Origin of the sequence: Photobacterium sp. SKA34 (genome assembly GCF_000153325.1) — a bacterium.
Lineage (GTDB): Bacteria > Pseudomonadota > Gammaproteobacteria > Enterobacterales > Vibrionaceae > Photobacterium.
Genome location: NZ_CH724147.1, coordinates 56,307 through 113,977, shown reverse-complemented (window position 1 = coordinate 113,977; position 57,671 = coordinate 56,307). Strand labels below are relative to the sequence as shown.

The following is a 57,671-nucleotide window of genomic DNA, read 5'->3' as shown; positions in this document are numbered from 1 at the left end:
AATCACTGATGAGATTAATACTATCAGACCGTTCAAAATTACGTTAACTTAGTACGTTATATAATAATGATGATATTAAAAATCAAAGGATTAACAATGACAGACTTTACCTATAACGTTGCTATGATTGAAGATGAAAAGCCTTTTGACATGGGACAGGTAAATACGAAAGATGTACCAGAAGAAGCCCTAGAGACTTATACAGAGATGCTTTCTCAGCTATTACAACATGAAGATCCAAGTAAGCATTACGCTGGCTTTGGCTTTGAAGGAGCTGAAAAGTTAGCGTTTAGCGCTATACCTATCACTGAACACGATCAAATTGGCGCAGGTATGGTTTACAACCCAGACGATAATGGCGAGAACTTAGTACTGGTTGGTCGTGTATTCTTCAGCATAAAAGATCGTACCGTTTCTTTTAATATGGAACCCAACGCCGATGATGTATTAGTTCAAGGTGATATCGATTTACGTGGTTTCATCCAGTCGTTCATTGTTTGCTTTATGGCTGCGTGGGTCTCATTAAATCAGGATAACCTACCTAGCGAGAGCTAATAGACTCCCTCTTTTGATATTCATTACGCCTCTGTCAATACAGGGGCGTTTTTATAGCTAAATACTATCGTTCTCAGCCCTATCAGACATCAGGATCTCCCACCTAATCAACACGTACAGCTAAAAACAAAAATTACAGCTTTTTTGCGACCAAATGAATAAGCATTTACAGCTCCTCCCATATACCTCGTAAGTCATTGAAATAAAATACTTAAAATAACGTACAGCTTTTTACGCTTTTTTCTAGGTAAGCAATAGTTAGTAACAGTCATTATACTGGGAAAATCATATTTATCGACCACGTCAAAGTCGATGATTTGATTAAATATTATTAAATGAATATTTGTTGAACACCTTTTTAAGGTTAACTCATAAGAAATATAATTTATAACACTTATGTTAATTAATAACCTTGGATAAGCTTAAACACAATAAAGATGTAAGAATGTCTCTTTCTAAAATAGATATAAATAGAAATATTTATATGATTATTATCTAAGTAATGGTTATTGCAGTTATTTAACCACAATGCTGTACACTATTTTTACTGGTTTCATGCATGATTATAACAACCACACCTTATTTTTATCTTGAATGTATTAGAGATAATAATAAGACAAAATGAACACCTTTATATTACCCGAGCAGTAAATAGGTGTACACTTTCATAACGATAAGGTAAAACATCGCAATACTTAGGTAAGCTATTGTTTTAAAATGAATTTATTTTTGTTCAGCTTTTTGAGGTATATTCCCGGTGAACTATGTACAACAATAAAAACAATGTTACTCATCTTAGTTCTATATTTATCAGGCAATAAAAAAGCCGAGCGTCATGCTCGGCTTCTCAAATAACAAAGAGAGAAATCTCTACTGTTATAAATGGCTTACATCATACCGCCCATGCCACCCATACCACCCATACCGCCCATATCAGGCATTGCTGGAGTATCAGTCGCTTTGTCAGTAATCATAGCTTCTGTCGTGATCATAAGACCAGCAACAGATGCTGCGAACTGAAGTGCTGAACGGGTTACTTTTGTTGGGTCTAGGATACCCATTTCAATCATATCACCGTACACGCCAGTTGCTGCGTTATAACCGTAGTTACCTTCGCCTGCACGTACATTGTTAGCAACAACAGACTCTTCATCACCTGCGTTCTTCGTGATTTGACGAATAGGCGCTTCCATTGCACGAAGTGCTACACGAATACCCACGTTTTGTTCTTCATTGTCGCCAGTAAGGCCTACAACTTTAGATGCTGCGCGGATAAGTGCAACACCACCACCTGCTACAACGCCTTCTTCAACCGCAGCGCGAGTTGCATGTAATGCATCTTCTACGCGGTCTTTCTTTTCTTTCATTTCAACTTCAGTTGCTGCACCAACTTTGATAACAGCTACGCCGCCAGCAAGTTTAGCCACACGCTCTTGAAGTTTTTCTTTGTCGTAGTCAGAACTTGCATCTTCAATTTGTTGACGAATTTGCGCTACACGACCTTGAATCATCGCTTCTTCACCAGAACCATCGATGATTGTTGTATTTTCTTTAGTGATAGTTACGCGCTTAGCTTGACCAAGATCTTCTAGCTGAACTTTTTCTAGCTCCAGGCCGATCTCTTCAGAAATCACGGTACCAGCTGTTAGTACTGCGATATCTTGAAGCATTGCTTTACGACGGTCACCGAAACCAGGCGCTTTAACCGCAGCCACTTTCACGATGCCACGCATGTTGTTCACAACTAATGTTGCTAGCGCTTCACCTTCAACGTCTTCTGCAATAATAAGTAGAGGACGAGATGCTTTCGCAACGCCTTCTAGTGCAGGAAGAAGTTCACGGATATTTGATACTTTCTTATCAACCAATAGAATGAATGGGCTTTCTAAATCAACAGAACCCGCTTCTTGATTGTTGATGAAGTATGGAGATAGGTAGCCACGGTCAAACTGCATACCTTCAACAACGTCTAGTTCGTCTTGAAGTGCTTGGCCTTCTTCAACAGTGATAACGCCATCACGGCCTACTTTTTCCATCGCTTCAGCAATTAGGTTACCTACTGTTACATCAGAGTTAGCAGAAATCGTACCTACTTGTGCGATAGCTTTTGTATCAGCACATGGTACTGATAACGCTTTTAGCTCTTCAACCGCTGCAATAACCGCTTTGTCGATACCGCGCTTAAGATCCATAGGGTTCATACCCGCAGCGACAGCTTTTAGACCTTCTGCGATGATCGCTTGTGCAAGTACTGTTGCTGTTGTTGTGCCGTCACCCGCCGCATCATTAGCTTGTGATGCAACTTCTTTCACCATTTGTGCGCCCATGTTCTGGAATTTATCTTCCAGTTCAATTTCACGCGCAACAGAGACACCATCTTTAGTAATAGTTGGTGCACCGAATGATTTATCTAGTACAACGTTACGGCCTTTAGGACCTAATGTTACTTTTACTGCATCAGCTAGAATGTTGACACCTTCTAGCATTTTAATTCGTGCGTCGTTACCAAATTTAACGTCTTTAGCAGCCATCTTGCGTTTCCTTTCTTAATTTTTAATTCGATGTGATCGGATTATTCAACGATTGCCATGATGTCATTTTCAGACATGATTAGAACTTCTTTGCCTTCGATTTTTTCAGTCTTAGTACCGTAGCCTTCAGCAAAGATAACAGTGTCGCCAACTTTAACGTCAAGTGGCTGAACAGAACCGTTTTCTAAAATACGACCTTTGCCTACTGCAAGTATTTTTCCGCGTGTTGATTTTTCAGCCGCAGAACCCGTTAATACAATGCCGCCAGCAGACTTAGACTCAACTTCTTGGCGCTCAACGATAACACGGTCGTGTAAAGGACGAATATTCATCGGTCGTCTCTCCTGATAATTGGTAATTTCCATACATGAATGTACACACAAACTGATGTTTGGCGACTTTTCTATTAACTAATCATGTTGGGTCTAATTAGAGAGAACCCAAGGTTTAGACCGATTTTTTTTCATTATTTATTTGAGAACTTTTGCCCGATCACATTCTTTGCATTAGGGTATGCAAGCATCCTTACAATGAGACCGCCATGGAAACCAACAACAAGCCTGATAAATACGGCTTATTATCCGATCCGATCCCAGATGCATTACGCCGTTTAGCCGTACCAATGGTATTCGGTATGATTGCTATTTTAATGTTTAATCTGGTTGATACATTTTTTATCTCACTACTTGGCACCAATGCATTAGCCGCGGTCAGTTTTACTTTTCCAGTTACCTTTGGCCTGAACTGTATCACCATGGGAATGAGTGTCGGGATCTCTACCAGCATTGGACGTTTACTCGGAAGTGGAGATACCAAAAGTGCCGCACGACTCACTACACATGGTTTATTGCTTGCCGTTATTTTAATGGTGCTCGGCTCAACGGTTGGTTGGCTAACGATAAATCCACTCTTTTCCTTAATGGGCGCCAGTGCGGATTTATTGTCAATCATCCATGACTATATGGCAGTCTGGTACATCGCGATCCCCTTATTGGTGATCCCTATGACGGGCAACAGTGCAATACGCGCAACAGGCGACGCTAAAAGCCCAGCTAAAATTATGATCATGGCTGGTTTAATTAACGGTGTCCTCGACCCTTTATTAATCTTTGGTTACGGGCCGTTTCCAGAATTAGGTGTTAAAGGCGCTGCAATCTCAAGCGGGATCAGTTGGGCAGTAGCATTAACCGCTTCACTGTATTTGCTCCATCGCCGTGAAAAATTACTCACAACGCCAGTGTTCCTAAAATTAAAATCAGATTGGCAGCAGATATTACATATTGGTGCGCCTGCTGGATTATCAAACGCACTCAATCCATTTTCTAGCGCCTTATTAATGTCATTGCTTGCCGCACAGGGCACCGCATCGGTTGCCGCATTCGGTGCAGCGATGCGTATTGAATCAATTTTGGTGATAGGGATGATGGCACTGGGCTCAGCATTAATGCCATTTATGGCGCAAAACCTTGGTGCCAATAAACCTGAACGTGCATTTGAAGCGCTTTTTTCTGCCATGCATTTCGCGATTTTATTTCAACTGCTGATTTTTATCGCCATGGTGCCACTAAGTGTGCCATTAGCTTCACTGTTTTCTAGTGATGCAACGGTACAACACCAACTTTGGCATTATTTATTAGTCGTACCTGCCAGTTATGGTTTACAAGCAGTATGTATGCTGCTTATTAGCGCGCTCAATGCATTACATAAAACCGTCAATGCACTTATTTGGAATTTGTTACGTTTATTTGGTTTTCTTCTACCAACGGCTTGGGTAGGCAGCTTGTATTATGGCACGGAAGGGCTATTTATCGGTATTTCTATTGCCAATGTTATTGGCGGTATTTGTGCTTATTTGTATGCGCGGCGATTACGAAAGACGATCTTATCCTCGATCGTTACCCCACCTAAAATATAAATAGTATAAATATAAAAAAGGCAGCTAACGCTGCCTTTTTTATATACAACGTTTAAAAACTTATTTTAAACGTGGTTTTTGATCGTTGTCATTTTGATCATCTTTACGTTCAAATTCACCATCAAAAACATCACCATTCTCATTTTTATGACTAAACGGCCCTTTTGATTGTCCATCAAACCCCGAGCTAAAACCACCACCAAACTGATTAAAGTTACTCTGCACTTTAACTCTCTGCATTAATTGCTGTGCAATCTTGTCGCGAATAGGTGGCAGTAAAATACACATGCCTAATGCATCTGTCATAAATCCAGGCGTGAGCAATAACACTCCAGCAACCGCTAATAGTACACCTTCAATAATTTCTTGTGCTGGCATTTGCCCTTGCTGCATCTTAGTTTGTACTGACATTAATGTCGCTAAACCTTGGCTACGTACCAAAGAAGCCCCAACGACGGCAGTAATAAACACTAAAGTCATCGTTGGCCAAAAACCCAAAAAGCCACCGACCTGAATAAATAAGCCAATTTCAATCATTGGAACGGCGATAAAAAGCAGCATTAATATTGCAAACACACCTAACCTCTTTTTTATAACGTATCGGTTATCAAAACACTGAATAACTCAATATAGTATTACATGTTTAAACTCTAAATACCGTGCCGCTTAAGATAAAAAATCGTTAACAAATAATTCAACAGTTATATTTGAACTAGATCTTAAAAACACATTTCAGCCCCAAACAATTTGTTCATATATTGTTATTTTTTTTCATTTTTAGATGAATAATTCACTTGCCTGTTAACAAAATTTGTGAGTATGATCGCGTTTTTGTGCAAATATTTTCAGGCTCACGTAAAAAGTGATCTGGATTATGTTTTTAGTCAATTAGGGGAGTATTATCAGCATCAATTAAGATGTCAGGTACGATCATCTTGCTTCAACTTAGCGAAACGGATTCTTTGCTTAGATAGTTGTCTTAATCATTGATTTTATTAAAAGATTCCCAAAGGGCTATATTATGTCTCAGATGATTGATCTTGAAAAAAATAACGAAGCAGCACTGAATGTTGCAACTAGAATCGAAGAAGATCTTCTTGGTAAGCGTCACGTTCCAACAGACGCGTATTGGGGTATTCACACTCTACGTGCAATCGAAAACTTTAATATCTCTAATACCACTATCTCAGACGTACCTGAGTTTGTTCGCGGCATGGTTTTCACCAAAAAAGCAGCGGCAATGGCGAACAAAGAACTCGGTGCGATCCCTTCAGATGTCGGTAACTACATCGAGCAAGCGTGTGATCTTATTTTAGAAACAGGCCGTTGTATGGATCAATTCCCTTCTGATGTATACCAAGGTGGCGCTGGCACATCTGTAAATATGAACACCAATGAAGTGATTGCAAACCTTGCTCTTGAGCTTATGGGCAAAGAGAAAGGCGAATATGACATCATTAACCCGAACGATCACGTAAACAAGTCCCAATCAACTAACTGTGCTTACCCTACTGGTTTCCGCGTTGCGGTATATAACAGCATCATTAACATGCTAGAAGCATTAGAGTACCTAAAGACAGCCTTCGATGTGAAAGCAACGGAATTTGCTAGCATCTTAAAAATGGGCCGTACTCAGCTACAAGACGCAGTACCTATGACTGTAGGCCAAGAATTCCATGCTTATAGTGTATTGCTAAAAGAAGAAATCAAAAACCTGCATTACACCGCGCAATTACTGCTTGAGGTCAACCTAGGTGCAACTGCTATCGGTACTGGTTTGAATGCAGCTACGGGTTACCAACACCTAGCGGTTCAACGCCTAGCTGAAATTACAGGCCTACCTGTTACACCAGCAGAAGACTTGATTGAAGCAACATCCGACTGTGGTGCTTACGTTATGGTTCACGGCGCGCTAAAACGTACTGCAGTGAAACTATCTAAAATCTGTAACGATCTACGTCTACTCTCTTCTGGTCCTCGTGCCGGTATTAACGAAATTAACCTTCCTGAAATGCAGGCAGGCTCTTCTATCATGCCAGCAAAAGTAAATCCTGTTATCCCAGAAGTGGTTAACCAAATTTGCTTTAAAGTGATCGGTAACGATACAACCATTACTTTTGCTGCAGAAGCAGGTCAGCTTCAACTTAACGTAATGGAGCCTGTGATTGGTCAAGCGTTGTTTGAGTCAATCAGCTTACTGAAAAATGCGTGTGTTAATTTACGTGAGAAATGTATCGAAGGCATCACAGTGAATAAAGATGTATGTGAGAGCCACGTATTTAACTCTATCGGTATCGTGACTTATTTAAACCCATTCATTGGTCACCATGAAGGCGATATCGTAGGTAAAATCTGTGCAGAAACAGGAAAGAGCGTACGTGAAGTTGTTCTAGAACGCGGTCTTCTTACTGAAGATCAATTAAATGATATCTTCTCTATTGAAAACTTGATGCACCCTCAATACAAGGCACAACGATACAGCTAAGCAATTGAAAAAATAAAAAAAGCGGGTTTTCTTATGAAAACCCGCTTTTTTTTTTGAGCTTTTTTGTTTTGACTCAATTCATGGCAAATATGACCTTGTTAAAATATCTGTAACAATAATAAGTCTCAGATATTTTTGTTTATTTAAAAGCATTGTGACTTAACAAGAACGGATTAAACTCGTGTGAAATTTTATAAAAATAGACGTCAGAGCATTATCACGGTAAGAATAATTAATTCAAAAAAATGAATTTTATTCATAGTAAAAACTGTGACAGTATTTTTATTTTTATCTCATTTTTTATTTTTAACTTCTATTTTTTAAACTTTTAAACTTTTAAACTTTTAAACTTTTAAACTTTTAAACAGGAAAAATTCTATGATTGGAATAGAGCTATTTGTTGTCCTTGCCTTTATCTTTTTAGGGGCAAGGATCGGCGGTATCGGTATTGGCTTTGCCGGTGGTGCAGGTGTCATTGTGTTATCATTGGTACTGGGTGTACCCACCAGCCAATCATTCATACCTGTTGATGTAATCTTAATCATCATGTCAGTAATCACCGCAATTGCAGCCATGCAGGTTGCGGGCGGTATGGACTGGCTGGTGCAACTTGCAGAAGATTTTCTACGTAAAAATCCAAAACGCATTACCTTCTATGCGCCAATCGTGACCTATTTAATGACGGTAATGGCAGGTACTGGACATACCGCATTCTCAACCTTACCGGTTATTGCTGAAGTGGCTAAAGGCCAAGGTATTCGTCCCTCTCGCCCCCTTTCTATTGCCGTTATTGCCTCACAAATTGCAATTACTGCATCTCCAATATCTGCGGCTGTTGTTGCTTTCTCCGGTATTTTAGAACCTATCGGCGTAAGTTACGTAACACTACTGGCAATCTGTATTCCTACAACATTCATTGCTTGTATGGTTGGCGCTTTTGTTGCCAATTTTATGGGATGTGAGCTAAAAGATGATCCTATTTATCAAGAACGCCTAGCAAAAGGTCTAGTTACAGCTGAGAGTTCAAGCCGTCGCGAAATTAAACCTCAAGCAAAACGTGCAACTTACATCTTTTTAGTCGCGATTATCTTTGTCGTTTGCTACGCCGCTGCTATCTCGCACTCTATTGGTTTAATTGACAACCCAACTCTAGGTCGTAACGAAGCTATCATGTCGGTAATGTTAACAGCAGCCGCAGCAACAGTTTGGTTATGTAAAATTGATGCATCAAAAATTGCTTCTGCGCCAACGTTCCGCTCAGGTATGACAGCCTGTATCTGTGTATTAGGTGTGGCATGGTTAGGTTCAACGTTTGTTAATGCACACGTTGATGGTATTAAGGAAGTTGCTGGCTCTCTATTGGGTGACTACCCATGGATGCTATCACTGGTATTATTCTTTGCATCAATGCTACTTTACTCTCAAGGTGCAACAACTGTTGCACTGATGCCTGCAGCATTGGCGATTGGCGTCGCACCGCTAACCATGATTGCTTCATTTGCAGCAGTAAGTGCATTATTCGTACTTCCAACTTACCCAACGCTATTGGCTGCCGTAGAGATGGATGACACAGGTTCCACCCGTATTGGTAACCTTGTATTTAACCACCCATTCTTTGTCCCTGGTGTAGTTACGATCTCTACTTCCGTAGCACTTGGTTTTGTTGTTGGTGGCTTCTTACTTTAAGTCAAAAGCCCCTCACTGATTAAAAAAGATTGCTCTTGAGCAATCTTTTTTTTGTCTTAACTTTGACATCCATTTACACAAATTTAAGAAATTATTGCTAAGATAATAACACCTTAAAATATAAGAGTTATCACTATGATGTTATTAACAAATTACCCGATTATCATGGCGATAACGATTATATGTATCCTATTATCTTGCGGAACACTCTGGTTTATTTACCGCCATCCCATTCCCTATAAAGGGCTATATTGTATTGGTTTAGGCATTGTTGTAGGTCTGTGCTCTGTCTTTCTTTTTTCGGCGATTAAACATTTAGAGCGCCAAGCGAGCCTGACCACTGCACCAACATTTATCGCTATCCAATCTATTGATGATTTAGATATCGCATTAGCAGAAGCTGCTAGCCAAAATAAGCCCGTGCTGCTAGATGTAACAGCAGATTGGTGTACACCTTGTATTGCCTATAAAAAGGAAGTTTTTCCCTCTCCATATGTAGCCAAGCAACTAGCAAAATATACCTTACTCGAAGCGAATGTGACCGCTAATACCCCAGAAGATCTAGCGTTGATGCAGCAGCTAAATGTCGTAGGTTTCCCAACATTATTGTTCTGGGATCATAACGGTAACCAAGCAACTAAAGCCCGAGTAACTGGGTTTATGGATGCCAGTAAATTTAGTGAACACCTGCACCAACAAGCACTGTACTTCCAGTAACTATTTACAGAAAAACAGTCACATTTAACAGAATAGAAGTATTGAGTTACACCTAAAGTAAATGATTAAGGATCAACGTCAGATCTTTATGGTATGAAAATTGCGCGGTGATCTCTGCCGTGCTAGCGTTACCTTTATTAATAACAAAAATAATGCACTGCCATGGATGCTCAACACACTATTGTTATCGCCGACGATCACCCTCTGTTTCGTAATGCCCTGTTCCAATCGGTCCATATGGCGATTAGCGGTGCAAACCTTCTCGAGGCAGACTCCCTTGATTCTTTATTTGCGTTATTAGAAAAAGAGCCTGATGTCGATTTGCTGTTACTCGATCTCAAAATGCCTGGTGCAAATGGCATGTCTGGATTAATCCAGCTCCGTCAGCAATACCCTGAACTGCCGACTGTTGTGATCTCTGCCAGTGAAGAAGACAAAGTCATTCGTCAGGTTCACAGCCATGGCGCGTTTGGCTTTATTCCAAAATCAAGTGATATGCGTGCGTTAATCTCAGCACTGAATCAAGTCCTCGATGGCGAACCTTTTTTTCCTGAAGACATCGCAGATAACAATAGAGCTTATCGAGATCTAGCCGATAAAATTGCCACCCTAACACCACAGCAATATAAAGTATTAGGCATGTTGTCAGATGGCTTACTCAACAAACAGATTGCTTACGAGCTAACTGTTTCTGAAGCAACAATAAAAGCACACATGACTGCGATATTTCGAAAGCTTGAAGTCAAAAATAGAACCCAAGCCGTTATATTGTTGCAGCAGCTGGATCTATAACGACCATTTCACTAACGGCATAAACGCATAATATTTTGTTACGTTATCATGCCTTAAATAAAATGTGACTAAACATCACAAGTGAATATTTTGATACACTCGTAAGTGGCTACTCACACTATTTCATTGCCTTAGTTTATGGAGGGTCGTTTGCTTACTGCCTTAGTTACTCAATTTGTTCTTATTTGGGCTGTTATTGATCCTATCGGTTCAGTCCCCGTTTACCTTTCTCAAACCCAACAATTAACTGCACAGCAACAACGTATTGTTGCTTTAAAAGCCGTTGCTATTGCAACAGGTGTATTATTGTTTTTTGTTATTGTCGGTCAGGTATTATTAGAAGCGATGCAAATACCATTGCCCGCTTTTCAAGCTGCTGGCGGACTTGTTCTACTACTTTTTGCTTTAACCATGATTTTTGGTGAGGGGAAAGTCGATCATGAATGTAAAATTAGCAAAGAAGAGGTCGCTCATTCAGAGTTGGGAAACTTAGCTGTCTACCCACTTGCTATTCCCTCCATTGCATCTCCTGGCGCCATGATGGCTATCGTGATGCTGACAGATAACAACCGCTACGCCTTGAGTGAACAAATCATTACAACACTGGTGATGATATCGGTATTAATGATTACCCTATTACTCTTACTTGGCGCTAATAAGATCCAACGATATATTGGTAACGTGGGAGCGGCGATCATCAGCCGTGTAATGGGATTGATATTGGCCGCTGTTGCCGTCAATAATCTTTTAATGGGAATAAAAGATTTCTACCTATTAACTTAGACTTTTGGCTAATCATAATCGCCCCTCCATTATTAAAAGCGATTTATAGCTCACAAAAACGCCCTCACCTGGGCGTTTTTTCTTTTTTCTCCCTCGACTAAAGTTGCACAGATAGAATCTACTTTCATTGCTATTGTTTCTTTCGTAACAATTTATTAACAACGAATATCGTATTTTTAATTGTGAAGGAGATAACAATGGCGTTCGCATCCAAGGAGCAAGCACAAGCCTATTGGAAAGAAAATCTCAGTATTATGGGATCGCTACTCGCAATCTGGTTTGGTGTTTCGTATGGCGCAGGGATCTTATTTGTTGATGCTCTCAATACCATTCAAATTGGAGGCTTCAAGTTAGGTTTTTGGTTCTCGCAGCAAGGGGCGATTTATACCTTTGTCATTCTGATCTTTGTTTATGTTAATCGCATGAATGCACTCGATCGTAAATTTAACGTTCAGGAAGATTAAGGAAGCGTCAAATGGATATTCAAACTTGGACCTTTATTCTCGTCGGCATTACATTCGCCATTTATATCGGCATTGCCATTTGGGCTCGTGCGGGATCAACCAGTGAGTTCTATGTTGCTGGCGGTGGGGTCCACCCTGTCGCTAATGGCATGGCAACAGCTGCAGACTGGATGTCTGCTGCCTCATTTATTTCAATGGCGGGAATCATCTCATTCATTGGTTACGATGGTGGCGTCTACTTAATGGGTTGGACTGGCGGCTACGTATTATTAGCACTATGTCTGGCACCTTATTTACGTAAATTCGGTAAATTCACGGTACCTGATTTTATCGGCGATCGTTATTACTCTAAAACAGCCCGCATGGTGGCTGTGTTCTGTGCCATTTTTGTTTCATTCACTTATGTAGCAGGCCAAATGCGTGGGGTTGGGGTAGTATTCGCTCGTTTCTTAGAAGTGGATATCAACATGGGGATCATTATCGGTATGGGGATCGTATTCTTCTACGCGGTAATGGGCGGCATGAAAGGGATCACTTACACCCAAGTCGCGCAATACTGTGTGTTAATTTTTGCCTTCATGGTTCCCGCTATTTTTACTTCTTTAATGATGACTGGCTCACCTATTCCACAATTTGGTTTGGGATCAACGATCAATGGCTCTGAAACTTATCTACTTGAGAAACTTGATGGTTTAACCACTGAGCTTGGCTTCACCGCTTACACCGATGGTTCAAAAAGCATGGTAGATGTGTTCTTCATCTGTGCTGCTCTTATGGTGGGTACTGCAGGTCTACCTCACGTAATTATCCGCTTTTTCACCGTGCCTAAAGTAAAAGATGCACGCGTATCAGCGGGCTGGGCATTAGTCTTTATTGCCATTTTATATACCACCGCGCCTGCTGTTGCTGCGTTTGCCCGTGTAAATATGATTGATACGATTAATGGTCCAGATATGAAGGGGGTTCCTGCCGAGAAAGCACCTGGTTGGGTGAAAAACTGGGAAAAAACTGGGCTTGTAGCGTGGGAAGATAAAAATAATGACGGCAAGATGTTCTACTCTGGCGATGATCGTAATGAAATGAAGATCAACCGTGACATCATTGTATTAGCCAGCCCTGAACTTGCTCAATTACCTAACTGGGTTGTCGCACTGCTTGCCGCCGGTGGTTTAGCTGCCGCACTATCAACCGCTGCGGGATTACTACTGGTGATCTCCACCTCTATTTCACATGATTTACTGAAAAAAGGCTTTAAACCGGACATGACAGACAAACAAGAATTACTCGCCGCCCGTATTGGTGCCGCCGTAGCGATTGTGGGGGCGGGTTACTTAGGGATTAATCCACCTGGCTTTGTTGCTCAAGTGGTTGCTTTCTCGTTCGGCTTAGCCGCAGCCTCTTTCTTCCCTGCCATTATTCTTGGGATCTTCTATAAGAAGATGAATAAATCAGGGGCGATAGCAGGCATGATTTCGGGTATTACTTTCACTGCAGCCTACATTATTTACTTCAAATTTATAAACCCCGCAGCAAGTACACCCGACAACTGGTTCTTTGGTATTAGCCCTGAAGGGATCGGTACGCTTGGTATGTGTCTAAACTTTGTTGTCGCGATTGTTGTGAATAAGTTTACTGCCGAAGTACCTGACGATGTCCAGGAGATGGTGGAATCTATCCGCTTCCCTCAAGGCTCTGGCGCAGCTCAAGATCACTAAGCAATACATCACTTATCCTTAGCTATACTCCCTAGTTTTTGCGGAGTCCATTGGACTCCGCCTTTTTCTTTATGCTAATTCACATTACGCTTCTACAGGCAAACATTGATTCAGTACCGCACGAAGTTTTAATGGCTTAACCGGTTTACTAATAAACCCAAAACCATGCCCTCGGATCGCGGCCTGATTTTCGGTCATTCTATCTGCACTAATCACCACCCCTTTAAAATTATCACCTAACCTTGAACGGCATTGCAGCAATACTTCTAATCCTGTTTGTTGATGGGATAAATGGTAATCACTAAAGATCACATCGGGTTGCCACTGTTGATCGAGAGCACACATAGCTTCATCAAGATTTTCAGCTAATTTAACCTCACAGCCCCAGCGAGTGAGTAAGGTTTCCATTCCTAATAAAATGTCACTTTCATTATCGACACACAGCACTTTCAGCCCAACTAATGGCGCTTTGATCTCGGTTGTGGATACCTGCGAACAAGCTGCTAGCATAGACGCATTACCTAATGGTACTGATAACGAAAATACCGTGCCTTTTCCCTGCCATGAGCGTAAATCTAATGGGTGATCCAACACTCGTGAGATCCCACGCGCAATCGCCAGCCCTAACCCCAAACCATGCTCGCTCCCCGTTTGTTCTATACGGGTAAATTCATCAAAAATATTGGTCTGCTTTTCTATAGGGATCCCCGGTCCATTGTCCCAAACCTCAATCTGCAAACGCAAACCTCGACGTCTCACACCTAACAACACTTTACCGCTAGGGTTATAACGAAAGGCATTGGTTAAGAAATTTTGCAAAGCACGGCGTAAGAGCTTGGCATCAGAGATGATCACCGCATCACTACATACCACATCAAAGGTGATCTTTTGTTGTTGCGCTAAAGCACCAAATTCAGCCGATAAAGTATTGAACACATCACTGACTTTAAACGGCACAATATGCGTTTGTAATTTACCGGCCTCTAAACGAGAGACATCCAATAGGTCTCCAATCAGATCTTCTGCCGCTCCTAATGCACTTTCGATATGAGTGGCTAAACGCACACTCTCTTTACCCTCAGCGACTTCGGTTAACGACGATGAAAATAGGCGTGCAGCATTGAGTGGTTGCATCAAATCATGACTCACCGCAGCTAAAAAACGACTTTTTGATTGCGCTTGTTGTTCTGCTTGCTGAGTGGCTATCATTAATTGATGATTCAATTGTTCAAGCTGTTGGGTCCGCTCTTTAACTCGCGCTTCAAGGTTTTCATTGGCTTCTTTTAATGCCATTTCAACCTGACGAAACGCGGTAATATCACTAAAACTCATCACAAAGCCACCACCAGGCATTGGGTTACCTTGCACTTCTATCACTTGTCCATCAGGGCGGATTCGCGATGACGTATGCGCCGTTCCCCGCTGTAAATGCTCAACTCGTTTAGCAACATGTGCTTCAGGATCGCCGGGGCCACATAATCCTTGCTCAGCGTTATACCGAATCACATCAGTAATTGGGCGACCGACTTGGATCAAACCCGGAGGAAAAGAAAACTGCTCTAAATATCGTTGGTTCCATGCCACCAGCCGAAGCTGTTTATCAACCACAGCAATACCTTGACTAATATGTTCAATCGCTCCTTGTAATAACCCTCGGCTAAAATCAAACAACTCAGAAGCTTCATCAACAATCGTTGCGACTTCTTCTAATTGCATGTTTCTACCCTGCAAAGCGGAAGTAAGCACTAACCTTGCTGAAGATGCACCAAAAACGCCAGCCAATACTCTTTCGGTATGGCGGATCATGCTAGCAGATGCTTGTTGTTCAGGCTCTAAACGATTATCTTGCTGCTTGGCAAACTGAGCAAAAGAATGACGAACGCGTTTACGGCCAACAAAACGCGAAGCCAACATTTCTAATTCAGCGACCGTCACACGGGTTTGATATAAGCTCCCATCTTCTGTTTCTGCAGGAGAGGCACCAACAAAAGAAGCCGCTTGTAAACGTTCAGTGAGTGACGAGCGCGTTATTAATGAAATCCCGACAAACAAACTGACATTGACGCATAAGCTCAACAACATGCCCCAATCAACAGAAGATAAACTTCGTAAAATAGGCAGTTGTGGTGGGCTTAATAGCCACAGCAAAAAATTACTTCCAGCATCCCCAGCCAACATACTGGTTTGGCTCATCATGGTAATAAGCCAAATCATCATCCCACCAACTAAACCGGTGTACACGCCTTTTTTATTACCAAAGCGCCAGTAAATACCGCCGAGCAACGCTGGGGCAAATTGTGCAATCGCAGCAAATGATAATAAACCTATCGCCGACAGTGAATGGACGTTATCTAGCACATGGTAAAAACCCCATGCCGCAAGTAACAACACTGCAATTAACACCCGACGGACATTTAATAATAAACCTGAAAAGGCAGAAAAATTACGCGGTCCAATGCGTACTCGACGTAACATTAATGGCATCACTAAATCATTAGATACCATAATTGCCAAAGCGATAGTTGATACAATGACCATACCTGTCGCCGCTGAAGCACCACCAATAAAAGCGAGCAGCGCAATGCCGTTCGCACCTTGCTGTAAGGGCAAATTAATCACGTAAGTATCTGCTAACACATTCGGCAGTAATTGCTGGCCAATCAAAGCAAGAGGGATAACAAAAATCCCCATTAAGAACAGGTAACAAGGAAAAATCCAACGGGCTTTATGTAAATCAGCTTGGCTATGGTTTTCCACTACAATGGTATGAAATTGACGAGGCAAACAGATAATTGCCGCCATGGTAAGTAGCATATGAATAAATAGGCTACCGATATTAGGTGATGTGTAAGTAAGTGATTGCCAACTTAGTGCGTTAAGCTGAGGGGCGGTTTTAAATAAACTCAGCGCAAAAATTCCGACCGCAAGAAACGCAGCAAGCTTGATCAATGATTCAAACGCTATCGCCATCATCATGCCGCGGTGATGCTCGGTAGAATCAATATGCCGAGTACCAAACAAAATAGAAAATACTGCTAGTACACCAGATACTATCCACGCAGTATCTAACCCTTCGAGATTGAACATCTCGCCAAAATTCGGCGTGATCTGTTCAAGCCCCATCGTAATACCACGCAACTGCAACGCGATATAAGGCAAAATACCTATCACCGCAATCACGGTGACGAGCATCGCTAACCCTTGCGACTTTCCGTAACGGGCCGCGATGAAATCAGCTATCGAAGTAATATGTTCACGCTTAGCAATAAATATCAGCCGAGCTAAGACTTTCCAGCCTAAGGTAAATACAATAATTGGCGCGAGATAAATAGGGAGGAAAGACCACAACTCACGGCTAGCTTGCCCCACCGTGCCGAAGAAACTCCATGAAGTACAATACACCGCAATGGATAAACTATATATCCACGGTCGCCACCCTGCTAACCATTGGCTTTTTTTATCGCCATACCATGCAATCGCGAACAGTACGCCGAGATATACCAGTGATACGGTTATAACAATCCATCCCTGTACCATCACACATCATCCTTTTTAAACTGATTCACCACTGTAACTAAGTTGTCACAACTTACTCAATCCTGTCTGATCACAGTTCTCTCAGTAAGACAGTGAGCTTTCTCTTTTCTTTGTCGCAATAAAAAAGCGCAGCCATTAAGACTGCACTTTATAGTAGAAGTTAGTAATCACTATGCTTTACTGGTTTTATATTCCGTCGCCGCGATCTGTTGAGGTGGTGCTAAACGAATAAAGAACACAGGAAAAGCCATCGCGGCCATGATCCAAAAGACATTCGCGCCCCAACTGCCATACATCCACCCACTCATCGACGTTAATACTGCCATTACCGCCCCAAGAGGGATCGCGTTATACAGCGATTGCAGCGCGACAGAATGATTACTCGGCTGTTGTTGAATATAACGAATCGCCGCTAAGTGAGCTGCAGCAAAGGTTACGCCATGTAAAGCTTGAACGGGAAACATCAGCCATTGATCTGTCAAAGTGGCCGTTAACCCCCAACGTACCAAGACGCCGAATGCTGCTAAGCGGAACATATTATTTACCGACCAACCAGAAAATAAGCGCTTACTAACCAGAAATACCATAACTTCTGCAGCAACACTGAAGCTCCATAGGTAACCGATCATTGATTCACTAAAACCAATTTTCTGCCAATAGATAGAGCTAAAACCATAATAAGCCGCATGACTACCTTGCAGTAATGCCGCAACCACAATCAACTTAATCACCGCACCATTACATAAAATCGCCCGCAATGCAGGGCGAACTTGCTCAGAGCTTCCCTCATCGAATGGCATAATCGCAGGATTTCTTGCCGCCATTAACTGCGAGAACACTAATCCAGATAATGCCACCCACGGAATGATATCGGCACCATAGTGATTAGCCAGCATCCCTACTACCGTTGATCCAGCAATAAAGGCAATCGATCCCCACAGACGGGTGCGACCATAATCAAGATGCCCACCTTTTGCATAATGGTTCACGATAGCATCAGAAATTGGCACGATAGGCCCAGCTGATAAATTAAATAAGATAGTGACAGCGGCAAGTACCCATAGTCCCCCACCACCGACAATATAAAGAATACAGGCAAGCAAACCGAGCAGGGTAAAACCTCGTAAAGCAGGAATAAGATGCTCTACTTTGTGGATACGCGGAGTTAATACTAAATTAGCTAAGCAACGAACGGCAAAACCTAAGCCCAGCAACAAGCCAATATCAGAATCATCCACTCCAATATGCTTAAACCAAATAGCCCAAAATGGCAGATAAACACCGTAAGAGAAGAAAAAGCCCAACAAGTATTGTGAGCTCCAGCTGTAGGGCGAACGTGTAAACATAGTGATCTCGCATAATGTGGTGAATAAAAAAGCAACATATTATGACGTAGTTTTCTTCTCAACCTAATGCCAGCGCGCAATTTAAACCCAATAACAACACATGATTACTCCAATAGTGCGACAGAGATCTCTTTTATTTTTTATATTCGTCTCACGCTATCACTTAGTTGAGATATCCCCCTTACAAATTGTCATGAAAAATCCATGTAACTTATATTTACGCCCTTTGATCCAGCTCTCTCATCCTAAAGTCTAATTGTAGACATACACAAAATGGAACACCGTATAAGCAGCACAAACAACTATAAAAAGTCAGTTTGCTCACCCTTATTACATCGGCTAAGGATGCAGGGCGCAGAAGGTATTAGAACTCAAGGAGAATAGGATGAGTGAGGTTCACGTTTATCCGGTCAATGAGACCATCACAAAAACAGCTCATATCAATGAAGAGCAATACCGTGAAATGTATCAGCAATCAGTAATTAACCCAGAAGGCTTTTGGCGTGAACATGGCCAAATCGTTGATTGGATGACACCATTTACTAAAGTTAAAAACACCTCATTTGATACCGGCCACGTCAGCATTAAATGGTTTGAAGACGGTGAGCTTAATGTCTCTGCTAACTGTATTGATCGCCACCTCGCGACCAAAGGCGAGCAAGCCGCTATTATTTGGGAAGGTGATGATCCAAATGATGATGCCATCCTAACCTACAATGAATTACATCAAGAAGTCTGTCAGTTTGCTAACGCCCTAAAGAGCCAAGGTGTGCGTAAAGGTGATGTGGTGTGTCTTTACATGCCAATGGTTGCCGAAGCGGCAATTGCAATGCTCGCTTGTACCCGTATTGGTGCAGTGCACACTATCGTCTTTGGTGGTTTCTCTCCAGAAGCATTGGCTGGACGCATTATCGATTCAAATGCAAAAGTGGTTGTTACTGCTGATGAAGGTGTGCGTGGTGGGCGTGCCGTTCCCCTTAAGAAAAATGTAGACGACGCACTAGTAAACCCTGAAGTAACGACGGTTGAAAAAGTGGTTGTCTTTAAACGCACCGGTGGTGAAGTCGCTTGGAATGATGACCGCGATGTATGGTGGCATGAAGCAACTGCCGTGGCTTCGACTCACTGTGCTCCTGAGCCAATGAACGCTGAAGATCCTCTTTTTATTCTTTACACATCAGGCTCAACGGGTAAGCCTAAAGGTGTACTTCACACCACAGGTGGCTATCTAGTTTACGCTACGATGACGTTTAAATATGTATTTGATTACCAAGACGGTGATGTGTACTGGTGTACCGCAGATGTGGGCTGGATCACAGGTCACAGCTACTTGGTATACGGACCACTAGCTAATGGTGCAACCACAGTATTATTTGAAGGCGTGCCAACATACCCATCAACCAGTCGCATGAGCGAAGTGGTGGATAAGCACCAAGTCAGTATTTTATACACAGCGCCTACCGCTATTCGTGCTCTGATGGCGAAAGGTGATGAAGCGATTCAAGGAACTAACCGCTCCTCACTGCGTATCATGGGCTCTGTCGGCGAACCCATTAACCCAGAAGCATGGGAGTGGTATCACCGCACAATTGGCGACAAACGTTGCCCAATCGTAGATACATGGTGGCAAACAGAAACAGGCGGGATCTTAATTACACCACTACCGGGTGCAACCGCACTAAAACCAGGATCTGCAACACGTCCTTTCTTTGGTGTACAACCTGCACTCGTTGATAACGTCGGTAATATCCTTGAAGGCGCCACTGACGGTAACTTAGTCATGACCGATTCATGGCCTGGTCAAATGCGTACGCTTTGCGGCGATCACGAACGTTTTGAACAGACTTATTTCTCTACCTTTAAAGGCATGTATTTCACCGGTGACGGTGCGCGTCGTGATGAAGACGGTTATTACTGGATCACAGGTCGTGTCGATGACGTGTTAAATATTTCAGGTCACCGTATGGGGACGGCTGAAATTGAATCAGCACTCGTTGCTTTCGATAAGATTGCAGAAGCGGCGATTGTGGGTGTACCACATGAGATAAAAGGCCAAGCAATTTATGCTTACATCACTCTAAACGATGGTGAAATTCCAAGTGCAGAACTGCATAAAGAAGTGAAAAACTGGGTACGTAAGGAAATTGGTCCTATCGCCACACCAGACTTCTTACATTGGACAGATGCATTACCAAAAACACGTTCAGGTAAGATCATGCGTCGAATTCTTCGTAAGATAGCAACTGGAGATACCTCAACCTTAGGTGATACTTCAACACTTGCAGATCCAACTGTTGTTGATCGACTCATTGAAGAAAAACAAAAAGTGATGTAATCAACTTTTTTATCAATATATAAAGGCCGCTCAATTGCGGCCTTTTTTATTTTCACCCCATCATTATCTTTATTTAATTCAGCTAACTTCTAGCATTCTCAGCCTAAAATACGCCACTTTGATCGCAATGCTGAATAAATCAACAGCTTGATTGTTGATTTATTCGTCAAATATTATCTACTGAACTTTACCGTTTTTCATATTGTGGGAATGCAGCGAATTTAGTCATAATTATTACTAAATTCTTACACTTAGTTGAGTGAACTTGTCGTAAGATAAAACCACTAAGAGTAACGACACTTCCCACTACGGCTTACACGTGTTCACACAAAAAAGTGGTGATTAGACCAGTATTTTGCTGCGATTTGCGGTGAATTCTCTATAATTGCTCAACAATGAACGTTTAGCAGTAAAAAAACGGACACACGGAAACAAAATTGCATAAGCTTGCAAGTTGTTAGAGTTTAACCTCATAAACAAGTGAAAATACGTCAAGATGTCGACCGTTAAACGAATTTTATTAATAAATGGACCTAACCTTAACTTACTAGGTCTACGAGAGCCGGGGCATTATGGCCACCAAACATTAACCCAAGTGGTTGATGGGCTCACTGCTAAAGCGACCCAATTAGGTGTGGCATTAGATCATATTCAATCCAACGCGGAACATGTGTTAATTGATGCAATCCATCAAGCTTATGGCAAGGTCGATTTCATCATTATTAACCCTGCAGCTTTTACTCATACGAGTGTAGCCCTTCGTGATGCCTTACTCGGCGTCGCCATTCCGTTTATTGAAGTACATTTATCTAATGTCCACGCTCGTGAACCTTTCCGTCATCATTCTTACTTATCCGATAAAGCAGTAGGCGTGATTTGTGGCTTAGGCCCTGACGGCTATGAATTCGCCCTGAATGCAGCGGTACGTCGTCTGCATGCAGATAGCTAACTGAACAATATAAAAAGAGAAATATAAATGGATATTCGTAAAATCAAGAAGCTAATTGAGCTTGTAGAAGAATCAGGCATCGCTGAGCTAGAAATCTCTGAAGGTGAAGAATCAGTACGCATCAGCCGTAGTGTTCCAGCAACAGCAATGCCACAACAATACATGGCAGCGCCAATGGCACAACAACCTATGCCTACTGCACCTGTAGAAGCGCCAGCACCTGTTACTCCAGCAGCTGAAGCGCCAGCACCTGTTGCATCAGGTCACTCTGTGCTTTCACCTATGGTTGGTACCTTCTACCGCTATCCAAGCCCTGAATCAAAGTCATTTGTTGAAGTTGGTCAATCGGTAAATATTGGCGACACACTATGTATCGTTGAAGCGATGAAAATGATGAACCAAATACAAGCTGACAAAGCCGGTAAAGTTGTCGCTATTCTTGCAGAAGACGGCGATGCGATTGAATTCGATCAGCCTCTTATCATCATCGAGTAATCGAGGCTCTGGCTATGTTAGATAAATTAGTAATTGCAAACCGAGGTGAAATTGCACTTCGTATCTTGCGCGCTTGTAAAGAGCTAGGGATTAAAACGGTTGCGGTTCACTCAACCGCCGACCGCGATCTTAAGCACGTTCTACTTGCTGACGAGTCAGTATGTATTGGTCCTGCACGCGGCATCGATAGTTACTTAAATATTCCTCGTATTATCAGTGCAGCTGAAATTACAGGAGCAGTCGCTATCCACCCAGGCTACGGTTTCCTTTCTGAAAATGCTGACTTTGCAGAACAAGTTGAGCGTTCAGGCTTTATTTTCGTAGGTCCAAAAGCTGACACTATTCGTCTAATGGGCGATAAAGTTTCTGCTATTACGGCAATGAAAAAAGCAGGTGTTCCTTGTGTACCAGGCTCTGACGGCCCTCTTGATGACGATGAAGCAAAGAACAAATCTTTTGCTAAACGTATCGGTTATCCTGTGATCATCAAAGCCTCTGGTGGCGGCGGTGGTCGTGGTATGCGTGTAGTTCGTTCAGAAGAAGAATTGACTGAAGCGATCGCAATGACCCGTGCTGAAGCAAAATCTTGTTTCAATAACGACATGGTTTACATGGAGAAATACCTTGAAAACCCACGTCACATTGAAGTTCAAGTCTTAGCTGATGGCCAAGGTGGCGCTATTCACTTAGGTGAGCGTGACTGTTCGATGCAGCGTCGTCACCAGAAAGTGGTTGAAGAAGCACCAGCACCGGGCATTACCGAAGAAATGCGTAAGTACATCGGTGAGCGTTGTACTCGTGCATGTTTAGAAATTAATTACCGTGGCGCAGGTACATTCGAGTTCCTTTACGAAAACGGTGAGTTCTACTTCATTGAAATGAACACCCGTATTCAGGTTGAGCACCCAGTAACCGAAATGGTAACAGGCGTAGACTTGATTAAAGAGCAGCTACGCATTGCCGCAGGTCAACCGCTGTCGTTTAACCAAAGCGATATTCAAATTCGTGGCCATGCTATCGAATGTCGTATTAATGCAGAAGATCCCGAACGTTTCCTACCTTGTCCAGGTACTATCGAGCGCTTCCATGCGCCAGGTGGTATGGGGATCCGTTGGGAATCACACATCTATACTGGTTACACAGTACCGCCTTACTACGATTCAATGATCGGTAAGTTAATTTCGTACGGTGAAAATCGTGATGTGGCGATTTCTCGCATGCGTAATGCATTGAGCGAAATGATCATCGACGGTATTAAAACCAACATTCCGCTTCAGCAAGATATTATGGCTGACGAGAACTTCCAAAAAGGTGGCGCAAACATCCACTACCTTGAGAAGAAACTCGGTTTGCAATAAGTTCACTTGCTTGACGATAAAAGGCTACCTTCGGGTAGTCTTTTTTTGTTTATGTACAATCTCAATTCACCTCGATTGATCGGTTCACATGGCATAAAACAGTATCTTTTGCCACAATAGCCCACCTTTTTGACCAGCCCTACTAGTTACTACACTGTATTGAGTAGGAAAACACTTGATAACAACTGGAGATACAGCATGAAAACGCTCTCAGCACGCTATCGCCAAGCCCATAAAGAGGCACTTTGGGCGATAGGACTAGCGTTAGCTTATTTTCTTTGGTGGTACCTATCCGCCTACGGCTTAGCGCCCGCCATCGGTGATCTAAGCATGCCAACCCTATATTTGGGCTTTCCACTCTGGTTCTTGATGTCATGCATTGTCGGCCCGATCATTTTTACCGTCATGTGCGGTGTCATGGTCAAAGTCGTCTACCGAGATCTCCCTTTAGATATTAACCACGAAGACCCCCATGAATAGCCAACTCATTATTCCTATCGTACTGTATCTTGCTGCAGTATTTGCGATGGCACTTTATACCCGACGCTTTCAAAGCAAAGGACACTTTCTTACCGAATACCTAGTCGGTGGGCGTAGCATGGGCGGCTTTGTCCTTGCGATGACCCTTGCTGCTACTTACGCCAGTGCCAGCACCTTTATTGGTGGCCCAGGGGCTGCCTATAAAATGGGCTTAGGCTGGGTATTACTTGCGATGATCCAATTACCCGCAGCATGGCTTACCCTTGGTGTACTCGGTAAGAAATTTGCCATCGAAGCAAGACGTCATAACGCATTAACCCTTAATGACATTCTTTATGCTCGCTATAAAAACCGTGGGGTCGTCATTTTTGCTTCACTGTCATTACTGATCGCCTTTTTTGGCACCATGGTCGTACAGTTTGTCGGTGGTGCGCGTTTACTCCAAACCGTGACAGGCTTATCGTATATGCATGGCTTAATGATCTTTGCGATCACCGTAGGCCTATACACTACAATTGGTGGCTTTCGTGCTGTTGTGATGACTGATACCTTACAGGGCTTGATGATGATCATCGGTACCATTGCGTTACTGGTTGGGATCGTGCATGCCGGCGGAAGTATCGGCGCATTAGTTACCAAGCTTCACGATATTGATCCGGCATTAATTACTCCTTACGGCCCGAACCACTTTCTGAGTCAGCCCTTTATGCTGAGTTTTTGGATTTTGGTCTGTTTTGGTGTTATCGGTCTGCCGCATGCTGCGGTACGTTGTATGTCTTATAAAGACAGTAACTCACTGCACAAAGGCATGGTACTCAGTACCATCATGGTAGCGCTACTGATGTTTGGAATGCACTTAGCAGGGGCATTAGGCCGTGCTATCGTGCCTGATATCGCTAGCCCCGATCAGATCATGCCAACCCTTATGGTAACCGTATTACCACCTGTTGTAGCCGGTGTATTCTTGGCAGGCCCAATGGCGGCGATTATGTCGACTATCGACTCACAACTCATTCAAGCTTCAGCAACACTGCTCAAAGATTTATATATCAACTATATCAATCCAAGCATTGCCAATCATGAATACGCTGAAAAGCGCCTGCCTAAATTATCACTATTGGTAACTGGTATTTTCTCTGGCTTAGTGTTTATCGCTGCGATGAATCCGCCCGACATGATCATTTGGCTTAACCTATTAGCTTTTGGTAGCTTACAAGCCGTATTTTTGTGGCCTCTGGTACTCGGCTTATATTGGAAAAAAGCCTCTGCAACAGGCGCTTTTTCTTCCATGATCGTCGGTTTGAGTAGCTACATTATTTTGTCATTTAGTAAGCCTGATATGAATAGCGTTCATGCGATTGTGCCAACGCTTTTATTAGGTTTGATCGCCTTTATCATTGGTAGCTATGCAAAACCGACAAAAGTAGAAACACCGCAATTAAGCGACTAAAATCGGTTATATCACGCTAAATAATCAACTCCATTAAAGATAGTGCCTGTCGGTACTATCTTTTTTTTATCCCTAGAATGGCATCTGATAATGGGGATTGGTGAAATTTCATGCTAGACTTCGGCCCCTATGTTCAAGTAGTCACAAAAAAAGCGAATAAACCATGCCTTGGATTCAAATAAAACTGAACGCAACTGCAGAGAGCGCAGAAGCAATTGGCGACATGCTAATGGAAGAGACTGGTGCTCTGTCTGTCACCTTCCTAGACGCACAAGACACGCCAGTTTTCGAGCCTATGCCAGGTGAAACCCGCCTATGGGGTGATACCGATGTAATTGGTTTGTATGATGCTGAAGCCGACATGGATTTCGTGCTGAACATGCTTAAAAACAGCCCATTAATTGCTGATGATTTTGCTTACAAAATCGAGCAGTTGGAGGACAAAGACTGGGAACGTGAGTGGATGGACAACTTCCATCCTATGCGTTTCGGTCGTCGCCTATGGATCTGCCCAAGTTGGCGTGAAGCACCAGAGCCAGACGCTGTGAACGTACTATTAGACCCAGGTCTAGCATTTGGTACAGGTACTCACCCAACGACATCACTTTGTCTTGAGTGGTTAGACGGCCAAGACCTAACGGGTAAAACAGTTATCGATTTTGGTTGTGGTTCAGGCATCTTAGCTATTGCAGCACTAAAACTTGGCGCTGAAAAAGTTATTGGTATTGATATCGACCCACAAGCTATCTTAGCGTCACGTGATAACGCAGAGCGTAACGGTGTGTCTGACAATCTAGAGCTATACCTACCACAAGACCAACCTCAAGGTATTCAAGCAGACATTGTGGTTGCTAACATCCTTGCAGGTCCACTACGTGAACTATCACCAGTGATCAAGAGCCTTGTTAAAGACGGTGGCGACTTAGCAATCTCTGGTGTACTAGAAAGCCAAGCGGCAGATGTGTCAACCTACTACAGCGATGAACTGGCTTTAGACCCAGTAATGGCACGTGAAGAGTGGTGTCGCATCTCAGGCCGTAAGGCATAATCACACTAAGTTTTGGGTGCTATTGCTGATTTTTATTTATAAATTTAATCGGTCAATTGATTGAAAATCATACGATTTTGGCAGACAAAATCATCATGCTCAATTATTGGCCTTTCCAGCAGAGCAAAAAATGCGTAAAATGCGCGCCCTTACTGGCACAGTCAGGTAGAGACATTTTGCAAATCGGTCCTTATCAACTAAAAAACCAGCTGATAGTCGCGCCTATGGCGGGTGTGACCGATCGGCCATTTCGTGAGTTATGCCTTCGCTACGGTGCAGGTATGGCTGTCAGCGAGATGATGTCGTCGAACCCAGATCTCTGGAAGACGTCTAAATCGCTCAATCGTATGGTTCACGAAGGTGAATCAGGTATTCGTTCGGTTCAGATAGCAGGAGCTGATCCAAAGTTGATGGCTGAAGCTGCGCAGTTCAGTGTTGAAAACGGTGCGCAAATCATCGATATCAACATGGGATGCCCAGCAAAGAAAGTAAACAAACGATTAGCCGGTTCTGCACTGCTGCAATATCCCAACCTTATCGAAGACATTCTTCGGTCTGTGGTGGATGCAGTGGATGTTCCAGTTACGCTTAAAACCCGTACTGGTTGGGATCTGGAAAATAGAAACTGTGTTGACATAGCCAAACTCGCCGAACAATGCGGCATACAGGCCCTCGCCCTTCACGGACGTACCAAGGCATGTATGTACAAAGGTGAAGCGGAATATGACTACATTAGAGCGGTGAAACAAGCCATCTCGATCCCAGTTATCGCTAACGGTGATATCGATAGCCCGGAGAAAGCACGCTTTGTACTCGATTATACGGGTGCCGATGCTCTAATGATTGGCCGACCTGCACAAGGGAAGCCGTGGATTTTTAGAGAAATCCACCATTACTTAACAACTGGTGAACACCTCGCTGCCCCATCAATTGATGAGATCAGTGAAATAATGTTGGGACATGTTCAAGAACTCCACCAGTTCTACGGTGAATACCTGGGACTGCGTATTGCACGTAAACACGTGTCTTGGTACTTGAAAGAACATGCACCAGCCGGTGATTTCCGCCAGACCTTCAACGCACTCGAGGATGCTCAACAGCAACTTGATGCGCTGCAAGGCTACTTCGAAAACGTTGCATAAATACTAGAAGAGCTTACAGAATTATGTTCGAACAAAATCTGACTTCCGAAGCGTTAACAGTAACAACTGTAACTTCACAAGACCAAATCACACAGAAACCATTACGTGATTCAGTGAAGGCATCCCTTAAAAACTACCTTGCTCAATTAAATGGTCAGGAAGTCGACGATCTGTACGAGCTTGTGCTTGCAGAAGTTGAACAACCACTATTAGACACTATCATGCAATACACTCGCGGTAACCAAACTCGCGCTGCAACCATGATGGGTATCAACCGTGGTACACTACGTAAAAAGCTTAAAAAATACGGCATGAACTAATATATTTAGTTTAAGCTATTGATAAAAAAGCCACCCCTGTGTTTTCAGGTATGGCTTTTTTATTGGCTGCTATTCGGTATTGTTATGCTAAATAAAGCACAATGGCCCGACTTTAATGCAGTTTAAAGCGCTGAATCGTTACCATCAAATCTTCCGAAATTTGATTGAGTTCTTCACTCGATGACGACATCTGATTAGATTCAGTCGACAATGATATCGAGCTATCATTCAAACTTGCCACATTTTGATTAATACTATTAACAGTTAATGATTGCTGCTCTGTTGCGGCTGAGATCTGTTGATTCATTCCTTGTATAGCATGAACTTCTTCAACAATTAAATTCAAAGCTTCTCCTGCTGATTCAGAAATCTTTGACGCATTTTGTGCTTTTTCGGCTCCCTGGTTCATGACACCAACCGCTTGCTCCGCACCTTGTTGTAATTTTTCAATAATGGTTTGAATTTCAATCGTCGACTCTTGTGTGCGCTGTGATAGCGTGCGAACTTCATCAGCAACAACGGCAAAGCCTCGCCCTGCATCACCAGCTCTTGCTGCCTCTATCGCTGCATTTAACGCTAATAAGTTAGTCTGCTCTGCAATGCCACGTATCACTTCCAATACGGTATCGACATTGCGGCTATCTGTTGCGAGTTGGGTGATCACTTTACTGGCTTCACCAATATCTAATGCGAGCAATTGTGACTCTTCAATATTGCGTTGAATAATCACTTTACTGGCTTCTGTTTGTTTCGCCGCTTTAACACTAAAATCAGTGGCATCAACGGTTCTACCTGCAATTTCTTCAACCGCAGTTAGCATTTCCCCCATTGATCCCACAAGTTGATCTGTATCTTCTTTTTGTTGGTTTAAATTACTATCCACTGATGACACCGATTGTGATAAGCAACGCGAAGAGTGAGTCAGTTGTGAGCCTGCATCACTAATACTGTGGATAATGGTCTGAATAGAAATAACAAAACGATTAAAATGTTTCGCAAGTGCAGTTAATTCAGGACCGCCCTCTTCTTTAAGGCGCTGAGTTAAGTCACCTTCTCCCGTTGATAAATCACGCATAGCAGCAACGGTTTCTTTTATTGGCAAAGTAATGCTACGAATAAAATACGCCATCAATAATGACAGTATCGCCAAAATAACAGCAACGTTCACAAACGATAGCCATTGGCTGGCTTGAATATCTTGATTTAAGGCTTTGATATTCATTCCTGCGCCAATCATCCAGCCCCAAGGATGAAAATAATCAGCATAGCTCGTTTTTAAAATCAGTTGATTAGGATCTGATGATGACTTCCACATATAATCAACAAAACCACCACCTTGCTTACCAACACTGTAAAGCTCTTCGACGAATCGTCGTCCATTACCGTCGGTTAATGACAGAATGTCAGTCCCCATCATTTCATCAAAACGGGTCGCTATTTGGTATCCTTCCCTATTTCCCGCAAAAATATAATTTCCGCCATCAAAACGCATTGCGTTCATTACGGCCAGTGCCTGTTTTTGTGCTTCTTCTTCGCTCAATGTGCCATTTGAACTAAGTTCATGATAGTAATTAACAACTCCTACCGCCCCTTCTACTATTTGCTTAATACCTCTCTCATAATTAGATCGCATATGTTGATTAGTTGAGGAAATGTTCAATACAGCAATAGAAATAAGCCCGATGGCAAATAACAGCCATATAATCCAAGCTTTAGTACTAATAGATGCATGTGTTAACGATAGATTCATAGAGCCTCCATATTCTACTTATTACGTTTAATCATGAAATAATTTCGTTATAACGAACAAGATCAATTAGGCTCTAAGTATCTTAAAGCAACACGTTAGACGTGATTAACCAGAACTCAACCTTGCTAAATACTGTTACTATAATGCTTTCTCTCCAGGTATTTTTTATAAATCCAACATATGCGCAATATGTCATACAAGGGCGCAATTGATAAAACACTTGATCTCTAAAAGTGAGCGGTAATAACAGATACAAAAAAGCTCCGCCGAAGCGAAGCTTTTCTTAGTTAGAAAACAAGAAATATTCTATTGATGTTTTAGATCATGCAATGCACTCATCAATGCCTTCAAACCTATTTCTAATTTGCTACGAGGACAACCGACATTCAAACGCACATATCCTTGCCCTTCTTGTCCATAGGTATCACCGCGCATAATGGCGACTTTGTAATGACGAATTAAACGTTGTTGTAAGATATCCATATCCACGCTCAATGGCGTTAAGTCAATCCACACTAAATATGTCCCCTCAGGCACTTGATAATTCAACTCAGGAAAGGCCTGATTTAACTGCTCTGCTACATAACGAAGGTTAGCTTGAAGGTAGTCTTTTAAACTATCGAGCCATACTTCACCTTGGTTATAAGCGACAATATGTCCTATTACGCCTAAAATCGACGGGGACGATAAACCATGTGCCGCTTTTAACTGAGTAAGGTACCGTTCACGCACAGTTTGATCGGCAATAAACGCATATGCGCCGGTTAATGCAGGAATATTAAATGACTTTGACCCCGAAGATACCAACGCCCAATTATCATCTAACGCCACTTCAGACCACGGCATATAATCTTTAAATGCCATATCCATATGGATATCATCGGAGATCACTTTCACCTGATATTGCAAACAGATCTGTGCCATACGGCAGAGTTCATCTCGCGTCCATACTCGGCCTGTTGGATTGTGTGGGCTACACAGTAACAATACTTTACAGTCTGGTTTTGCCGCCTGTGCTTCAAACTGTGCCCAATCAATCTCATAACTGCCACCAGCAGTTTTTAACAATGGGCTTGTTAGCATTAGACGATCATTAGCTGCTAACATATTATCAAACGCATCATAGGCTGGAGTATGAATGAGAACGCCTTCCCCTTGCTTTGTCCATTGCATCACTAATTGCGAAATGATGTAAATCACCGATGGACCATACACAATATAAGCGGGATTGATTTGACTATGATAACGGCGTGAAAACCAGCCTGTGATCGCAGATTTAAAATCATCATGATTCCATCGGCTATAGCCAAATACACCATGTGCTAATCGCTCAGATAACGCTTTTTCAATACATGGCGCAACGGCGAAATCCATATCAGAGATAGTAAACGGTAATAAATCCGCTTCACCAAACCGATCCTCGACATAATCCCACTGGGTACAATAGGTACCATAACGATTTACAGGGGTAGAGAAATCAAACATATCAACCTCTTGCAACAAGCGAAACAGTTATCCAAAACAAAAAATCGGAGCACTAGGCTCCGCAATCATATTATGCCGTCGTTGGCATTAAGCCCTGCATTTCATTTTTTACCATATGCACCTGAGGCCCAATCACGACTTGTAAGTTATGATCGTCAAGCTTAACAACACCCAAAGCACCGTTGGCTTTGAGCACGGCGTCATTAACTAAACTCATATCGTTAACCGATAAACGTAAACGAGTAATACAGTTATCAAGTGACGTAATGTTTGCAGCACCGCCTAGGGCTTCTAAGATAATATCGCCTTTGTAACCCGTCGTTTTATCACCCGTTTCCGCAAAGGCTAACTCATCTTTTACATCAGCCACTTCACGGCCTGGGGTTTTTAAATTAAAGCGCGTGATCACAAAGCGGAATACGCTGTAATACATCACAAACCATACTGCAGCAACAAGAGGTACTAAGTACCATTTCGTTGCCGTACCTTGAAGTACACCGAAAATCAAAAAGTCGATAATGTTGCCATCAGTATTACCAATCGTTACGCCTAATAGGTGCATCGCCATAAAGCCAATACCCGTTAAAATAGCGTGAACAAAGTACAGTGCTGGTGCAACGAACAGAAATAAGAACTCTAGTGGCTCTGTGATACCACCAATCACACACGCAACCACACCTGATAACAATAACGCTTTTACCTTGCTGCGATTTTCAACGCGAGCACAGTGGTACATCGCAAGAGCAGCGCCTGGTAATCCACCAAGGAAAGCCGGCATTTTACCTTGCGATAAGAATGATGTAGCAGAGTTAGAAAAACCGTTAGTTGTTGGGCAAGAAAGCTCTGCATAGAATATATTTAATGCGCCACTTACCGTATTACCACACACATCCATCGTACCGCCAGCTTCCGTAAAGCGCACCAGTGCAACAAGAATGTGGTGTAAGCCGAATGGCAATAACAAACGCTCACCTGCACCGAAAAGGAATGGACCAAATGGACCAGATTGAGAGATTAAGCTACCAATACCATTAATACCCATAGCAAAGTAAGGCCATACTAGCGGTACTAATAGGCCAACCACACCTAGCGTTAAAGTTGAGATGATCGGAACAAAACGCGCACCACCAAAGAAAGCTAATGCATCTGGCATCTTGTATGTATAGAAACGTGCATGCAGTTTCGCCACAATAATACCGACGATCACTGCACCTAAAATACCGGTATCAATCGACTCTATGCCTAAAATAGACTTTACACCGTAAGCTTTTTCTTCTGTCGCATTGCCTAATACGTCAGCCACTGTTAGGTAGAAGTTAATCGATAAGTTAAGTGCTGCGTAACCAACAAAACCTGCAAACGCGGCGACGCCTTTTTCTTCACGAGCAAGGCCTAATGGGATCGCTACCGCGAACATGATAGGTAGATAGATAAATGCAACTAAACCAATTTTGGTCATCCACATGAACAGCAATTGCAGTACGGTATTATCAAGAAAAGGCATACTTTCTTTTACTGCAGCACTTGATAACGAGCTACCAACACCCAGTAAAATACCGGAAAACGCCAAAAGCGCCACTGGCAACATAAACGTTTTACCTAAGCTTTGGAAAAACTCTCATAGCGTTGTTTTATTTGCAGATTTAGACATCATTGTCACCTAATCACTGTTTTATCTTCGTCAAAAACAAAGTGGTAAAACGTTTTATCACTTTGTTGAAAAAAAACGCCGACGAAGATGAGCTCAAAACTTCTGCCAACGCTTTTGCTGAATTACGAAATAAATGATAAAACGTTTTATCAACTTTTATCGGCATCGAGATCACGGAACATATCTCGCGCCAGAACACATATTAAAAACTGTGATCCTGTTAATATTCAGATCATAGATATAACGTTTTATATTGATAGATAAATACAGGGTAATTAACTATCTAATGGATAAATCAAAAAAAGTAAAAATCACCGATGTTGCCAACTATGCCAATGTCTCCGTTTCCACTGTCTCTTTGGTACTTGGCAATAAAGGCCGTATATCAAAAGCAACGATTGATAAGGTCAATCAAGCAGTTGAAGACTTAGGCTATGTTCGCAATAACGCCGCAGCGAATTTACGATCCAATCACTCAAATTTGATCGGCTGGATCTTAGCGGATATTACTGACCCCTTTTATACCGAAGTCACGGCAGGGTTAAGCGACGAGCTTGAACAACATGACCATATGTTGTTTCTTGCCCAATCCAACCATCAAGCAGACAAGTTAATCCAATGTGTCCAATCGATGATCCAACAAGGTGTCGCAGGTATTGCGTTTAGTCCTGTAAGAGAAGCAACAAACCAAGTACTCGATATGGCAAAAAAAGCCAATATTCCTGCGGTTTGCTTAGCCCGATCCGCAGTGAATAGTGAGGTCGATTATATTGGGCCTGATAATCATCAAGCCGCAATGCTTGCAACTCAGCATTTGATCCAACAAGGCCATCGTCATATTGCGTATATTGGTGGAAGCAGTGACTCATTAACCCGTGCAGAGCGTATTGGCGGCTATGGCACGACATTAATGCAATATGGCTTACCGTTTAAAAATGAATGGATAATTGAAGCGGAAAATAACCAGTGCCAAGCCGCTGTTCATGTTCAACAACTGCTGACTCAGCATCCTAAAATTACCGCGCTATTATGCCACCGACCAGCCATTGCATTAGGGGCGATATATGGTATTCAACGGGTCGGAAAAAGTGTCGGAAAAGATAAGTATATTGGTCAAAAAATCGGCTTAATTGGCTTTGATGATACCCCTGAAGCGGCTTTAACTCAGCCTAGTTTAACCATGATCAGCTCTCCTACCCGACAAATGGGACAACTTGCAGGACAACGATTACTCGCAAAAATGAAGGTTCATAATGAAACGGCACAACAGTTTATTTTACCGCCACAATTAATTGAGCGAGGCTCGGCATAGAGATACCAAATAGCGACACATAAAAAAGCTCCACCGAAGTGAAGCTTTAAGATAATCACTATAATTTAAAATTATAAGTAATCACAAAGATAAGCAGTAGTAACCAATACTTTCACATTAAATGAACTGTCACCAGGAACTTCAAAATTATCGCCTGCGTTGTAAGTTTCCCAGTCAACATGGCCTGGTAATTTTACAGTTAATGCACCTTTAACCACAGTCATACGTTCAGGTGCTACCGTACCAAAGGTATATTCGCCAGGTGCCATTACGCCAACACTGACATGGTCGCCCGAAGATTCAAAGCCAATTGATTTTACTTGGCTATCAAAATATTCATTTACTTTTAACATCGATTTTCCTTATCTTTGATTCGTATTAGCAATACGCTATTGATTGAAAATTATCACAAAATTTCACAATACCCTAATGAAATATAATGACGCTAATCACGATATTAATGACATTAATTTAACTTGGTTAATGATAAAAAAACGCTACACTAGTCTTCGAAATTTTATCGAGGGATCTCAGATGTTAAATAAGCATGTTTTAACGGTACTACTGATCGTTTTGTTACCATTAGTTGGTTGTAGCAGTAGCGATAAACAAAATATTAAAGATGGCTTCACTGAAATTGGTCACGCGACCCGTGATGCAACCAAAGCAACGGGACACTTTTTCCGTGATACCACAAAAGATGCGATCCAAAACGCTAAAGAAGCCACCAGCGATTAATTTACACGCTCTATTTCTTGTGCTTTGAACAACATGACTTAGTGTCATCCATAGGATCTGGCGTATCACAGCTATCGTTCAAGGCCTCAAGGATTGAGCAATGGCTCGCATCATCATCCACATGGCCACAACACGCATCATTGATCTTTTTTAACGCTCGTCGAATACGCGTGAGTTCCTTTATCTTCATATCTACTTCATCAAGCTTAGCTTGGGTGATCGCTTTTACTTCCGCACAACTATGTTGACTTGCTTCCAGTCGAATATCTAATAGTTCACGAATTTCTTCCAAACTTAAACCAATGGCTTTGGCCCGTAAGATAAATTTAACTCGCGATAAATTATCATCACTATATAAACGATAGCCACTGTCGCTTCGGCCTGCAGGCTGGAGCAAATTATTTTTTTCGTAAAACCGTAATGTATCACTACTGACCTGACATAACTTTGCTAATTGACCAATCAAATACATCGCCATCTTGCTTATTTCTCCTAAAGACACCCCAAAAGCAAACGTTTGCGTAATCTTCCTATTCATGTAAAATAATGGTCACATTACGCACAAATGAACATTATTGATATATCACTATTGTCATCAGCCACGCTTTGTTGATGTGATGAAAATCAGGATATTTCCCAAAACCAAGTCATACCAAATGGGCTTGGCCTTGGGAAATATTCTATTCAACGTGTAATTAAAAGAGATAGTAGCCATGGAAAACGCTCGTCCTATTCGCCGTGCACTGATCAGCGTATCAGACAAAACAGGTATTGTGGAATTCGCACAGGCTCTTGCCAATCGCGGCGTAGAAATCTTATCGACTGGCGGTACCGCTCGTTTACTTGCCGAGAAAAACATTCAAGTTACTGAAGTTTCTGATTACACCGGTTTCCCAGAAATGATGGATGGCCGTGTAAAAACCCTTCACCCAAAAGTTCATGGTGGCGTACTAGGTCGTCGTGGTACTGACGACGAAGTAATGGAAAAGCACGGCATTAACCCTATCGATATGGTTGTTGTTAACCTTTACCCTTTTGCTGAAACCGTTGCCAAAGCCGGTTGTACGCTAGCCGATGCGGTTGAGAATATCGATATCGGTGGACCAACAATGGTACGCTCTGCTGCGAAAAACCATAAAGATGTAGCGATTGTCGTTAATGCGCATGATTACGACCGCGTACTAACAGAAATTAGCACTAACAATGGCTCACTAACTCATGCAACACGTTTTGATTTAGCTATCTCGGCTTTTGAACATACTGCGGCTTACGACGGTATGATCGCCAACTACTTCGGTACCATGGTGCCATCTTACGGCGACAACAAAGAAGGTGATGAGGAATCGAAGTTTCCACGCACTTTCAATCAGCAGTTCGAGAAAAAACAAGACATGCGCTACGGTGAAAACAGCCACCAAGCAGCAGCATTCTATGTTGAAGCAAACCCACAAGAAGCTTCTGTCGCAACAGCAACGCAACTTCAAGGTAAGGCGCTATCATACAATAATATCGCCGATACTGATGCCGCACTTGAGTGTGTGAAAGAGTTTGATTTACCCGCTTGTGTGATTGTAAAGCATGCTAACCCATGTGGCGTAGCTCTCGGTGACAATTTACTTGAAGCCTACGATCGCGCTTACAAAACAGACCCAACCTCAGCATTTGGCGGCATTATTGCGTTCAACGGTGAATTAGATGCTGCAACCGCACAAGCGATTGTTGAACGTCAATTTGTCGAAGTTATTATCGCACCAAAAGTATCAGCAGAAGCAGCAGCCGTTGTTGCAACCAAGAAAAACTTACGTCTGCTTGAGTGTGGCGAATGGACAACCAAAACCACAGGTTTTGACGTTAAACGTGTTAATGGTGGTTTGTTGGTTCAAGACCGTGACCAAGGTATGGTATCGGTTGATGATTTAACTGTAGTCAGTCAACGTCAACCTACCACAGACGAACTGCGTGACGCACTATTTTGCTGGAAAGTAGCGAAATACGTGAAATCAAACGCGATTGTGTATGCAAAAGGCAATATGACCATCGGTGTCGGCGCAGGCCAAATGAGCCGCGTTTATTCTGCCAAAATTGCAGGCATTAAAGCCGCTGACGAAAACCTAGAAGTTGCGGGTAGCGTAATGGCATCAGATGCATTCTTCCCGTTCCGTGATGGGATTGATGCAGCAGCAGAAGCAGGCATTACTTGTGTTATCCAGCCGGGTGGTTCAATGCGTGATGATGAAGTCATTGCTGCCGCTGACGAGCATGGCATGGCGATGGTATTTACCGGTATGCGCCACTTCCGCCACTAAGTTGTCATCACACACTTAAGTGAATAAACAGTAGCGATTTAGTCTCTGCTCTTTTTAAAAGAGCAGAGATTTTTAAGTATTTAGCGCGAAGCAATAAGGATTAACGATGAAAGTACTGATCATTGGTAACGGCGGCCGTGAACACGCATTAGGCTGGAAGGTTGCACAAAACCCACAAGTAGAAACGGTATTTATTGCTCCTGGTAATGCAGGCACAGCACTTGAACCAAAACTGGAAAATGTTGAGATTGGTGTTGAAGACATCGCAGCATTAGTCGAATTTGCGCAAAATAATCAAATTGGTTTAACCATTGTCGGCCCAGAAGCACCACTGGTTATTGGTGTGGTTGATGCGTTCCGCTCAGCTAAACTGCCAATCTTTGGTCCAACAGAAGCCGCAGCACAACTTGAAGGTTCTAAAGCTTTCACTAAAGACTTCCTTGCTCGCCACAATATTCCAACCGCCGAATATCAAAACTTTACTGAAATCGAACCTGCTCTTGCTTACCTAAAGCAAAAAGGCGCACCGATTGTAGTAAAAGCGGATGGCTTAGCGGCAGGTAAAGGCGTAATTGTTGCAATGACAGAGCAAGAAGCCGAAGATGCCGTACGCGACATGCTAGCTGGCAATGCGTTTGGTGAAGCCGGTCATCGTGTGGTTATCGAAGAGTTCTTAGATGGTGAAGAAGCCAGCTTCATCGTAATGGTCGATGGTAAAAACGTCCTACCTATGGCCACTAGCCAAGATCATAAACGTGTTGGCAATGGCGATACTGGCCCTAACACGGGTGGCATGGGTGCTTATTCTCCTGCTCCTGTTGTTACGCAAGATATCCATGACCGCGTGATGAAAGAAGTGATCTACCCAACCGTTGAAGGGATGGCCGCAGAAGGTGCACCTTACACAGGTTTCCTTTATGCAGGTTTAATGATCATGAGCGATGGCACACCGAAGGTGATCGAATATAACTGTCGTTTTGGTGATCCAGAAACCCAACCTATCATGCTACGTATGCAGTCAGATTTAGTTGAGCTATGTTTAGCAGCGATTGATGAAAAACTCGATACCGTAGAATCTAAGTGGGATCCTCGCGCTTCTATTGGTGTTGTTTTAGCTGCTGGCGGCTATCCTGCAAGCTACAACAAGGGGGATGTAATTTCAGGTTTACCACAGCAAGAAATCGCTGGTGAAAAAGTCTTCCATGCAGGTGCTGCAAATAACAACGGCAATATCGTTACTAACGGTGGTCGTGTGTTATGTGCAACGGCAATGGGTGATACCGTCCTTGAAGCACAACAGCGCGCTTATGCGTTGGCAAAACAAATTTCGTGGGATGGTATGTTCCATCGTGACGATATAGGCTATCGTGCTATTGCTCGTGAGCAACAATAAAACTCATTCCTCCCTCCTGAGTTAAAAAAACGCGCTTAATCAGCGCGTTTTTTATTGTATTTTTTTAAAAGCATTTATTGCTTAGTATCAATCAATTTAGGTGCTTGTAGACAAGCCTCACTCACCACATCCGGTAACAGCTTATTAATTCTTAACTTACCTTTTTTCTGCTTGCCAATTGCCGCCCAATAATCCGTCGGGGAAAATGAAAATAATACAGTAGGATCACTCACCGTCATCGGCTGTTGAGTTTGACAAGAAATCAATTGATGTTGCCGCCAATATCCTTGTTCAAAATATTGGTTTGTACTTTTTAATTGTTCAACTCGATGGACTAAATATTCGCTGTGCTGTTTGAGCTCTGCTATTTCATTTATCGTTAACGGTAAGATATGACCATCTTCTTTATAGCGTTGATAAACTGCGGCACCTTGACTATCGAAGCGAAGTTGTAATTCAAAGGGAACTTGCTGCCCATCGATTAACCGATCCCCCTGTTGCAACAGCGTCTTAAGCTTACCTGACTGCCATTGGTAATCACTTTGGTAATCACCTTGCTTGATACTATAAACACGCTCTCCTAGCCGTTCTGGAGCATTCTGACGGGATAAATACCAATAGATATGTGTACCATCTGATTTTTGCTCAGCAACATTCACCTTAGTGATCGGTAATGCGGTGTTATCAGCAAGGTTTCCTGCAACACATCCAGAAAGGATAAGAGGAAGAAGAAAAGAAAAGAGAAATGAAATTTTAGACATAAAAAAAACGCCAGACGAATAATTCATTCTGGCGGTATCACAATTACTTCAATGCATCTTTTAGTGCTTTACCAGCAACAAACGCAGGAACGTTAGCTGCAGCAATTTGAATTTCAGCACCAGTTTGTGGGTTACGGCCAGTGCGAGCTGCACGATGGTTTACTTTAAATGTACCAAAGCCAATTAGTTGAACCTGGTCACCATCTTTTAGCGCATCAGTAATGCCGTCAAGAGTAGATTCCAAAGCTGCTTTTGCTTGTGCTTTAGATAGATCCGCTTTTTCTGCGATCAGGTCAATCAGTTGGGTCTTGTTCATTAGGTTTCCCTTCTAAGGTTTTTTCGTAAGACGGGACAACTCTAATTCAAAAGAAGCCCGTGTGGCAAAGGTTTGTCTGCTTTATTCGACTCAGGTGCGGACTCTTTAACCACAATCTGAGCGCAAGTTCACAAAATGTTACTAAATACTGCATGAAAATAGTTGTATTTATTCTGTCTAACCCCGATTAATATAGCGGATATTCGCTAATTTACTGATAGGTTGACATGGTACTCCTTACGATTTACATCTCCGTTGCGATTGGTGTTTCGTTTATTTGTTCCGTATTAGAAGCGGTGTTACTTAGTATTTCACCAAGTTATATCGCCACATTGCGCCAACAAAACCACCCTGCGGCGGCAAAACTCACCGCGCTCAAAGATAATATTGATCGGCCTCTTGCCTCGATCTTGACCCTAAACACCATTGCTCACACCATCGGTGCTGCAACCGCAGGTGCACAAGCGACTATCGTGTTTGGTAGTGAGTGGCTAGGTGTGTTCTCAGGCGTATTAACAATAGGTATTTTATTACTGTCAGAAATTGTGCCAAAGACCATTGGCGCCACATACTGGCGTCAACTTGCACCATTCTCAGCGAGTATGTTGCGTTGGATGGTACTGCTTTTGATTCCTCTAGTATGGGTATCAGAGCAAATTACTCGCCGCTTATCACGCGGTCATGAGCAACCAAAATTACGTGATGAAATTTCAGCAATGGCATTACTAGCACACGAAACAGGTGAATTAGGTGAAGGCGAGTCAAAAAGCCTAACCAACCTATTGCAATTCCGTGATGTAAGCGTAACGAAAATTATGACGCCACGTCCGGTACTATTCCGTGTTGATGCCGAGCAAACCATTAATGAATTCTTGTCTCAGCATAAAAATAGTCCGTTCTCCCGCCCATTGGTATATAGCGAGCAGAGTGACAATATTGTCGGTTTCGTTCACCGCCTAGAGCTATTTGCAGAAAGCCAAGCAGGTAAAGGGGGTCAAGAGCTCGGTGTGTTAATGCGCCCACTACCCGTTATTATGAATAACGTTAGCGTACCTAAGGCTTTTGAACGCTTAATGCAGGAACGCTCACAACTTATCTTAATCGTCGACGAATACGGCACAGTACAAGGTCTAGTGACCTTAGAAGATATTTTCGAAAGCCTTGTGGGGGAAGAAATTGTCGATGAAGCTGATAAAAACACCGACATGCAGCAACTGGCTTTCCAGCGTTGGGAAAAGTGGAAGAAAAAGCATGGTGTAATTCAAAATAATGATGAAGAAAAATAATCCTCCATCATGAAAAAAGGGACCGTTCGGTCCCTTTTTTATTATCTTCTTATACCACTCAGTACATTAGTAGTCTTTAGTCAGTGCTTGGCGTTGTCCTATCAAACGCTGCGCAATTAATCCAATAACCAAGGTGATTACCGTAGGTAAAATCCAACCTGCATAATAGTGATACAACGGCAAGTTAGCTTCTAGAAATAGATTCATCTGCACAGGCATTGCTTCAAGAATATGTGCTGCATCAATACAACCAAAGATCAAAGCGACAGTTAATGTGGCCAATGTCATCTTCTGTGATAATTGATTTCGTAATGGTGCCATAATCAATAATGCGATAGCAATCGGGTGTAATGCAACAACAGCCGGTAACGTGATTTTCAATAGCTGAGTTAAGCCAATATTAGCCACCAGCCCAGAAAGTACCATTATCGCAATAACACTCTTACGATAAGTCAAACGCTTGAACGTATGGCTGTAAAATTCACTCCCAGCCGTAGTCACACCAATCGCAGTAGTCAAACACGCTAACACCAACACCAAACCCAATAACATAGTACCAAAGACACCGAAGTGATAATTGGTGAAGGCTGTTAAGATCTCACCACCATTGGCAAAGTTCAATCCAAGATCTGCACTTGTTAATCCAATATAAGCCAATGATACATAAACTAATGCCATCGCACTCGAATACATTAGTGCTGCAATTAACGTGTACTTCGCTATCGCCTTAGGCTCTTTGACTCCCATACCTTCAATCGCACGGAATATAACCCAACCAAAACCTATAGAGCCAAGTGCATCCATCGTCATATAACCTTGGGTTAAGCCTTCCGCCATCGCGCCAGTTTTATAAGCGCCTGATGCTGATTCAATTAATCCTGTTGGATGCCAAATAGCGACAACAGCCATAGTCGTAAGTATGGTCAGCAAAACAGGAGTTAACCATTTCCCCAGTGTATCAACTAATTTCCCAGGATAAAGGGAGAACAAAATAGCCACAATACAAAAAACAATTGAAAAAGGAATAAGTCCCGCCTCTCCCATAAAAGGAGCGACACTAAATTGATAAGCAACAGTGATTGTTCTTGGAATAGCAAAAGCAGGGCCGATAACTATGAACAACATTACCCAAAAGCTGGTTGCTAATGGTTTTGGTAATGCTGCAGTTAAATTATCAGAGCCACGTACCCACGCCACAATCACCAAAGCCATTGCAGGTAAACCAACTCCAGTGAGAAGAAATCCCGTCATAGCACTTAAAAAGTTATCACCAGCTTGGTATCCCAAAAAGGGAGGGAAGATTAAATTTCCCGCGCCCAAATACATGGCGAAGGTCATAAAGCCTAAAGCGGCTATGTTGCGTGCACTTAACATAATTTACCTTTGAATGTGACTTTCAGCTTGGAGGAAGCGAGATGGGAGTGTTTCAAAGGACCTATCAGCTTCTTCGCAAGCTGACAGTAATGTTTAGATATAAGCTGCCAGCTCTAAATACGTTTTAGAGAGAGCATGAGGAGTTGGCGTATATTACCGTCACACATCGCATATTGCGCAGTAATTTTACGACCACAAAAACAGGTAGCGAATGTCATTGCTGTTACTGTATGCATTGTACCTCCCCATAAAAAATCATTATTACCATAAGCAATGTGCTTTGGTGTTGTGATGTTATAAACGGCTATGGGATCGAATTACAATAGCCAAAATAAAATAAGTGGAATGGTGCAAAGTTAAACCAACAAGCAGTTATATTCACTGGTTTTTTAAATTAAAACTAGAATTAAAAACTTCACAAACTACAAACATACCGAAACATAAATAACACAAATGATGGAATAACAGTCTTTTCTACGATATTTTGCTTATATAACGAAATATTTTTATGCTGAATAACTCACTTTCACCCGATACAAAAAAAGAGCCCTTAGGCTCTTTTTTTACTGTCATTGCGATATTAGCTGTTAAAGCTCAATACCGATATTACTGACAGGCTCATCGCGCAACTCTGCACGAAGATCTTTAATCAATTCGATATCACGTGTTTCTGCTTCTTTTAATGCACGGAAAATCGCCCACTGGGTATCCCATTCAGCACATACTGCTTCATTCTCTTTTTGATTATCGTTGGTTATCTCGATACCTGTTTGTGCGTACTCAAGATTAGCAACCGTTTCTGCCGATAAAGCACTTAGTTTGATCACTGTTTCCATCATAAGATCACGATCTAACATCGCATGAAGAAGATCTGCTAGTGCAACACACGCATCAATCGCAGGGCTTACCGCGTAGATATCAAACTCATCTTCGCTTGGCACCATATCTTCTAATTTTTCTAGCTGATTCTCGAAGTTAATTTTGGCGCTTTTAACGGTCAAAATCTCCCAGACGCTATCTAGGATCACTCGATATTTACAAGAGTCAGCAAATCCTGTTTCTGCACAGAAAAATACATAATTTGGGTACATACGCTCACACAAAGACACCATAAATGTCAGGTGTTGCCACGGTTCTAATTTTTCTAAGCGTAACTGGATCGGATTTTTAAGCATGAGATAATCTACAGTAGTGATTTGAAGTGAAGTTTACTTGATAAACGAATAAGGCTAAAGGAAAAGCATGATCAAAGTTTCAGTAATATCAAAGCAACAACAACGCTATACCCAATTATTGGCACAGGCGCAGTTATCGGATCTTTGCTTAACTGGTGATCCTTCGCAAGCAAGCATAATTCTAGCGGATCCTCCTTTGATCGCCAACCAACTCGAACAGTTACCCAAACTAAAGTGGTTACAGTCAACATTTGCAGGCATTGATGCCCTCATTAAACCTCATCTACGACAAGATTATTTGCTCACTAACGTTAAAGGGTACTTTGGCCCTTTAATCAGTGAATATGTCATTGGTCAGTGCCTTAATTACTATCGCCACTTCCATCAATACTCACAACAACAAACACAATCTTTATGGCAGCCAATTCCTTATCAATCAGTCAGTGGAAAAACCATGGCAATCATAGGTACAGGAAGCATCGGCTGTACACTAGCAAAAACGGCAAAAGCATTGAGTTTCTCGGTAATTGGTGTCAACAGGCAAGGCTTATCAGCCTCTACTGATTTTACTCAAACGTATCCAATTACAGAACTGCAGCACGCACTCAGCAAGGCAGATGTGATTGTTTCTATTCTGCCATCAACAGAACACACGAATGATATTTACAACCAACAATGTTGGTCCCACTGCCGTAATGCACTTTTTTTCAATGTAGGTAGAGGTAATACTGTTGTTGAGTCAGACTTAATTAATGCGCTTGATAATAAACAGCTCAACCACGCTTATCTTGATGTTTTCAAGCAAGAGCCACTTAACCAAGATCATCCTTTTTGGCACCATCCAAAAATCAGTATCACGCCACATATAGCGGCGGAAAGTTTTCCAGAGCAAGTCATAGAGATATTCAAAACCAATTACCTCCGCTTTAAACAACAGCAAGATCTAGATTATCTTATTGATTTTAAAAGTGGATATTAAAAGTGCAACTATATTTAACGTACTAACCAGATGAAACAAGTTGATAACTTACGCGATCTTATTCACCATTGCGAGATCTGCAAAGATCACCTGGTACCTCGACCAGTGATTCAATTTAGCTCTAAAACTAGATTATTGCTTATTGGACAGGCGCCCGGATTAAAAGTCCATCAAACAGGGATCCCATTTAATGATCCTAGCGGTGATCGTCTACGCCAATGGCTTGGGCTCGACAAAGATACCTTCTATAACCCAGAACACATTGCCATTATGCCGATGGGTTTATGTTATCCAGGAAAAGGGAAAACTGGCGATTTACCACCTCGTCCAGAATGTGCGCCACAATGGCATCAGCCAGTGCTTGATCTCATGCCTAATATCGGTATGACATTACTTATCGGACAATACGCACAAAACTATTATTTACGAGATAAGCCGAAAACGCTCACAGAAACCGTAAAGCAATGGCAACAATGGGCACCTCGATACATTCCACTGCCTCACCCATCACCTCGTAATGCCATTTGGCTTAAAAAGAATCCATGGTTTGAATCAGACGTCGTCCCTTATATTCGCCAATACGTCCACCAGCATTTAGCAATCAAAGACCAAGTTTAGAGATAAAAAACCCACGCAATTGCGTGGGTTTCCAGTTTAATCATATTAATTTGGCAAATTACTTATGATAAGGCTTCGATAATTCATGCACGGCTTCAACAAATACACCAGCATTTTCAGGCGGAACATCAAGGTGAATACCATGACCTAGGTTAAAGACATGGCCTGTACCACCATCGCCAAAACCTTCAAGAATCGTTGCCACTTCTTGACGAATACGTTCAGGTTGCGCATAAAGCATGGATGGATCCATATTACCTTGTAGTGCAACCTTATCACCGATGCGACGTTTCGCTTCTGCGATATCAATTGTCCAATCTAAGCCTACGCCATCACAGCCCGTTGCTGCGATTTGCTCAAGCCACATGCCACCATTTTTAGTAAACAGCGTAACAGGTACACGACGACCTTCATTTTCACGAATTAAGCCATCTACAATCTTATGCATGTAACGTAGTGAGAATTCGTTGTAATCACGTGGCGTTAATACACCACCCCAAGTATCAAATACCATCACAGCCTGTGCACCGGCTTTGATCTGTGCATTTAGGTATTCAGTAACACTATCAGCTAACTTATCTAGCAGTAGGCGTAGTGTTTGTGGCTCTGCATACATCATCTTCTTGATCTTAGTGAAAGCTTTAGAGCTACCACCTTCAACCATGTAAGTTGCCAATGTCCATGGGCTACCAGAGAAGCCAATCAACGGCACTTCACCTTTCAGATCATGACGAATTTGACGAACTGCATTCATTACGTATTGCAGCTCACCTTCAGGATCGGGTAAACCAATTTTATCGACGTCAGCTTTACAAGTAATAGGACGTTGGAATTTAGGCCCTTCGCCTGCTTCAAAGTATAAACCTAGACCCATTGCATCAGGAATCGTCAAGATATCTGAGAACAAGATAGCAGCATCAAGCGGGAAACGCTTAAGTGGCTGCAGTGTGACTTCACTTGCTAGCTCAGCGTTCTTACATAGCGACATAAAGTCACCTGCAACGCTACGTGTTTCACGGTATTCAGGTAGATAACGACCCGCTTGGCGCATCATCCAAACCGGCGTGTAATCAACAGGCTGTTTTAACAACGCACTTAGGTAGCGGTCATTCTTTAATTCGCTCATTAGAGACTCCATGGGTTAATTCTGCACTTATTGTATCATTCATTACTCAGAACAAAATAGAACATATCTTATTCTATCAATAGGAAATAACGATACGATAACGCGCTAAATCTGATCGTTAATTATTACAGGGCGAACTTGAAAAAGACAGCGTATGGTCTATTAACCGACGTGCGATTGTTCCTTGTGGCGGTAACTGAGGTAAATGATCCACATCAGCCCAAATTGCGTCTGTTAGCTCTTCATAATCTGGCTTAATGTCACCACCGGCGTAGTCAGCAGTGAATCCCATCATCAAATTGGAGGGAAATGCCCACGGTTGACTGGCAAAGTATTGAATATTCGCAACAGTAATGCCTGTTTCTTCCAATACTTCACGAGCAACACATTGCTCTAGTGTCTCACCTGTTTCAACAAACCCCGCAATAACGGTATACATACCTGTTTTATGCCGAGGGTGCTGCGCGAGCAAAATTTGCTTATTTTTACGTACCGCCACAATAATACAAGGCGATACGCGTGGATAATCTATTGCCTTACAAGTTTGGCACTGCATGGCCAATTGCTCATCATGAAATTGTGCTTCATAACCACAGCGACCACAGTAACGCTGCTGAGTAAGCATATAAGATAATTGGATAGCGCGTCCTGCGAGATCAAAAAGTGCCGGCTCAATGTGCAATAATTCCCGTAAACTATAAAAATTATCAGGATCATTGTTATCATCAGCCTCTAGCCAATAAACAAGATAATCGTTAAAGCGGCCAATAACACGGCTAGATATCGTCGTTAGCGTAATATCAGTCATATTTCGCAGCGGCAACGTCTCATTTTCAAGCCAGATCTTTCCCTTATGAATAATGCAGTAATATGCCAAATTCTCATTTTTTAACATTTTTATTACTTTCATCCTTGCGGCAGCGTAAATTTACTGGCAATCTAAAGTTGAAACCAAGTAGTTATCCGAACAACTAGCTCTCTTTAAAAGAGAAAGATCATCGACTATCGATTTAACGATACCGACAAGATCATGAGGACGTGCTCATGCTTAGTAAATTCGAACAAGTCAAAAAAGAATGGGGCGGTCATAATGACGTCATTGACCAATGGCTGATGATGCGTCAACAACTGCTTATCGATTATTGTAAACTAGCAGGCTTAGCCCCGAAAGAAGAGGCTAATCGCCAACTTCCTACCGCCTCTCAATTATCGTTATTCAGTGAAGCTCTGGTTGATTATATTTCAGCGGGTCACTTCAAAATTTACGATAACGTAATGGAACGCTGGCATCAAACAGGTTATTCACCTACCGAAGAAATTTCCACCCTTTATGCAAAAATCACTTCAACGACAGATCCTTTATTGAACTTCAATGATAAATACAGCGAAGTTAAAAAAGACGATCTGCTCGAACAATTTGATGAAGACTTATCTCAAGTTGGTGAGCTAATGGAACTTCGTTTTGCCCTTGAAGATAAGCTGATTGAGTTGATCAGCGACAGTCTATCTTGCCCTCCTGGCGCATAGACTAGCCATTATAATATGTGGCAGTAACACAGGCTGCCACTTCATTACAAGCTATCGAACATATCTCGACTACCCTTTCACATGACCCGTCCACCTTCCTGATATTTATTCAGACAATAAAAAAGGCACCCCGAAGGATGCCTTTTAGAATCAGTCACGTTGAGAATTAATTCTCGTCGTTAAGACCTGCATTCAATAGTGCCGCTAAGTCTTGAGAGGCTTGCTCTGCATCAACTTGTGGTGCTACTGGCTCAAGCTCAACATTACGTTGATTCTGACGACGTTGGTGGTAAGAGAAACCAGTACCCGCAGGGATCAGACGACCCACGATTACGTTCTCTTTTAGACCACGTAGATCATCACGCTTACCAGAAACTGCAGCTTCTGTTAGTACGCGTGTTGTTTCCTGGAACGATGCTGCTGAGATGAATGACTCAGTCGCAAGCGATGCTTTAGTAATACCTAGTAAGTCACGAGAGTAACTTGCAGGAGTCTTACCTTCAGCTTCAAGCTGACGGTTAGCAATCGTTACGCGAGAGAATTCAACTTGCTCGCCTTCTAGGAACTCAGAATCACCAGCAACAGTGATAGTTACCTTACGTAGCATTTGACGAATGATAGTCTCGATGTGCTTATCATTAATCTTAACGCCCTGTAGACGGTAAACTTCCTGAACTTCGTTAACGATGTATTCTGCAACTGCGTGTACACCACGTAAACGTAGAATATCGTGTGGAGTTTCAGGACCATCAGCAATGACGTCACCCTTCTCAACTTTTTCACCTTCGAAAACGTTAAGTTGGCGATGCTTCAGGATCATCTCTTCGTACGGTTGACCATCAGTTGGTGTGATGATCAAGCGACGCTTACCTTTAGTTTCTTTACCGAATGATACTGCACCGGTAATTTCTGCCAAGATAGCTGGTTCTTTTGGCTTACGTGCCTCGAACAAGTCAGCAACGCGTGGTAGACCACCCGTGATATCCTTGTTACCGCCAGATTTTTGCGGAATACGTGATAACGTATCACCGATGCCAACCATAGCGCCGTCGTCAAGCTGAACAATCGCCTTGCCAGGTAGGAAGTATTGAGCTGGCATATCAGTACCAGGGATCATTACATCATTACCATCAGCGTCAACAAGTTTGATAGCTGGACGCATATCTTTACCTGCTGCTGGACGAGCTGCTGCATCAGTTACTTCGCTTGAAGATAGACCTGTTAGATCATCTGTTTGACGAGAAACTGTTACGCCGTCGATCATGTCAACGAACTGGATACGACCTGCCACTTCAGTGATGATTGGCATGGTGTGCGCTTCCCAGTTTGCTACTGTTTCACCAGCAACAACGTCTGCACCGTCACCTTTGCTTAAGATAGTACCGTAAGACAGTTTGTAGTTCTCTTTCGTACGGCCGAACTCATCAATGATGCTTAGTTCAGATGCACGAGAAGTAATTACAAGCTTGCCAGCATTGTTCGTTACGAACTTAGCATTGTGCAGCTTCATAGAACCTGTAGTTTTCACTACAACGCTATTGTCTGCTGCCGCTGCTGATGCCGCACCACCGATGTGGAACGTACGCATCGTAAGCTGTGTACCCGGTTCACCGATTGACTGAGCAGCAACAACACCCACTGCCTCACCAGAGTTAACCAAGTGACCACGAGCAAGGTCACGACCGTAACAGAACTTACAACAACCGAAGTCATTTTCACACGTTACAACTGAACGTACTTTAACTTGGTCTACAGAGTTTGCTTCTAGGATCTCACACCACTTCTCATCAAGAAGCGTATTACGAGGTGCTAGAACTTCTTCTGTACCAGGTTTTAGAACATCTTCAGCAACAACACGACCAAGAACACGATCACCAAGTTGTTCTTTAACATCACCACCCTCGATTAGAGGCATCATGGTGATACCAGCGTAAGTACCACAGTCATCAGCTGTGATCACTACGTCTTGCGCTACGTCTACTAGACGACGCGTTAGGTAACCTGAGTTTGCTGTCTTAAGTGCGGTATCCGCAAGACCCTTACGAGCACCGTGAGTAGAGATAAAGTACTGTAGTACGTTTAGACCTTCACGGAAGTTCGCAGTGATCGGGGTTTCGATGATTGAGCCATCTGGCTTAGCCATCAGACCACGCATACCCGCCAACTGACGAATCTGTGCAGCAGAACCACGAGCACCAGAGTCGGCCATCATGTATACACTGTTGAACGATTTTTGCTGCTCTTCAACGCCGTCACGGTTAATAACAGTGTCAAAAGACAGGTTATCCATCATCGCTTTAGCAACTTGTTCGTTCGCTGTAGCCCAGATATCGATAACTTTGTTGTAACGTTCACCAGCAGTTACAAGACCTGACTGGAACTGTTCTTGAATTTCCGCAACTTCTGCTTCAGCTTCAGCGATCTTAGTGTATTTAGCCGCAGGTACAACCATATCGTCGATACCAACAGATACACCAGAAAGTGCAGCGTAAGCAAAACCTGTGTACATAATTTGGTCAGCAAAGATAACAGTATCTTTCATGCCCAGCTTACGGTAACAAGTGTTAAGAAGCTTAGAAATTTGCTTCTTACCTAGTGCTTCAGTGTTTACAAGGCTAAATGGCAGACCTTTCGGTACGATAGGCCACAGCATTGCACGACCAACAGTAGTATCAACAAGTTGACTATTCTCAACAAAGTTACCCTGTTCGTCTTTCACGTATTCTGTAATACGTACTTTAACGCGAGCGTGAAGCTCAGCCATCTTAGTACGGTATGCTTTCTCAGCTTCAGCTGGTCCAGCAAGGTACATGCCTTCACCTTTCGCGTTGATTTTCTCACGCGTCATGTAGTAAAGACCCAATACAACGTCCTGAGAAGGTACGATGATCGGATCACCAGATGCTGGTGAAAGGATGTTGTTTGTTGACATCATTAGAGCACGTGCTTCTAGCTGTGCTTCTAGCGTCAACGGCAAGTGAACCGCCATCTGGTCACCATCGAAGTCGGCGTTGTATGCCGCACACACAAGTGGGTGAAGCTGAATCGCTTTACCTTCGATTAGGATTGGTTCAAACGCCTGAATACCTAGACGGTGCAGTGTTGGTGCACGGTTAAGCATTACTGGGTGTTCACGAATAACTTCGTCTAGGATATCCCAAACAACAGCTTCTTCGCGCTCAACCATCTTCTTAGCAGCTTTGATTGTCGTAGCAAGACCACGAGTCTCTAACTTACCGTAGATGAATGGCTTAAATAGCTCTAGTGCCATCTTCTTAGGAAGACCACACTGATGCAGACGTAGGTATGGACCTACTGTGATAACAGAACGACCTGAGTAGTCTACACGCTTACCAAGAAGGTTCTGACGGAAACGACCTTGTTTACCCTTGATCATATCAGCAAGAGATTTCAGAGGACGCTTGTTAGAGCCAGTGATAGCACGGCCACGACGACCGTTATCTAGCAATGCATCAACAGATTCCTGAAGCATACGCTTTTCGTTACGTACGATGATATCAGGAGCAGCCAGGTCTAAAAGACGCTTTAGACGGTTGTTACGGTTAATAACACGACGGTATAGATCATTCAGATCTGAAGTCGCGAAACGGCCGCCGTCTAGTGGTACCAACGGACGTAGATCCGGCGGTAGAACTGGCAGTACAGACAGGATCATCCACTCTGGGTTGTTACCTGACTGTAGGAAAGCTTCAACTAGCTTAAGACGCTTAGTTAGCTTCTTACGCTTAGTTTCAGAGTTAGTTTCTTCTAACTCTTCACGCATATTTTCGATTTCAGCATTCAGGTCCATGTTGCCTAAAAGTGCTTTAACCGCTTCTGCGCCCATCTTAGCGTCGAACTCGTCGCCCCACTCTTCAAGTGCATCCAAGTACTGCTCTTCAGAAAGCAGCTGGCTACGCTCAAGGTTGGTCATTCCAGGTTCAATAACTACGTATGATTCAAAGTAAAGTACACGCTCGATATCACGTAGTGGCATGTCCATTAACAAACCGATACGAGATGGCAGTGACTTTAAGAACCAGATGTGGGCAACAGGTGAAGCAAGCTCAATGTGACCCATACGCTCACGGCGTACTTTAGTCTGAGTAACTTCAACACCACATTTTTCACAGATCACACCACGGTGCTTCAGGCGCTTGTACTTGCCACAAAGACACTCGTAGTCTTTTACTGGGCCAAAGATACGTGCACAGAAAAGACCGTCACGCTCAGGCTTGAAGGTACGATAGTTGATTGTTTCTGGCTTTTTAACTTCACCAAAAGACCATGAACGGATCATGTCAGGTGAAGCTAGACCGATTTTGATTGCATCAAATTCTTCGGTCTTATGTTGTGCTTTCAGAAACTTAAGTAAGTCTTTCACATTCGGCTCCTGTGAGGAGTTGACCCATAAAGGCGCCAGTCTACTGGCGCCTTCATATTTATACCGGAGTAACTAATAAGTATAGGTGACTAACCCAGTCTTATTCGTCTTCCAGCTCGATGTTAATACCCAACGAGCGGATTTCTTTCAACAATACGTTGAATGATTCCGGCATACCTGGTTCCATACGATGATCACCGTCAACGATGTTTTTATACATCTTCGTACGGCCGTTAACGTCATCTGACTTAACGGTTAGCATTTCTTGAAGGGTGTATGCTGCGCCGTATGCTTCTAGCGCCCATACTTCCATCTCACCAAAACGCTGACCACCGAACTGAGCTTTACCACCCAGCGGCTGCTGAGTAACAAGGCTGTAAGAACCGGTAGAACGGGCGTGCATCTTGTCATCAACCAAGTGGTTCAGTTTAAGCATGTACATGTAACCAACAGTTACAGGACGCTCAAATGCATCACCAGTACGGCCATCAAACAACGTTAGCTGACCTGATTCAGGTAAATCACCCAGTTTTAGCAACTCTTTAATTGATGACTCAGGTGCGCCGTCAAATACAGGTGTTGCAATAGGTAGACCTTTACGAAGGTTTTGTACAAGAGTACGCACTTCCTGATCAGTAAGAGCTTCGATATCAACTTTCTGGCGAGTATCACCTAGGTTATATACACGTTGTAGGAAGTTACGGAACTTATGTAACTCCTGCTGCTCTTTAAGCATATCGTTAAGTTTGTCACCGATACCTTTAGCCGCAAGACCTAAGTGAGTCTCAAGGATCTGACCGATGTTCATACGAGACGGTACACCCAGTGGGTTCAGAACGATATCAACCGTTTGACCTTTCTCATCGTAAGGCATGTCTTCAACAGGGTTAATCTTAGAGATAACACCCTTGTTACCGTGACGACCCGCCATCTTATCACCCGGTTGGATGCGACGACGTACAGCTAGGTATACTTTAACAATCTTAAGTACGCCAGGTGCTAAGTCATCACCTTGAGTGATCTTACGACGTTTAGTTTCAAACTTCTTATCGAACTCAGCTTTCAGTTCATCGTACTGCTCTGCAAGCTGTTCCAATTGGTTTTGTAAAGCTTCGTCATCAAGCGTAACAGCAAATAGTGCATCGCGGTTCATTGAAGCAATCTTGTCTTCGCCGTAACCCGCAGATAATAGAAGCGTACGAACACGAGCAAGAAGACCACCCTCAAGGATCTGGAATTCTTCTGTGATGTCTTTCTTCGCTTCTTTCAGCTGCATCTCTTCAATTTCAAGAGCACGCTTGTCTTTCTCAACGCCATCACGAGTGAATACTTGTACGTCAATGATCGTACCAGTTACACTACCAGGAACACGTAGAGATGAATCTTTAACATCAGATGCTTTCTCACCAAAGATAGCTCGTAGAAGCTTTTCTTCTGGAGTTAGTTGTGTTTCACCCTTAGGTGTTACTTTACCAACTAGGATGTCACCACCCTTAACTTCAGCACCGATGTAAACGATACCTGACTCGTCCAACTTAGAAAGCGCAGCTTCACCCACATTAGGGATATCAGCAGTGATTTCTTCAGAACCCAGCTTCGTATCACGCGCCACACAAGAAAGCTCTTGAATGTGGATTGTTGTGAAACGATCTTCCTGAACTACACGCTCAGAAACTAAGATGGAATCCTCGAAGTTGTAACCGTTCCAAGGCATGAACGCGATACGCATGTTTTGACCAAGCGCTAGCTCACCAAGGTCTGTTGAAGGACCATCAGCAAGAACATCACCGCGTGATACTGGCTCGCCAGGTAGCACGGTTGGACGCTGGTTAATACATGTGTTCTGGTTAGAACGCGTGTACTTAGTTAGGTTGTAGATATCGATACCTGCTTCACCAGGGATCAACTCGTCGTCGTTAACTTTGATAACGATACGAGATGCATCTACAGACTGAACTGTACCACCACGTTTAGCTACAGCTGTAACACCAGAATCAACACCGATTTGACGCTCAATACCAGTACCTACTAGCGGCTTATCAGCACGGATAGTTGGAACTGCTTGACGTTGCATGTTCGCACCCATTAGGGCACGGTTAGCATCATCGTGCTCTAGGAACGGGATCAGAGATGCCGCCACAGATACAACCTGGTTGGTTGCAACGTCCATGTATTGAACATGGTCACGTGGGTGCAGACCTGAATCACCTTTCTGACGAGCAGTGATCAATTCATCAGCAAATGAACCGTCTTCGTTAAGCGCGGCGTTAGCCTGTGCAATAACGTATAGACCTTCTTCGATTGCTGATAGGTATTCGATATCGTCTGTAACTTTTCCGTCTACCACTTTACGGTAAGGTGTTTCCAAGAAACCGTAAGGGTTACAACGCGCAAAAACAGATAGCGAGTTGATTAGACCGATGTTTGGACCTTCAGGCGTTTCGATTGGACATAGACGACCGTAGTGCGTCGCGTGTACGTCTCGAACCTCAAAGCCAGCACGCTCACGAGTCAGACCACCTGGACCAAGCGCCGAGATACGACGTTTGTGAGTAACTTCTGACAGTGGGTTGTTTTGGTCCATAAACTGTGACAACTGAGAAGAGCCGAAGAACTCTTTCACTGCCGCAGAAATAGGTTTAGCGTTAATTAGGTCTTGAGGCATGATTGCATCAAGATCACCTAAGCTTAGACGCTCTTTAACAGCACGCTCAACACGTACTAGACCAACGCGGAATTGGTTTTCAGCCATTTCGCCAACAGAACGAATACGACGGTTACCAAGGTGGTCGATATCATCAACCTCACCTTTACCGTTACGGATATCGATCAGTTTACGCATAACATCAATGATGTCAGCGTGGTCTAAGATACCAGGACCTGTTGTCTCGTCACGAAGAAGAGAACTGTTGAACTTCATACGACCAACAGCAGATAGATCATAACGATCTTCTGAGAAGAACAAGCTTTCAAAAAGTTGCTCAGCTGCTTCACGTGTTGGTGGCTCGCCAGGGCGCATCATACGGTAGATTTCTACCAATGCACTTAGACGGTCAGTTGTATTGTCGATACGTAGGGTATCTGACATGTAAGGACCGTGGTCTAAATCGTTCGTAAATAGAACTTCAATAGACTTGTGACCCGCCTGAGATAGAAGTGCTAATGCTTCCAGGCTTAATTCCTGGTTAGCCGCTACAATCAGTTCACCGGTTTCTTCGTTGATGTAATCACGTGATGCGATCTTACCAACGATGTACTCAACTGGTACTTCGATGTGATCAATGCCGTCTTTGCCTAATTGGCGAATATGACGAGCAGTGATACGACGACCTTGCTCTACGTAAACTGTACCGTTCGCTTCGATATTAAAGCTTGCAGTTTCGCCACGTAGACGATCCGGTACCAACTCCATAACAAGAGATTTACCTTGAACTTCGAAATTAATTTTATCGAAGAACATGTCAAGGATCTGTTCTGTTGTGTAGTTAAGTGCACGAAGGATGATAGACGCAGGTAATTTACGACGACGGTCGATACGTACGAATACACTGTCCTTAGGATCGAACTCGAAATCCAACCATGAGCCACGGTAAGGGATTACGCGAGCGTTATATAACACTTTACCTGAGGAGTGGGTCTTACCCTTATCGCTGTCGAAGAAGACACCCGGGCTACGGTGTAGCTGGGATACGATAACCCTCTCGGTACCGTTAATAACGAATGTACCGTTATCTGTCATGAGCGGAATTTCGCCCATGTAAACTTCTTGTTCTTTAATGTCTTTTACGGTGCCAGCCGGCGCGTCTTTATCGTACATGACAAGACGTAGCTTCACACGCAGTGGAGCAGAATAAGTTACGCCACGAATCTGACATTCTTTAACATCGAAGACCGGCTCACCGAGACGATAGCTAACGTATTGCAGCTCGGAATTGCCATTGTAGCTCTGAATTGGAAAAACAGAGCGAAAGGCAGCTTCTAGACCGTAATGCCCTTCCGGATCCTGCTCGATAAATTTTTGGAAAGAATCAAGCTGGATCGACAGCAAGTATGGAGCATCCAACACTTGCGGACGCTTACCAAAATCCTTACGGATACGCTTTTTCTCGGTATAAGAGTAAACCATAGGTTCCTCAGATCGCTGATAAGTGATCCAAACTACCCCAAACACACGGGGGTAGTGACTAAACGTTGTTTATGTGTAGGAACAACCCATTGAAATCAGGGTCGTTTTTTGCTAGACAGTGGATACAAAACAAGGTGAAAATTACCACTGCCCTACAGCGCAAAAAGGCCGGTAGCAATTTGCCACCAGCCAATAGCCATAAAAGGCTATGAAATCAAATAATGATTATTTGATTTCAACAGAAGCACCAGCTTCTTCTAGTTGAGCTTTAAGAGCTTCAGCTTCTGACTTCTCAACACCTTCTTTTAGAGGTGCTGGAGCGCCGTCAACTACTGCTTTAGCTTCTTTAAGGCCAAGACCAGTTGCGCCACGTACAGCTTTGATAACTTGTACTTTGTTTGGACCACAAGCTGTTAGGATTACGTCGAATTCAGTTTGCTCTTCAGCTGCTTCTGCAGCTGCGCCGCCTGCTACAACTGCAGCTGCAGCAGTAACACCGAATTTCTCTTCCATAGCTTCGATTAGCTCAACAACTTGCATTACAGACATTTCTGCAACTGCGTCTAGGATTTGCTCGTTAGTGATAGACATAACAATTCTCTTTTTAAGTCAACAATAAGTTTAAATAGTAATCAGATAAAGCGCGACAATTAAGCAGCAGCTTCTTCTTTCTGATCACGTACTGCAGCGATAGTACGTACAAGTTTACCAGCAGACGCTTCTTTCATGCACATCATTAGGCGTGCGATAGCTTCATCGTAAGTTGGTAGAGTTGCTAGTACTTCAACGTTTGCAACAGCGCCTTCAAATGCAGCTGCTTTGATCTCGAATTCTTTGTTCTCTTTAGCGAAGTCTTTGAAAAGACGCGCTGCAGCACCTGGGTGCTCATTAGAGAAACCGATTAGAGAAGGACCAACGAAAACGTCTTTTAGACATTCAAAGTCAGTACCTTCTACTGCACGGCGTGCTAGTGTGTTACGAACAACTTTTACGTATACGCCAGCTTCACGAGCTTGCTTACGTAAAGTAGTCATCGCACCCACAGTAACACCGCGAGAGTCAGCAACAACAGCAGAAAGTGCACCGTTGGCAGCTTCGTTGACTTCAGCAACAATTGCTTTTTTGTCTTGAAGATTTAATGCCATTGGATTTGCTCCTGGATTGTTTTACACCACTCACTGCTCAAAATAGCAGGAGAGTCTTACGGCGCAGATCCAAGAAAGACATACATCAATCATGTTCTGGCACCGTCTACGTAGGT

At 42.9% G+C, this 57,671-nt stretch carries 46 protein-coding genes and 1 pseudogene; 26 read left to right on the top strand and 21 right to left on the bottom strand.

Translation table 11 applies throughout. The features are described 5' to 3' along the window. Positions 1–96 precede the first annotated feature (96 nt). The gene (locus tag SKA34_RS22485) at positions 97–555 is read left to right on the top strand and encodes a hypothetical protein (protein ID WP_006647663.1); all 459 of its coding nucleotides are present in this window, start codon (positions 97–99) and stop codon (positions 553–555) included. A gap of 887 nt (positions 556–1,442) precedes the next feature. On the opposite strand, the gene groL is transcribed toward SKA34_RS22485, so the two are convergent. Together groL and SKA34_RS22475 are read right to left on the bottom strand one after the other, a co-directional pair. After that, positions 1,443–3,086: a chaperonin GroEL gene (gene groL / locus SKA34_RS22480; RefSeq protein ID WP_006647664.1), complete on the bottom strand. Its 1,644-nt coding sequence runs from the start codon at positions 3,084–3,086 to the stop codon at positions 1,443–1,445. Between the two features lie 41 nt (positions 3,087–3,127). Then, positions 3,128–3,418, bottom strand: a complete 291-nt coding sequence (locus SKA34_RS22475) for a co-chaperone GroES (protein WP_006647665.1) — start codon at positions 3,416–3,418, stop codon at positions 3,128–3,130. A 209-nt stretch (positions 3,419–3,627) separates the two neighbouring features. Here SKA34_RS22475 and SKA34_RS22470 point away from each other — a divergent pair, with 209 nt between their 5' ends. Further along, positions 3,628–5,001, top strand: a complete 1,374-nt coding sequence (locus SKA34_RS22470) for an MATE family efflux transporter (RefSeq protein WP_006647666.1) — start codon at positions 3,628–3,630, stop codon at positions 4,999–5,001. Positions 5,002–5,061: 60 nt separating this feature from the next. Here the strand turns inward: SKA34_RS22470 and SKA34_RS22465 are convergent, their stop codons facing one another. Next, the gene (locus SKA34_RS22465) at positions 5,062–5,577 is read right to left on the bottom strand and encodes an FxsA family protein (protein ID WP_006647667.1); all 516 of its coding nucleotides are present in this window, start codon (positions 5,575–5,577) and stop codon (positions 5,062–5,064) included. 445 nt (positions 5,578–6,022) lie between these two features. Here SKA34_RS22465 and aspA point away from each other — a divergent pair, with 445 nt between their 5' ends. The 7 genes from aspA to SKA34_RS22430 all read left to right on the top strand — a co-directional run bounded on the left by aspA (position 6,023) and on the right by SKA34_RS22430 (position 13,643). Next, entirely contained in the window at positions 6,023–7,486 is a 1,464-nt protein-coding gene (aspA, locus tag SKA34_RS22460) for an aspartate ammonia-lyase (protein WP_006647668.1), read from the top strand. A gap of 378 nt (positions 7,487–7,864) precedes the next feature. After that, a complete protein-coding gene (locus tag SKA34_RS22455) occupies positions 7,865–9,172 on the top strand; it encodes an anaerobic C4-dicarboxylate transporter (protein WP_006647669.1) in 1,308 nt (435 codons plus the stop codon). Positions 9,173–9,307: 135 nt separating this feature from the next. Then, positions 9,308–9,889: a thioredoxin fold domain-containing protein gene (locus SKA34_RS22450; RefSeq protein WP_006647670.1), complete on the top strand. Its 582-nt coding sequence runs from the start codon at positions 9,308–9,310 to the stop codon at positions 9,887–9,889. A gap of 162 nt (positions 9,890–10,051) precedes the next feature. Continuing rightward, positions 10,052–10,681, top strand: coding sequence for a response regulator transcription factor (locus SKA34_RS22445; RefSeq protein ID WP_006647671.1), 630 nt, complete (start codon positions 10,052–10,054; stop codon positions 10,679–10,681). Between the two features lie 150 nt (positions 10,682–10,831). After that, positions 10,832–11,464 carry a MarC family protein gene (locus tag SKA34_RS22440; protein WP_006647672.1) on the top strand — a complete coding sequence of 211 codons (633 nt, stop codon included), beginning with the start codon at positions 10,832–10,834 and terminating at the stop codon, positions 11,462–11,464. A gap of 197 nt (positions 11,465–11,661) precedes the next feature. Beyond that, positions 11,662–11,928 carry a DUF4212 domain-containing protein gene (locus tag SKA34_RS22435; protein ID WP_005372635.1) on the top strand — a complete coding sequence of 89 codons (267 nt, stop codon included), beginning with the start codon at positions 11,662–11,664 and terminating at the stop codon, positions 11,926–11,928. An 11-nt stretch (positions 11,929–11,939) separates the two neighbouring features. Further along, positions 11,940–13,643 carry a sodium:solute symporter family protein gene (locus SKA34_RS22430; RefSeq protein WP_006647673.1) on the top strand — a complete coding sequence of 568 codons (1,704 nt, stop codon included), beginning with the start codon at positions 11,940–11,942 and terminating at the stop codon, positions 13,641–13,643. Between the two features lie 84 nt (positions 13,644–13,727). On the opposite strand, the gene SKA34_RS22425 is transcribed toward SKA34_RS22430, so the two are convergent. Both SKA34_RS22425 and SKA34_RS22420 read right to left on the bottom strand, forming a co-directional pair. Beyond that, positions 13,728–17,180, bottom strand: a complete 3,453-nt coding sequence (locus SKA34_RS22425; protein WP_006647674.1) for a PAS domain-containing hybrid sensor histidine kinase/response regulator — start codon at positions 17,178–17,180, stop codon at positions 13,728–13,730. 170 nt (positions 17,181–17,350) lie between these two features. Continuing rightward, entirely contained in the window at positions 17,351–18,526 is a 1,176-nt protein-coding gene (locus tag SKA34_RS22420) for a 3-phenylpropionate MFS transporter (protein ID WP_006647675.1), read from the bottom strand. 385 nt (positions 18,527–18,911) lie between these two features. Here SKA34_RS22420 and acs point away from each other — a divergent pair, with 385 nt between their 5' ends. The 9 genes from acs (at position 18,912) to fis (ending at position 28,103) form a co-directional block, all read left to right on the top strand. Further along, positions 18,912–20,861 carry an acetate--CoA ligase gene (gene acs, locus SKA34_RS22415; protein ID WP_006647676.1) on the top strand — a complete coding sequence of 650 codons (1,950 nt, stop codon included), beginning with the start codon at positions 18,912–18,914 and terminating at the stop codon, positions 20,859–20,861. Between the two features lie 496 nt (positions 20,862–21,357). Next, positions 21,358–21,810 carry a type II 3-dehydroquinate dehydratase gene (gene aroQ / locus SKA34_RS22410; protein WP_006647677.1) on the top strand — a complete coding sequence of 151 codons (453 nt, stop codon included), beginning with the start codon at positions 21,358–21,360 and terminating at the stop codon, positions 21,808–21,810. Positions 21,811–21,837: 27 nt separating this feature from the next. Next, on the top strand, positions 21,838–22,305 hold the full coding sequence (accB, locus tag SKA34_RS22405; RefSeq protein WP_006647678.1) for an acetyl-CoA carboxylase biotin carboxyl carrier protein: 468 nt from the start codon (positions 21,838–21,840) through the stop codon (positions 22,303–22,305). A gap of 14 nt (positions 22,306–22,319) precedes the next feature. Further along, the gene (gene accC, locus SKA34_RS22400; RefSeq protein WP_006647679.1) at positions 22,320–23,663 is read left to right on the top strand and encodes an acetyl-CoA carboxylase biotin carboxylase subunit; all 1,344 of its coding nucleotides are present in this window, start codon (positions 22,320–22,322) and stop codon (positions 23,661–23,663) included. 198 nt (positions 23,664–23,861) lie between these two features. Next, on the top strand, positions 23,862–24,143 hold the full coding sequence (locus tag SKA34_RS22395) for a YhdT family protein (protein WP_006647680.1): 282 nt from the start codon (positions 23,862–23,864) through the stop codon (positions 24,141–24,143). Then, entirely contained in the window at positions 24,136–25,593 is a 1,458-nt protein-coding gene (gene panF, locus SKA34_RS22390; RefSeq protein WP_006647681.1) for a sodium/pantothenate symporter, read from the top strand. Before SKA34_RS22395 ends, panF begins: the two co-directional genes overlap by 8 nt. 163 nt (positions 25,594–25,756) lie before the next feature. Then, on the top strand, positions 25,757–26,641 hold the full coding sequence (gene prmA, locus SKA34_RS22385) for a 50S ribosomal protein L11 methyltransferase (protein WP_006647682.1): 885 nt from the start codon (positions 25,757–25,759) through the stop codon (positions 26,639–26,641). A gap of 176 nt (positions 26,642–26,817) precedes the next feature. Continuing rightward, positions 26,818–27,783 (top strand): tRNA dihydrouridine synthase DusB, encoded by a 966-nt coding sequence (gene dusB, locus SKA34_RS22380; protein ID WP_005372649.1) that lies wholly within the window; start codon positions 26,818–26,820, stop codon positions 27,781–27,783. Between the two features lie 23 nt (positions 27,784–27,806). Further along, positions 27,807–28,103 carry a DNA-binding transcriptional regulator Fis gene (gene fis / locus SKA34_RS22375; protein WP_005372656.1) on the top strand — a complete coding sequence of 99 codons (297 nt, stop codon included), beginning with the start codon at positions 27,807–27,809 and terminating at the stop codon, positions 28,101–28,103. Between the two features lie 112 nt (positions 28,104–28,215). Here the strand turns inward: fis and SKA34_RS22370 are convergent, their stop codons facing one another. The 3 genes and pseudogenes from SKA34_RS22370 to malX form a co-directional block, all read right to left on the bottom strand. Further along, complete coding sequence (locus SKA34_RS22370) at positions 28,216–29,853, bottom strand: methyl-accepting chemotaxis protein (protein WP_006647683.1); 1,638 nt, start codon at positions 29,851–29,853, stop codon at positions 28,216–28,218. Between the two features lie 306 nt (positions 29,854–30,159). Beyond that, entirely contained in the window at positions 30,160–31,338 is a 1,179-nt protein-coding gene (locus SKA34_RS22365) for a MalY/PatB family protein (RefSeq protein WP_006647684.1), read from the bottom strand. A 70-nt stretch (positions 31,339–31,408) separates the two neighbouring features. Continuing rightward, positions 31,409–32,989, bottom strand: a pseudogene (malX, locus tag SKA34_RS22360) (maltose/glucose-specific PTS transporter subunit IIBC). A 286-nt stretch (positions 32,990–33,275) separates the two neighbouring features. Between malX and malI the strand changes: the two are divergent. Then, entirely contained in the window at positions 33,276–34,301 is a 1,026-nt protein-coding gene (gene malI, locus SKA34_RS22355; protein WP_006647686.1) for a Mal regulon transcriptional regulator MalI, read from the top strand. A gap of 71 nt (positions 34,302–34,372) precedes the next feature. Here malI and SKA34_RS22350 read toward each other — a convergent pair whose 3' ends face one another. Further along, positions 34,373–34,654, bottom strand: coding sequence for a pyrimidine/purine nucleoside phosphorylase (locus tag SKA34_RS22350; protein ID WP_006647687.1), 282 nt, complete (start codon positions 34,652–34,654; stop codon positions 34,373–34,375). Positions 34,655–34,835: 181 nt separating this feature from the next. Here SKA34_RS22350 and SKA34_RS22345 point away from each other — a divergent pair, with 181 nt between their 5' ends. Then, on the top strand, positions 34,836–35,039 hold the full coding sequence (locus SKA34_RS22345) for a hypothetical protein (protein WP_006647688.1): 204 nt from the start codon (positions 34,836–34,838) through the stop codon (positions 35,037–35,039). A 10-nt stretch (positions 35,040–35,049) separates the two neighbouring features. Here SKA34_RS22345 and zntR read toward each other — a convergent pair whose 3' ends face one another. Beyond that, positions 35,050–35,511 (bottom strand): Zn(2+)-responsive transcriptional regulator, encoded by a 462-nt coding sequence (gene zntR, locus SKA34_RS22340; protein WP_198138512.1) that lies wholly within the window; start codon positions 35,509–35,511, stop codon positions 35,050–35,052. 241 nt (positions 35,512–35,752) lie between these two features. Between zntR and purH the strand changes: the two genes are divergently transcribed. Together purH and purD are read left to right on the top strand one after the other, a co-directional pair. Then, positions 35,753–37,345: a bifunctional phosphoribosylaminoimidazolecarboxamide formyltransferase/IMP cyclohydrolase gene (gene purH, locus SKA34_RS22335; protein ID WP_006647690.1), complete on the top strand. Its 1,593-nt coding sequence runs from the start codon at positions 35,753–35,755 to the stop codon at positions 37,343–37,345. A gap of 106 nt (positions 37,346–37,451) precedes the next feature. Continuing rightward, complete coding sequence (gene purD, locus SKA34_RS22330; protein ID WP_006647691.1) at positions 37,452–38,738, top strand: phosphoribosylamine--glycine ligase; 1,287 nt, start codon at positions 37,452–37,454, stop codon at positions 38,736–38,738. A gap of 74 nt (positions 38,739–38,812) precedes the next feature. Here purD and SKA34_RS22325 read toward each other — a convergent pair whose 3' ends face one another. Further along, complete coding sequence (locus tag SKA34_RS22325; protein ID WP_006647692.1) at positions 38,813–39,499, bottom strand: DUF1481 domain-containing protein; 687 nt, start codon at positions 39,497–39,499, stop codon at positions 38,813–38,815. Between the two features lie 43 nt (positions 39,500–39,542). Further along, positions 39,543–39,815: a nucleoid-associated protein HU-alpha gene (gene hupA / locus SKA34_RS22320; protein ID WP_005372678.1), complete on the bottom strand. Its 273-nt coding sequence runs from the start codon at positions 39,813–39,815 to the stop codon at positions 39,543–39,545. A gap of 227 nt (positions 39,816–40,042) precedes the next feature. Here hupA and SKA34_RS22315 point away from each other — a divergent pair, with 227 nt between their 5' ends. Continuing rightward, positions 40,043–41,101 (top strand): CNNM domain-containing protein, encoded by a 1,059-nt coding sequence (locus tag SKA34_RS22315; protein ID WP_006647693.1) that lies wholly within the window; start codon positions 40,043–40,045, stop codon positions 41,099–41,101. 66 nt (positions 41,102–41,167) lie between these two features. Here SKA34_RS22315 and brnQ read toward each other — a convergent pair whose 3' ends face one another. The 3 genes from brnQ to SKA34_RS22305 all read right to left on the bottom strand — a co-directional run bounded on the left by brnQ (position 41,168) and on the right by SKA34_RS22305 (position 43,650). Further along, the gene (brnQ, locus tag SKA34_RS22310) at positions 41,168–42,475 is read right to left on the bottom strand and encodes a branched-chain amino acid transport system II carrier protein (protein ID WP_006647694.1); all 1,308 of its coding nucleotides are present in this window, start codon (positions 42,473–42,475) and stop codon (positions 41,168–41,170) included. Between the two features lie 113 nt (positions 42,476–42,588). Further along, positions 42,589–42,711 (bottom strand): hypothetical protein, encoded by a 123-nt coding sequence (locus tag SKA34_RS23825; protein WP_006647695.1) that lies wholly within the window; start codon positions 42,709–42,711, stop codon positions 42,589–42,591. Between the two features lie 351 nt (positions 42,712–43,062). After that, positions 43,063–43,650: a YjaG family protein gene (locus SKA34_RS22305; RefSeq protein WP_006647696.1), complete on the bottom strand. Its 588-nt coding sequence runs from the start codon at positions 43,648–43,650 to the stop codon at positions 43,063–43,065. Between the two features lie 67 nt (positions 43,651–43,717). Between SKA34_RS22305 and SKA34_RS22300 the strand changes: the two genes are divergently transcribed. Together SKA34_RS22300 and SKA34_RS22295 are read left to right on the top strand one after the other, a co-directional pair. Continuing rightward, a complete protein-coding gene (locus tag SKA34_RS22300) occupies positions 43,718–44,629 on the top strand; it encodes a D-2-hydroxyacid dehydrogenase (RefSeq protein WP_006647697.1) in 912 nt (303 codons plus the stop codon). Between the two features lie 30 nt (positions 44,630–44,659). After that, complete coding sequence (locus SKA34_RS22295; protein WP_006647698.1) at positions 44,660–45,247, top strand: uracil-DNA glycosylase family protein; 588 nt, start codon at positions 44,660–44,662, stop codon at positions 45,245–45,247. 58 nt (positions 45,248–45,305) lie between these two features. Here the strand turns inward: SKA34_RS22295 and hemE are convergent, their stop codons facing one another. After that, positions 45,306–46,373, bottom strand: coding sequence for a uroporphyrinogen decarboxylase (hemE, locus tag SKA34_RS22290; protein ID WP_006647699.1), 1,068 nt, complete (start codon positions 46,371–46,373; stop codon positions 45,306–45,308). Between the two features lie 118 nt (positions 46,374–46,491). After that, positions 46,492–47,268 (bottom strand): NAD(+) diphosphatase, encoded by a 777-nt coding sequence (gene nudC, locus SKA34_RS22285; protein ID WP_006647700.1) that lies wholly within the window; start codon positions 47,266–47,268, stop codon positions 46,492–46,494. 149 nt (positions 47,269–47,417) lie between these two features. Here nudC and SKA34_RS22280 point away from each other — a divergent pair, with 149 nt between their 5' ends. Then, the gene (locus SKA34_RS22280; protein WP_006647701.1) at positions 47,418–47,900 is read left to right on the top strand and encodes an Rsd/AlgQ family anti-sigma factor; all 483 of its coding nucleotides are present in this window, start codon (positions 47,418–47,420) and stop codon (positions 47,898–47,900) included. 166 nt (positions 47,901–48,066) lie between these two features. On the opposite strand, the gene rpoC is transcribed toward SKA34_RS22280, so the two are convergent. From rpoC to rplJ, 4 genes are all read right to left on the bottom strand, one after another. Next, positions 48,067–52,284 (bottom strand): DNA-directed RNA polymerase subunit beta', encoded by a 4,218-nt coding sequence (gene rpoC / locus SKA34_RS22275; protein ID WP_006647702.1) that lies wholly within the window; start codon positions 52,282–52,284, stop codon positions 48,067–48,069. A gap of 100 nt (positions 52,285–52,384) precedes the next feature. Next, positions 52,385–56,410, bottom strand: a complete 4,026-nt coding sequence (gene rpoB, locus SKA34_RS22270) for a DNA-directed RNA polymerase subunit beta (RefSeq protein ID WP_006647704.1) — start codon at positions 56,408–56,410, stop codon at positions 52,385–52,387. Between the two features lie 225 nt (positions 56,411–56,635). Then, positions 56,636–57,001 carry a 50S ribosomal protein L7/L12 gene (rplL, locus tag SKA34_RS22265; RefSeq protein WP_006647705.1) on the bottom strand — a complete coding sequence of 122 codons (366 nt, stop codon included), beginning with the start codon at positions 56,999–57,001 and terminating at the stop codon, positions 56,636–56,638. Positions 57,002–57,060: 59 nt separating this feature from the next. After that, on the bottom strand, positions 57,061–57,555 hold the full coding sequence (gene rplJ, locus SKA34_RS22260; RefSeq protein WP_006647706.1) for a 50S ribosomal protein L10: 495 nt from the start codon (positions 57,553–57,555) through the stop codon (positions 57,061–57,063). Positions 57,556–57,671 lie beyond the last annotated feature (116 nt).

Bases quoted from the DNA above. Each gene is read 5' to 3' on its own strand.
- purH (WP_006647690.1), top strand. From the start codon at position 35,753: ATGGAAAACGCTCGTCCTATTCGCCGTGCACTGATCAGCGTATCAGAC.
- SKA34_RS22315 (WP_006647693.1), top strand. From the start codon at position 40,043: ATGGTACTCCTTACGATTTACATCTCCGTTGCGATTGGTGTTTCGTTT.
- SKA34_RS22450 (WP_006647670.1), top strand. From the start codon at position 9,308: ATGATGTTATTAACAAATTACCCGATTATCATGGCGATAACGATTATA.
- SKA34_RS22280 (WP_006647701.1), top strand. From the start codon at position 47,418: ATGCTTAGTAAATTCGAACAAGTCAAAAAAGAATGGGGCGGTCATAAT.
- SKA34_RS22445 (WP_006647671.1), top strand. From the start codon at position 10,052: ATGGATGCTCAACACACTATTGTTATCGCCGACGATCACCCTCTGTTT.
- acs (WP_006647676.1), top strand. From the start codon at position 18,912: ATGAGTGAGGTTCACGTTTATCCGGTCAATGAGACCATCACAAAAACA.
- hemE (WP_006647699.1), bottom strand. From the start codon at position 46,373: ATGAGCGAATTAAAGAATGACCGCTACCTAAGTGCGTTGTTAAAACAG.
- SKA34_RS22455 (WP_006647669.1), top strand. From the start codon at position 7,865: ATGATTGGAATAGAGCTATTTGTTGTCCTTGCCTTTATCTTTTTAGGG.
- SKA34_RS22325 (WP_006647692.1), bottom strand. From the start codon at position 39,499: ATGTCTAAAATTTCATTTCTCTTTTCTTTTCTTCTTCCTCTTATCCTT.
- accB (WP_006647678.1), top strand. From the start codon at position 21,838: ATGGATATTCGTAAAATCAAGAAGCTAATTGAGCTTGTAGAAGAATCA.
- accC (WP_006647679.1), top strand. From the start codon at position 22,320: ATGTTAGATAAATTAGTAATTGCAAACCGAGGTGAAATTGCACTTCGT.
- aspA (WP_006647668.1), top strand. From the start codon at position 6,023: ATGTCTCAGATGATTGATCTTGAAAAAAATAACGAAGCAGCACTGAAT.
- rpoB (WP_006647704.1), bottom strand. From the start codon at position 56,410: ATGGTTTACTCTTATACCGAGAAAAAGCGTATCCGTAAGGATTTTGGT.
- SKA34_RS22425 (WP_006647674.1), bottom strand. From the start codon at position 17,180: ATGGTACAGGGATGGATTGTTATAACCGTATCACTGGTATATCTCGGC.
- nudC (WP_006647700.1), bottom strand. From the start codon at position 47,268: ATGTTAAAAAATGAGAATTTGGCATATTACTGCATTATTCATAAGGGA.
- SKA34_RS22370 (WP_006647683.1), bottom strand. From the start codon at position 29,853: ATGAATCTATCGTTAACACATGCATCTATTAGTACTAAAGCTTGGATT.
- SKA34_RS22395 (WP_006647680.1), top strand. From the start codon at position 23,862: ATGAAAACGCTCTCAGCACGCTATCGCCAAGCCCATAAAGAGGCACTT.
- rplL (WP_006647705.1), bottom strand. From the start codon at position 57,001: ATGTCTATCACTAACGAGCAAATCCTAGACGCAGTTGCAGAAATGTCT.
- prmA (WP_006647682.1), top strand. From the start codon at position 25,757: ATGCCTTGGATTCAAATAAAACTGAACGCAACTGCAGAGAGCGCAGAA.
- SKA34_RS22420 (WP_006647675.1), bottom strand. From the start codon at position 18,526: ATGTTTACACGTTCGCCCTACAGCTGGAGCTCACAATACTTGTTGGGC.
- brnQ (WP_006647694.1), bottom strand. From the start codon at position 42,475: ATGTTAAGTGCACGCAACATAGCCGCTTTAGGCTTTATGACCTTCGCC.
- malI (WP_006647686.1), top strand. From the start codon at position 33,276: ATGGATAAATCAAAAAAAGTAAAAATCACCGATGTTGCCAACTATGCC.
- zntR (WP_198138512.1), bottom strand. From the start codon at position 35,511: ATGTATTTGATTGGTCAATTAGCAAAGTTATGTCAGGTCAGTAGTGAT.
- SKA34_RS22365 (WP_006647684.1), bottom strand. From the start codon at position 31,338: ATGTTTGATTTCTCTACCCCTGTAAATCGTTATGGTACCTATTGTACC.
- SKA34_RS22305 (WP_006647696.1), bottom strand. From the start codon at position 43,650: ATGCTTAAAAATCCGATCCAGTTACGCTTAGAAAAATTAGAACCGTGG.
- aroQ (WP_006647677.1), top strand. From the start codon at position 21,358: ATGTCGACCGTTAAACGAATTTTATTAATAAATGGACCTAACCTTAAC.
- SKA34_RS22345 (WP_006647688.1), top strand. From the start codon at position 34,836: ATGTTAAATAAGCATGTTTTAACGGTACTACTGATCGTTTTGTTACCA.
- purD (WP_006647691.1), top strand. From the start codon at position 37,452: ATGAAAGTACTGATCATTGGTAACGGCGGCCGTGAACACGCATTAGGC.
- SKA34_RS22350 (WP_006647687.1), bottom strand. From the start codon at position 34,654: ATGTTAAAAGTAAATGAATATTTTGATAGCCAAGTAAAATCAATTGGC.
- SKA34_RS22485 (WP_006647663.1), top strand. From the start codon at position 97: ATGACAGACTTTACCTATAACGTTGCTATGATTGAAGATGAAAAGCCT.
- SKA34_RS22295 (WP_006647698.1), top strand. From the start codon at position 44,660: ATGAAACAAGTTGATAACTTACGCGATCTTATTCACCATTGCGAGATC.
- panF (WP_006647681.1), top strand. From the start codon at position 24,136: ATGAATAGCCAACTCATTATTCCTATCGTACTGTATCTTGCTGCAGTA.
- groL (WP_006647664.1), bottom strand. From the start codon at position 3,086: ATGGCTGCTAAAGACGTTAAATTTGGTAACGACGCACGAATTAAAATG.
- SKA34_RS22470 (WP_006647666.1), top strand. From the start codon at position 3,628: ATGGAAACCAACAACAAGCCTGATAAATACGGCTTATTATCCGATCCG.
- fis (WP_005372656.1), top strand. From the start codon at position 27,807: ATGTTCGAACAAAATCTGACTTCCGAAGCGTTAACAGTAACAACTGTA.
- rplJ (WP_006647706.1), bottom strand. From the start codon at position 57,555: ATGGCATTAAATCTTCAAGACAAAAAAGCAATTGTTGCTGAAGTCAAC.
- SKA34_RS22475 (WP_006647665.1), bottom strand. From the start codon at position 3,418: ATGAATATTCGTCCTTTACACGACCGTGTTATCGTTGAGCGCCAAGAA.
- SKA34_RS22300 (WP_006647697.1), top strand. From the start codon at position 43,718: ATGATCAAAGTTTCAGTAATATCAAAGCAACAACAACGCTATACCCAA.
- SKA34_RS22430 (WP_006647673.1), top strand. From the start codon at position 11,940: ATGGATATTCAAACTTGGACCTTTATTCTCGTCGGCATTACATTCGCC.
- hupA (WP_005372678.1), bottom strand. From the start codon at position 39,815: ATGAACAAGACCCAACTGATTGACCTGATCGCAGAAAAAGCGGATCTA.
- SKA34_RS22435 (WP_005372635.1), top strand. From the start codon at position 11,662: ATGGCGTTCGCATCCAAGGAGCAAGCACAAGCCTATTGGAAAGAAAAT.
- SKA34_RS23825 (WP_006647695.1), bottom strand. From the start codon at position 42,711: ATGCATACAGTAACAGCAATGACATTCGCTACCTGTTTTTGTGGTCGT.